The sequence below is a fragment of the Bacteroides sp. AR29 genome (assembly GCF_900217715.1).
GTDB lineage: Bacteria > Bacteroidota > Bacteroidia > Bacteroidales > Bacteroidaceae > Bacteroides > Bacteroides uniformis.
On the sequence record NZ_OBMS01000032.1, the window covers coordinates 1 to 42,996 of the forward strand.

Sequence of the window (42,996 nt, forward strand, 5' to 3'; positions counted from 1 at the left end):
CGATACGACATGGTCATCTGCGACGAGTTCGGATACGTTTCTTGTGACAAGGCGGGAGCGGAGATGTTGTTCAACCATCTGTCACTCAGAACTGACAAGAAAACAACCGTCATTACAACAAATCTCGCATTCAACAGATGGGACGAGATTATTGCAGACAAAGTACTAGTTACAGCAATGGTAGACAGGCTAACGCACAAGGCGATTCTACTGAACATGACGGGAAAATCGTACAGAATGAAAGAAACACAAGATATGATAAATAAACAAATTTAATTAACTTTGCAAAACCTATCGGGTGGTACACGTTTCAAATGCTACCCGGGTCCCTTTTCAAGTGTTAGCTACATTCGGCTCTATCACGTATGAATTTTTTAACAATAAAAAGAACTATCATTTTGATTTAACAGGAGCTTTTAGTAACATTATTGAAGAAAGTGAAGCAATAGAATATGATGATGACGACGATGAGGATGAATTCGATGATGATGACGATGACTAACATCTCATTAATCCATAGCTTTTAAGTTTATTAAAGAAACAGGTCAGGACGCTATATCCTGACCTGTTTTTGATGTTAGTTAAGTCCTAATAGTTAGTTTGCTTTATTTGCTCTCAGCATTAGCTATTGATGCACGTACTCTGCTTAATGTTTCCAATGTCATCTGAAGATATGAAGCAATCATTGTCAAAGGTGCTCTTCTAGTTATTTCAGGAAAATGTTGCTGTAATCTAGCGTATCTGTCATTTGCTGATTCGAAACGTAAAATGTCAGCCTTTAATTGTGATAACATTAAGGAATTTTCAAAAAAACTCCGATATAGATAAGCTATATCACCATTAGCATCAGAAAGTTCTTCCATTATATCACGCGGAATTTCCCATAAAACACTGTTTTCTACAGCATCCATCATAAGATGTGTTGGCTCTCGGTTAAAATAGCTGTCAATACACCAGACAACATCTTTTTCACATGCTAAATGTTCTATCACATCCTTATCATGCTTTAGGTAGTGCTGTCTAATAAATCCCTTTTCTATATAAAATAGGCAATTACAGATATCACCTTCATTTAGAATTATATCACCTTTTTGATATTTCTTAGGCTGAATAATATCTGCAAAAAGGCGAATATTCTCCAACTTAAGTTTGCGATTAGGGCATGTTTCAGCTATAATCTGTTTTGCAATGTCAAATTGAATACTCATAGGCTAAAGTTATTTATATCCAACATTTTGTTTCAATTTTGGGTTCAAGTCTATACTTTTTTGTGGAATAGGAAAAACTGTGGTATACCCATTTTTCTCATCAGCCAGTTGGACTCGCTGATCGTATGATTTGTGATAAACTCCAAAACGCACCATATCTTGTCGTCGCCAGCCTTCCCATACTAACTCCAACAAACGCTCTTTCAATATGTTCTCAAGCGTAGCTTCTCGATATGGCATACCAACACGACCTCGGACTTCGTTCAACTCCAACGAGCCATCCTCACCATTACGTACCTTTGCCTCGGACTTCATCAGGAGAGCATCGGCATAGCGGAATAGCACGATGTCGTTATCCGGTTGTCTACCGTCGGAATGTGAGGTCCTATCAACCTCATATTTTGCCATACGAGCACCAGCTGTCTTGACATAGGAGCTTCCCGTAAGATTCAACTTTAGCTCCAATGGGAAATACTCCAACTGCTGTCCATTGTCCATCATTACAGGCTTTCCATCAACCTCTACGATGCCGGCATAGAAGTTCTTTTCAAAGCGAGCATCTACATCATCTGTGCCGTATCCGTTGGCTAAGACTGTTGAGATATTGGCACTGGTACCATTTTCCGATGAGCCACCCAACGCACCGCCATGGTTGTAGTGTCGTGATCGGAAGAGATACCAGAACTGCGCAGCATAGAGGTTCTTATCCAACGGAATGGTGAATATGTTTTCGTTGGAGTTCTCGTTATGCACAGAGAAATTATAGCTATAATCGTCCTCCAACCGATAACCTACCTCGGCAAGTTTATTGCAATATTTGATACAGGTCTGCCAAGCGTTGAGTTTCTCACCATCGACGGTGAAAAATATCTCTTTACCGTTCCGTGGAACGCCATCAGTCCAATTATCATCACAATATATCTCGGCATTAAGAGCCAACTTAGCCAAAAGGAAATTAGCTACAGGTGTTGTTATACGACCATAGTAGTTACCCATCTTATTACTACGCTCATTTGGCAACAACTCGGCAACCTCCTGCAACTCATTCACGATAAAACGGAAAACCTCGCTACGCTCGCTCTGCACAACTTCATCCTGCGGTTGTTCATAGGATGTTACGATGGGCACTCTGCCATACATATCCATAATGTAGTAGTAGAAAAGTGCTCTCAGAGCTCGCACCTCAGCTTCGTAGGCCACTCTCTGCTCCTCAGATAGGTTATGGCTATACTTATCGATGATATGCAGAGATTTGTTCGATAACACAACAACCTTGTAGAGGTATTTCCAAGTATTGTAGAGTGGTAAATCATTAGGACTCCACTTATGCTGATACATATTCGTCCACAAACCTCCATCGTACCAGTCGCCACCACGAATAGGTATCATGGCTTCGTCTGTAGTAAGTGTGTTATAGTCATAAATCCCACGACAGGTCCCCTGTAAACCCTCACTGTCTGCACTGCCACCAATGTAATTGTAGAGCACAGCCACTGCATTAATATATATGTTGTTGGCATTGTTGTAAATGTCTTCTTCATAAAGTTGATCTCTAGGGTCTTCAGTAAGACAAGAGGTCATCATCGTTGCCAAAGCAACCATCAATATGTTTATATATCTTTTCATAACTGTAAGCGGTTAGAATTGAATACTAAGACCTAACGAATAGGTACGATATAAAGGATAGGTGCGTTTGTCGTCAATGCCCAAAGTGTTGCTTACTACATAACTGTTTATCATTGGAGTAAGACCGCTATAGCCTGTGATTGTTGCAAGGTTGCTAATGCCTGCCGAAAGACGCAATGACTTCACAGCCTTGGATTTCATTGGAATATTGTAGCCTATGGTAATATGTTCAATATTTACATAGTCACCTTTTTCCAACCAATAGTCTGAAACATTCTGATCAATAATATTTTTTTCAGGAGCACCCTTCAATACATTGTAGTCAGGGAATATAGACATATTGGTATAAGCCAAGCCCGTGCCATTGAATATCTTATGACCGAAAGCACCATTTATCTGCATGGCAATATCAAAGGACTTGTAACGGAAACTGATGTTTGATCCAATAGTTACCTTGGGGGTTGCCTGACCTGCTATATACCTGTCTCCGCCATCGCTAAAATCAATCTCGCCATCATCATTCAAATCTTCAATATCGTAACTGTAGCCACCAAGTTCATTTTCTTTAAGCCCTTTGCAGTGAGGTAGATAGAATACCCCCAATGGCTGACCTACAATCTGATATACTACATTATTGTCTCCACCGTTCTGACCTGCACCATAAAGCGAGCCAATCGGAGTAATATCTGAAGCTGTCATATGCATACCATTATACTCTCCACTAAGCGAAAGTAACTTATTCTTCTGGTAGGACATATTGAAGTTGATATTCATCTCCATATCCTTTCGTTGAATGGGAACTACCGAGATTCCTAGTTCGACACCCTGGTTAGACATCGAGCCGATATTTGCCATCAGTTTATCGAACGCAAAGGTCGGAACGGGAACATCATACTCATAGAGCATATCCGTTGTCTTTGAGTAATATAATTCCGAGGTAAGCATCAACCGATTATCCCATATACCTAAGTCAAAACCGATATTAAATGTTGAACGAGTCTCCCACTTAAGGTCCGGATTCGTGTTGCGTATACTTCCCATTGTTACGGTAGGTGCACCGTTGATGGATACGATACCATTCTCCTTTACGGTATTAAGTGTTGTATAGGATGTTATACCTCCAAGATTTCCTGACCGACCATATCCGGTTCTTAGTTTCAATATTGTTATAAAGTCAGTATCAGAGAGGAAGCCTTCTTTTTTTACATCCCAACCCAGTGATACTGATGGGAAGAATCCGAAAGTATTGTTATCGCTTACCATTGAAGAGCCATCTCCACGGAGTGCTGCCGCAATAGAATATCTATCCTTGTAACTATATGTGACACTACCCATTATTGAAGCAAGTGACGGGTCTTCATAGCTACTGCTCGTACCACCGAAAGGACGCGATGATGTTGCTCCGATGTTATTATAGGAGAAATCATTTGTTGTTATTCCTTTTGCCTGCACCCATAAACCAGTCCTTACCTGTTTAAGATATTCTGCGCCAACAACAGCATCAAGGTGTGAGTCTCCCCAAGCATTGTTATATGAGAGGGACACATTTGTAAAGTAGTCTTCACCCTTGAACTCTCCACGATAAACATTGCCTTGCGCCCACACCCATGTAGGACAAAATTGAGCATTTCCCGTAGATGAATATGAATAAGAGCCGAAAGCCGACAATATCAAATTGTCAAGGATATTAAATTTCAGCCCCAAATGTGTATTGAAATTCCGTTCTTCGGAGTCATTTTTCTCATAGAGGAGTGCTCCGGGGTGGTTGATGTGTGATGCAGCCGAGTTCTTCACCCAGTTGCCATTAACATCAGTTCCTGCTGGATATGTAGGATTCTGTGCAGCTGCCGAGTAAAACAGCATTCGTGTATCGAAAATGTCGTGTATCTTTGACGAGTAGCCATATACACCAAAATCGCCAACTAAGCGACCATCGAAAGCCTTTTGTGTAGCATCAAGTTTTACCACTAAATTTCGGTAATCGTTAACTTTGACAATTGTATTATGATCCATAAAACCGAACGATGCTCGATAGTTTGAGTTTTCCGAACCACCGCTAAAAGCCAAGTGATGCTGATGTATCAAGCCCGTACGAGTAATTACATCGTGAAAATTGGTGTTGTAGCCACCATTATTGTAATCTAATCCAAGTGCCTCTGCTGTAGCTATATACTCCGGGCCGTTGAGCATTTGCAGATGTTTATACATTGACTCGAATCCGTAGTTGCCATCATATGATATTTCGAAACCTCGCCCCGTTCCTTTCTTGGTCTTAATCTCAATTACACCTGAAGCACCACGGGAACCGTACATTGCCGTTTCGGTAGCATTCTTCAAAATAGTGAAACTCTCGATGTCTGCGGGATATATGGTAGATAGCGTAGCGATGTCAGATGTCACTCCGTTAATAATTACTAACGGGTCATTGCCACCCATAATGGATGTGGTACCACGCACACGGATACTATTCAGCATAGCGAGCCTGTCAGTCCCATTAGTGGTGACGTTCACACCGGCAGACTGACCACTCAATACATCCAAAGCATTATTCAATGGTCCCTTCTTGATATTCTCGGGCCTGGTATGCTCTAATGATTTAGTCGCCGAAATGGTATCTTGTTTCTCTCTGATATTCTGTACTTGTGCATCAATTTTTTGAGCACTACAGATGAAGAACATTATGACAAGACAAAGACTGACTCTTCCCATCTTGATTCGTTAAATCTCTGTAGATTCCCCAGACCAGACAGTTAATAAATCTTATACGCAATGTATTATAAAGAGGGGGATTGGGAATCTGTACTATTTCCCTGCCTGTCCGTCCGCTTAGCCATTGTATATTTTTTTCTGTTATTTCATATCAGTGATGCTGATAATCCAGGCAAGAACAGAGTAAACATCTACCTCTTTTATACATAAATCCTTTCCAAGGACTTTATAAGCGCAACCATTAACTACATTACATTACAAAGGTAACAATAATTTGTCATTTGAAGAAATTTAGAAAAAAGAAAAAGTCATTATGCGTGATATTTTTTATTTAATTACGACATTTATCAAATACAAAAAATCATAGAAGGACAAAAATCTTTAAATGATTTGATTATAAGCAAACTTTAAATAGTTAAATTGCAATAATACTATACCATGGTTGTTCTTTACCTTAATGTAATACTACTGTTATATATCTGGTCATTTATCTCCTTTTGTCGGATGCAAAGGTTGCCAAACCTCTTTTAGAAAACGAAAAGTTCAAACGGTAAACCATTTGGAGCAGTTTCGTCCTCCGTTGGAGAGTAAACAGCTCCAAAACCTTTTCTTATTCATCGGCTTGGCTGAAAACTGCATCCGGCAACGGAGATAAACGACTGACGAAATAATAGCATAAAACAGCATAGCTCCCCCTTAATAAGGCAATTTTATCAATGCTGTTTTCATTCTTTTCAGAGGACTATTATTTTCGACAGAGAGAAATTTGGCAAGCGGCAGATTTCACTCCCTCAAAAATAATAGATTTGAATTGCTGTCCTCTTGCCTTTATTGGAAATTGTAGTACCTTTGTAGTGGCTTGTGCGAACGAGCCAAGCAATGTGGAAAGATGGGAACATCGAACCATCAATAAAGTACCGAAAAGAGGGAAAATACCCTCTACCACCGCTCTTTGAGTGTTAAGAAATTATAAAAAGGTTAAATCTTCACCTTTTAGAATGTACCCCTAAAGGTTATGCCCATATTTCTGACTTATAACTCACAAAATATTGAGTAATAACTGGTTGCAAATACTCTAGTTTATACGTTTGGAAAGAAATAAGCCGCTGACTATTTCCATAATATTGATAAGGCTTGTTTTGTCAGCCAATTGGAGAGGAGAAAGGAATAGCTTATTTGCATGTTGCTGGAACTGTTCAGGGTATTTGATGTGCAAATTCACTATGCGTACTTCTGTTTTGATTAGTTCTATTGCTTCATCAATCAAATGCAAATAGGGCATTTTTTTCTTGCTCAAACCGCACACGATACGATTTAAGTCGATGCAAACCAAAGGAGAAATAACGAAGTAAAACACTATAATCCTGTTCGTTAAAACTGAAATCAGCTAAATGTGTAGCTAATTCCTCAATAGCTTCTGTAAACTCTGTTACAGAAACTTTACGCTGCGAGCATTCCAATAATAATTGGAAAAATCTCTCTTGTAATATATCTTTCATATACTTATATTTAATGGCTATCGAATTGATAGCTTTATTCACTTACTTTTATTAGTTTGGTTAGAAGATATATAACTTTTTAATTGTGCCAGATTAGGAGTTGTAACAGCATATTTTACACCACTATCTATTATATCATCTATCATTTGCCTTATTTCAACAGGAGAATGATTTATATGTCCATCAAACATAAGTTGCAGAGCATCATTACCATAAATTTTCTTAGCTATTGGCACACTGATAAATAAAGGTAAAAGATATAATCTATTTGCTTTTTCTGTTTTAGGATTGATACCCATTCTTTTACAAATAACTAAGCCTTCCCGAATAGCTTTCATTGTAATTTTAATAATAGCTGTATTCTCTATAAATTTAGAGGCACTTCCGGCACTCATTATTCCCGCTGAAAGACCGGCAGCAACAGCATAATGTGTGATTAGCCATACTAATATTTGATTAGAAATGACAGGCTTTAAGTTTGCTTTATCTAGTATTATAAAAAGTTTTTCTACTCGTGGAGTTATCCGCCCGTCTTTTTCACCTAACGGAGTATTGGAATATTTTAGACCTGAAATAGCACAATGTATGCTTTTATCTTCTTTTCCACCCCCGACCATGAAGGGAAAGGCAAAAAAGTATTGTTCAGGTTTTAGATATTTATCTATTTCAGTAAAAACATCCCAGTTATTTTGGAAAAATACAACATTTGCTTTTCCTGCTGACTTTGAAAGACTTGGTAATATAGTTGATAATTGCAATTTATTGGTGGAGACAATAATGTATTCAAAATCATTGTTTGACGAAAGTTCGTCTATTACTGTAGGCTTAAAGATTATATCTGTATCTTTTCTTGTTTTCTCTCTAAAGTCAGAACAGATAATGCGAATACCATCTTTTTGTACAAGTTCTTTTTGCTCCTTACGCACCAATACAGCAACGTCACATCCTGCTTTGGATAATTGCCAGCCATAAGTACAACCCACTACGCCAGCACCGTATATCAATATTTTCATAAAGCGATGTTATTAAGTTTTTTTGTCGTTGATAAATACAGAGTTGAATACCGATAGGTTTTCGGTATAAGTATCACAAATTTCAAGTAGTTGTTTAGGGGTATAGCCCGTGAACATTTTAAACTCTTTTATTAAATGTGATTTATCATAATATCCACAATCATAAGCAACTTTACTTATGCTGATTTGTGGAGTTGATTGCAAAATATGGAATGTCTTCCTAAATCGTGTGATTTGGATAAAATCTTTTGGATTTAGTCCTACATATTCAGCGAATATCCGTTTAAATTGCTTATATCCTAAACAAGCCGTTTGAGATAAAACGGATATATTCCCTTCTCCTTCATTGATATTTTGAACAGTAGTTATAATCCTATTGGCGTTGCATGGAATATTTTTGCATAATCTATTTAATAAATATTCTTCTATCAATCTGACTATTTGATAATTATCTGATGTTTCATTTATTTTCTCTTCCAATTCTACTAAACAGGTGTTATCTAACAAATCAATACCTATATTCTGATTAGTAAACTCTTCCATAGGATATGGAAAAAACATCCTGCATCCGATAGGCTGGAATAAAATAATGACCATATCCAAGAAAGAAAATTCTATGTCTGAATAAGTACTGATTTGCCCGCTTATATAGGATTGTGGTTGCGTTCCCTTATGAAAAGAAGAAATAATTTTGTTTCCTTTATGAAAAACAATTCCTACACAACCTGCTGGGATAGAACGTTGAAAGCCTTGCTTTACATCATCTATCCTTAAAAACCAATATTGCTTTATATAAGGAGCAAGCAATTTAGTAGGTTGTATTACTTGAATTTTCTCCATTTTGCCTTAATTATCAGGCAAAAGTAAGATTTCTTAGATTGATAATAGGTGTAAAAAAGGGACATTCTAATAAAAAAGTAATAAATGTGATAGGACTAAAGCTTAGTCTATGTTCTTCATAGGGTTATTAAAAGCAAAATAGTAAAAAGCAATTCCTTGCCATCTTAAAAAAATATTTTTCAACAATCTTCTTTTCAGCAAAATGTATTATATCGAATCGTATTTACGAAAGTAAGTTTATACTATGGTCTTTTGTTCTTATATCTAAAAGCTTTTATTTAATATAACTAAGTTTGTATTAGTCCATTTTAAAGGTCAAAGCCAATTGCGGATTCTTCGGTGGATAAAATGTTCCAATAATAATAAAAGGATTAGTACCTACATTATGAAATTTCTTGGTTGTTCCTAAGAAAAAATATATATCTTTTTTACACCATTCTGTGAAATATTTCTCTTTCACTTTTTCACATGCGACTTGTTCATTTCCATTAGCAGCAGCAAGGCAATTCCAATAAAGCATCCCTAATTCCCAATCTTCAATCATGAGTTTTCGTTCTTTACCATCTTCTGATATAAACTTATATGAGAACTCATAAGGCAATTTTTTAGCTACTTTGAATATTCTTTTAGTTTCTTCTACATCAAATAAACTATGTTGGGCTTGATTGGCATATACAACATCTAATTTCTGCTTATTCCATTCTCTTGTAGATTCTTCCCAAACAAAATCAATAATTCTTTGAGGTTTAAATACGGCTAATGATGTTCCTATTTGAGGATTTTTGGCTTCTTCAATAAGCTCAGCCATATTATAACGGACATGTTTTAAAACAATAGACTTTCTTTTTGCCCAGCCATTTTTTGTACCAATTTCTCCTACTATTTTTATTTCATTATCTATATTTGCAGGACGAAAACTTTCTTTCCTAAAATCACTTGTGTTTTTAACCAAATCAAGTTCTATCCACTGCCATTTACTATATCTCTTATCATAACTTAATTTACGAAAAGGAATAGGATATATTCTTATCCAAGTGCCATCTTCCAAGAAACCAGCAGTACAAACTAATTCATCGTATTTTTCCGATAAAGTAGGGTATGTTTTTACAGCAATTAGAACTCGAGTTGTAGGCATGTTTTATAGATGTTTAAGGGTGTAAGTTATATCAGGTAGTTGCATTAAATATTTCGCAACTCTTCCTCTATGGCATTGTTTGTGACTTTCTTCAAAGCAAGTTAAAGCTACACGTTTCTCTGTATCAATCAATTCTCGGACATATAAAAGATAATCCCAATTTTCTTTTAGGGTAGATTTTTCATATGACTCAAAAAGAATTTCATAATCTTTTTGTGATTTTAAATCTTGTCTTTGTTCTGATTCTATTCCCAGTTGCGGTATATGGATATATTTTATACCTACTCCTGTACATGCTTTCTCTAATTGACTTTTTGAAAATCCATATTTTTGACTATAGGCATTTTTACGGACATCACAGAGAATATGTACATCATTCACGAGGAGAATATTAATGTATTTTTCTAAAGAGCGTCCTTCATATCCTATAGTGAATAATTGAGGCTCTGTAAAGGTTCTTTTTTGCTTATCTATTACAGCTAATTCTTCCTCATTTAGCAAATTAATTGCTATTGTACTTTTTGTTGCGTAATAAGGATAATTAATATAAGTGTAACGAATTAACTCGTTTTGAGATAGACAACCAAATTTTTCTTTTATTTCTTTTATAGCTTGCTGTTCAAACATATCAAGCATCATCAAATAATTATTGGGTTGACAAATTTGTATTCTACGACCATTCTCGCTTTTTATAATACTTAAGTAGCCCAATTTAGCTAATGTCATTATATCCTGATTTGCTTGGAATGAAAAACAACCATAGTAATAAGGAATAAAATCAAATGCTTTTTCCTCTTGTTTCCTTGTAAAAAGAAACAAATATTTCTGAAGTTGTTTGGCAGTCAAATGACCGCCAAATGCTTCAATCAATGCTAATAATATTTTTCTTCTATAATATAACATATTGCAAAAGTAAGAAAACTCTCTGCATTTTCGTGTTAAATATGGCTCTTTTATTTTATTACTCTATAATAAACACCTATCTTTGCATCAACTCAAACAACCACCGCAACACCAAGCAATCTAAAGAATTACACACGTGGGGTTATTAGTGGGAGAAAGAATTAAGAGCTTGCTAAGATATTGAGTACGTGAGAAATAGAAATAAGGTTCATCTTCCGTACGCACCGCGAAAGCAAATAGCAAATTAAAGCAAAGCTCTGAAATTCAAGGATTTCAGAGCTTTTTCTTTTTCTCGCTCCGGCAAAAATGGGGACCCGAAATATCCGGTGCATAAGCAATTTTCGAGTTTCAGCTTTCTCAGACTTACATCACAAGAATAAGAAACTGAGCAGCAATGAATGGGCAGACCGTCCTCCGGATAGGGACAAAACTGGAAGAAGGTATAGGCAGAATCCACGTATGTCCCATGCTTTTTATTATGAAGGTTCATGTAAACCCTCGTCCCACGCACGTGGGCTCAACGGTTCACGCAGGCAAACCGGCGAGCACACATGCGTGGGACGAAGTTTTGTAATAAGGTTTCGGGAATTATGCGCCAAGCTTCTCTGCATTACACACAGGACATGAAGGGAAAAAGTGCCCATATACGGGGAGCAAAAGCCATACTTCCGGCACTATAGACAACGGAGTTCGCCCCTTAATCACCATATTTGCACAAAGAAAACGGAAAATAAGCCCGAAATAGACATTAACAAATGTTATTTATTATAAACGAAAAACAGAAAAAAAACACGTGGTTAAATTCTTGCTGTCAGATAGTTAAAGCCGAATATGAGAAGAAAAAGTAGTGCTGGCAAAAATGATGATTTTTAAAATCGGGGTCTGACTTACGAACTACAACTGCATGTGTAAAATAGGATATTCTTTACCTTCTCCGTCCAAATCAGACCTTTTGTATACGTTAAAGCCTATATATTTATAAAAACCGACAGCTTGAATATTCTGCTCGTTCACATCGACTTTCGTTACCTGCAAATGATTTATGGCATAAGTAACCAGTTTTTTCCCAATTCCTGTGCCTCGATAATTATTGTCAATAAACAACATTTCAAGATTTCCTTCTGCAATTCCCATAAATCCGATTAAGATTCCCTCCTGTTCAAATCCGAATAGAGTGACATACTGAAAATATACCGGAAGCTGTTCCTTATAGTATAGACAATCTTCCTCTTTAAGAAAATCATGTGTACTCAATACTGCACTTTCCCAAATTTCTATCAAACGTGGATAATCCGTAACTTTAATTTTTCTAATCATAATTGTAATTGCTATTTAAAGCCGCAAAGTTCGGAACTTATACATTCAATGCACTGAACCCAGGTTAAAAAATACGTTTACGGATTCTGCTTAGTGCTTGCGGCGTGATACCCAAATAAGAAGCTATATCTTTGAGTGGGATATAGTTTAATGTAATGCCATATTCTTCAATCATCTGTAGATAATACTGTTCAGGAGAATATTTAATCAAGTCGATATTTCTTTTCAAGAGCTTATTCAGTAGTATGGCATTCAAATCTTCAAATACGGTTTTCACCTTAGGAATAGCAGTATACAGTTCATCTACTCGCTTCTTGTCTATTCGGTAAATAACGCTATCTACAATTGTCTGCACATTAAATGCAGATTTTGTTTGTAAGGTAAAAGATATGTTCGACATTGAAAACGTACCTTCTTTACAAAACCAAAAAATCTGCTCTTCCCCTTTATGATTCAAAAGCCAACAACGTAACATCCCATCATAAACGAAATAACTATATCTTTCTATTTCTCCTTCCTTAATCAAAAATGTATCTTTACCAATCAATATCCGCTCAAAATATCGGTCAAATAACTTAGATTCCTCCAAATTAAAAGTATTGATGCTAAAATTAAATTCTTTAAGCAGTTTTTCTAAAAGCATAATATTCACTGACTATAGTTTTCATAAGTTTTGACAGCCGATTTTTATTCCACAATACCAAAATGAACCAGAGCGTTCCGGATACCATGCTCATCCACCGTCTCCGTTATATAATCGGCAACGCTTTTCACAGCCTCGGAAGCTCCTCCCATAGCTATTCCCATCCCGGCTGCACGAATCATGGAAATATCATTCCCGCCATCACCAAAAGCGATGGTTCCTGAAACATCAAATCCATAATAGGAAGCAAACTCATTGATACCCATAGCCTTGTTTACTCCCGTCACATTGACATCCGCAAAGAAAGGGTTCCATCTGGAAACAGAAAGTCCGGGAAGTTGTGCCATAACTTCTTTTTCCATTTCTTCATCACAATATATGCATAACTGACAACATTCGCCTCCCATAAATTCCTTTTCAATGTCTGCCACCGGCGGTGTAGGGTGATTGACCAGCCTAGCCAATTCGATGACGGTCGGATTGAGTTCGTTGACAAAAATACCTTTATTCGTTTCGATAGCCAGAGCAAACCCATAATGTTGAGCCAATACCAGTACCCTCTGAAAATCCTTTTCGGGAATCTGTTTACGAGATATAGGAGTGCCATCTCTCAGTACACAATCGGCCCCATTCAAAGCTATCACTGCATCGTATGGAATCTCTTCAAGTTCGTGAAGATCGGTAAACGCCCTCCCAGTTGCTATTATGATTTTTATACCGGATTCATGAACTTGCTGCAACGCTTCGATAGCCGACTGCGGAACGCGGTGAGTGTCGAAACTCACCAATGTTCCGTCTACATCTAAAAATATAGCTTTGGTCTCCATTATAAAATATTTTGGTCTAATAAATTCATTCTATCTGCATCATCTCAATTTTGTGAATATCTATATTCATTCGGTGCAACTCCCGTTGCTTTCTTAAACACCAGACTGAAATATTGCACACTCGGATAGCCCAGCCGACGCGCTACGGCAGCAGGTGTATTACCACCTTCCGATAACATTTTCTTGGCCGTGTACAAGCATTTGAACTGGAAGTATTCAGCCAATGTCTTACCCGTCTCAAACCTCAGCAAATCATCAAAGTAAGCCGTCGAAAGATTCAGTTTTTCGGCACAGCATCCGGAAGTGGGCAGCTTCCCCTCCTGCAACTTTCCGGAAGTGATATACTCGTCCAATATCCCTTCCATTTTCCCCAGAATCATCTTGTTCTTATTCTCACGGGTGATGAATTGCCGCTCATAGTAACGTGAGCAATAATCCAGCAGCAATTCGATGTGACGGGACAAGATGGTATTGCTATGCATATCAATGGAATGATGAAGTTCATCATCAATATTCTCAAGGCAACACGTCACTTTGGCCGTTTCGCGCTGTGACAGATGCAACGCCTCCTCCTTGCGGTAGAAAAAGAAAGTATAGTTGTCGATATGATTCTTTAACGTAGTACAAAGCAATAAATCGGGATGAAATGCCAGCAGCCAACCTTTGTCCGGAAGCGTATTGTTCTTGTTCATCCGGAATATCTCGCCGGGAGTAAGAAATACCATCGTAGCATTGGAATAATCATAATATTTCCGTCCGCAGCAGTCACAATCCCCTTCACAGTCCTCAATCAGTAGGATGGCATAGAATTCAAACTTCACAGCATCCTGATACACACTAGGATTTTCCAGATTAATAATGCTTACCTGAGGATGCAACGTTTTACATCCCAGGCACCGGTTACATTCACATACGGTCTTTATGTCCAATGTATTGTCTTTCATCACCTATAAAGTCATTCTCATTATTGTAACTTCAGATATATAAAATCTTAAGGATATGTTTTCCACACCTTCACAATATACCAATTACAAAATTAGAGGAAAATCCAGACATCTTCACTACCCTTATTACGGATTATATAACCTTAGTTACTGTTTTTATATCTGGCTACGTGACTTCATCTCCAGATACTTGTTTATCACGTCCACAGAAAGATTTTCCGGTGTAGTCAGTACAGAACTGATGCCGTGCTGCTTCAAGGTGGAGACTATCAGCCGTTTCTCGAATACAAATTTCTCGGCAATGACATGGCGGTAATACCCTTCCGTATCCCTCGCAGGAGTGGCGACGTACTCTTTCAGAGCGGCATCTTCGAAGAAGATGACCAGCAACCGGTGCTGGCGGTTCAACTGCTGCAAATAAGCCAACTGGCGATTCAAGCTGCCGATGCCGGAAAAATTGGTATACAGCACCAAAAGACTGCGTTTGTTGACGCGCTTGTTCAAATGTACGCACAATGAGGAAAAGTCGGTCTCCCCAAAAGTAGTCTGCTGGCTGTAAAGGTTCTCCAATAACGCCTGCATTTGTCCGGGCTGTCGGGAGGCGGGGATAAATGTATCAAAGTGCTCATTAAACGTTACCAGTCCGGCTTTATCCTCCTTCCGCATGACAACGTACGAAAGAACCAGGGAGGCATTAATAGCATAGTCCAGCAAGGTCATCCCGCGAAATGCCTGCTGCATAATCCGCCCCTTGTCTATCACGTTATAGATTTGCTGGGAACGCTCGTCTTGATAGACATTTACCATAAGTTCGTGCCTCCGGGCGCTTGCTTTCCAGTTTATCGTGCGGTAATCGTCGCCTTTCACATACTCCTTTATCTGTTCGAACTCCGTATGATGCCCCACCCTGCGGATACGTTTGATGCCCAATTCCGTCAAGTTGTCGCTGATAGCAAGCAACTCATACCGATGGAGCATCAGATAGGACGGATATACCTTGACATCCAGCGGAGCATCGCAAGTATATCTGCGGGAAAGCAATCCCATTCTGCCTGCCACAAACACCCGAATCCGTCCGAAAGAGTAAATCCCCCGCCGCGTGGGACGCAGATGATACGTAATCGTCCTGCCCTCATTCGCCTGGAGCCTCATCCGGAAATCAATATTCCGCAACTGGAATGCAAAAGGAATCTCATCCACCACTTCCACAGCCACCGGATGCGGATAACTGCTCTCCACACGTATGTTCACGGTGTTTTCATCTCCGTTGGAGAAGCGGGTAGCACACTGGCGGAATGCCCGGATGCCGCGAATGCGATAGAGCATCCCCCCATCCACCAGCGCCGACACCGCCAAAACAAAAAGCGCCCACTGCCCGATTGCAAAGAATGGAGCAAAGACGTACCCGATACCCATCAGCAGGACTATCAGAACAAGAACAATATAGAATCGGCGGCCCAGTCTCACTTCGGCACTTCCACCTTATCAATCAGACGTTGCGTCACCTTTACCGGCGAATAGCCTTCCATCTCGGCTTCCGCTGTCAATATCAAGCGATGCTGAAGCACATACGGAGCAACGAACTTAATATCCTCCGGTGTCACAAAGTCACGTCCCTGCAACAGTGCATATGCCTTGGAGGCCTGCATCATTGCCACGGACGCACGCGGAGAAGCTCCTAAATATACAGCCTTGCTGGTACGCGTCTGCTGTACAATCAACGCGATGTACTGAAGCAGCGTGCGGTCTACAAACACGTGTTCCATCAGCCTGCGCAACGAAAGCAGTTCTTCTTTTGTGAGCACGGGCGCCAGGCTCTCCAACTTCACCAACGAAGCATTGGCGTGGTGGCGCTCCAGGATGTCCACCTCCTCCTCCAATGAGGGATATCCCATGGTTATTTTCATCAGGAAGCGGTCCAGTTGCGCTTCAGGTAACTTATAAGTCCCCTCCTGCTCCACCGGATTCTGGGTTGCCAGAATCGTATAGAGTTCTCCCATCTGATGCGTGGTACCGTCAATGCTGACCTGCCGTTCTTCCATAACCTCGAACAAGGCTGCCTGCGTCTTGGCGGGAGCGCGGTTTATCTCGTCCACCAGCACGAGGTCGGCAAACACCGGTCCTTGATGAAAGTCAAAGTCATTGGTTTTCATGTTGAAGACCGTAGTACCCAACACATCACTCGGCATCAAGTCCGGAGTAAACTGAATGCGGCTGAAGTCCGCCTTAATCAAGCGTGCCACCAGACGGGCAAGCAGTGTCTTTGCCACCCCCGGCACTCCCTCCAGCAACACATGGCCGTTTGCCAGGACAGCCGTCAGTACCAGGTCCACTATCTGCTCCTGCCCCACTATGACCGTAGCAATCCGGTCCTTCAACGCTTGTATCTTCTCGGAAAAGAGAGTCAAGTCCACCCGTTTTTCTGTGTTCTCTTCCATAAATATCTTCTTTATATATGATTGATTATTTCATTCATTTTATCGACAAGCCGTTTCATCTCCTTCTCAGAGATGCTGCGCCCTCCGTACACCACCGGCCTCACCTCGCGGATAAACGCGGCTATTTCCCCCGCTTCCATACCCGTCTTCCGGGCAATCCTGCCGAAAGAGCGCTCATCCTCTGCCACTTCCTCCACATCCACTTGGATTTCCCTCCTCAGTTCCTCCGCAAAATAGAGATATTTCTTGCGGACTAAGTCAGCATGGTCCTTCTTCTGATAATAAAGAGTACCTATCAACTCTGCAAACTCCAAAGACTTATTTTCCGGTTCGCGGATAACCGGAATGGCGCGCTGCTTCCTGCGGGCTGTAAATATCATAAAGAGCAGGATGGAAACCATACTCAAGTACAATGCCCAGCGAAGCGGCGGCTGCGAAAGGAAATAGCGAAAAGGAGACATCTGTACCTGGGCTGTTTCTTTCATATAGCCTTCGGTACGGACAATGGGAAATCCACCCATCTGGGACAATATACGAAAAAGATAAGCCGCATTCTTCCCATCCAGCACACCATAGTTCGTAAAAAGCAGGGGAGTGGAAGCCAGTATAACTTCCCCCTTTCCCCAAGAAACCGACATGGCAACCGGGTGAGCAGCTTCTCCGGTAACAGTTTTTTCCGCCAACACTTTACTAGAAATGGAATCTGCAAAGAAATAAGACTGACAAAGTTGGGGATAGAAACAGAAAGTCTGCTGCGGATAAACCGCCGAATCCCCCACCCAGCACAAACTGTCTTTCGAAAGCAATGCAGTGGCATATTTTTTCAAAGCCGACGGACTGAAATAGGAATAGCTGCACTCAAATCCCAGCGTATCTTTCAAAATACGGCTGAAAGAGCTCCCCACCAGCATAATCCGGTCTCCCCGTCCCGCCATCTTCAACATCGCCTCCACATCTACATCCGTCAAATGCAGGTTATCGGTAACAACCAGTATTCCGCGGCGGAGCGTCGTATCTTCCTGCTCCAGTTCATAAAAAGTCTTTCTCGACAACGAATATCCCTTCGGCAACGATGAAGACAGCAGGCTATCGAACACGGCACAGCCGAACGGTTGCTTGTCATAATGGCTGAACGTAGGGTTCCAGACAAACTTCTTTGGCAGACGGCACTCTATCGCAAACATCAACACCAGAAAAACAATGATACCGGCTATAAACCAATGGTTCCCCTTCATGCCGCCCCTCCTTTCTCCACTTCTTTCTGCAAATCCCGCATCGCATGGAACAAAGTTTCGGTCGCTTCAAAATTTCCGTAACGTACTCGTAGAAAATGGTTGGTCATTTGGCGGAAAGCTGGCAGACGGACTTCATAGATATATTGTGTAGGCGTTTTATATAACTGCCAGTCTATACGTTTTCCATCGCTGAGCTGTTTCAGCGTCTGCAGATAGAGCAAACGCACCGCCTCCCGATAATCCGTCCGGGCAAGCGCATCGGCAATTCTTTCCGCAAAATCCACTCCATAGATGGTATCCTCCCCCACTGTATAGGGCAGGGTACTCTTGCGCGAACGCATGAACAGTTCCGGACGCTTCTTGTACACAAACCAAATGACCAATACCAGGATAAGAACGGCAATGCATATCAATACGACCTCCGAATATTCTGCCACCAACGTATTCCCGAATATCTTGTCCAGCAGCTTGCCGAACCATCTGCTGAACCACTCAAGTACATTAATTTCGGGAGTTATCAACTCACGACTGTAAGCAAACGCCGGGTCAGACTGCCAAGCGGCAACCTGTGCAGTATCACAAACCAGTGTATCAGCCGGAGCCATATTCATAGTCCGTTATCAGAGTTTATCAAAATTGTCAATATCACTCTCCACCATCACATAATCTATCTTTTCCGAAGCATGACCGTATTGATAAGCCAGTCCCAGCAATGAGAAAATCATGGACATATAAACGCCGAATGCCTGGACCACCGCCAGCAGATAAAGCACAAAGCTATAGGCTGCCGATACAGTAGCACCGCCACCTGCATCAGTCATTGCAAAGATATATTTCACAATAGTCCCGATATACCATGGAATCATCGTCACTCCCTGCAAGATGGCGGCGATGAATCCCATAACAATGGAAATCAGTACGATACCTCCCCAGGTAGCGAAACCCAGTCGGTAGGCCTTCTTCAAGGCATCTATGATATAGATATCTTCGAACAGATAGACTGGAGTCCAAATAGCAAGTGGCACAGACACCACCACAACGAGCAGAACGAACAAGAACGCAATCGCCATGAACGGAATAACGGTGGCTATAAAACCAACAATAAGCCCTACAAACAGCACCAAAAGCACACCGACAATCATTATCAGAAATACCCTTCTGACATTACGGAACAACAAGGGCTTCAGCATCCCTAACGTCACTCCCTCCAAGCGTTCTTCCCGTTCATTGTAAGTACGGACCAATGCGTAGACCAAAGAGGTCAGCATGACAGTTCCTAGCAGATAGAGAACGGCATACAGACTGTAATAAGTCACCAGTGCCATGATGGACGCTCCGACAACAGAAGAGTCGAACGAGCCTCCGGTCATATCACCCAGAGCCATTGTACCGCTCATCAGCCCGTTCAAGCTCAGTCCCTGAAGCAGACAAAGCGGCAACATCAGATATGTGGTGAATTTCATCAACGGCTTCCAATTCTCTTTGATAAAATCAAAGGTAGTAGTTAGTTTCTCTCCAAAAGAACGTTGTACATACAGTGCGATTTTAGGTTTCTGTGCTTCCATGCTTCTTTCTGTTAGGTAAATAAATATAATAAAAAAAGATAAACGACAAAGAGAGTAGAATAAAGCCGAACCTCAAAGCATCCGGAAGTTCGGTATGGCGGGTAACGAATCCTTCTATAAATCCTGCCATGATGAATACGGGTACCGTACCCACCACTATTTTCAGTCCTTTTTTGGCTCCCCGTTTGAAAGATTCCAGCCTTGAATAGGTTCCGGGAAAGAGCCATCCGTTGCCCAGGGCAAGACCGGCGGCACCGGCTACAATAATCGCCCAGATTTCGAGTGTCCCGTGCAGCCAAATGGCAAGGAAGGACTCCCAAAGCAAGTCGTGCTGATAAAAGAAGGTTTGGAAAGCCCCTATCATGATACCATTGTTAAGGAGCATGTATCCGGTGCCAAAACTGGTCAGCAACCCCATGGCAAAGCAGTTGAAGGAGACCATGATATTGTTCAGCGTGATACTCAGAAACATGGGGAACTCGGAGGAACCGTTATATACAGCCATGGGTTCACCATTAGCGATATTGTTCAAAGTCATATCCACATAGGAGTTTCCTAAAATCAAACGCACAAAATCGGGGTCTCCGGCAGCGGATACCACTCCTATCAATGCGCTGACCACAAATATAATGAAGGAAGCCACCAGCTCACGGCGTGCATCGTGCATGGCCGAAGGCACTTCACGGGTCCAGTAGGTGATAATTCTTGACCATTTCTCGCGCTTGTTTCTATAAATGCGGTTGTGCAATGCCGAGGCAAGATTGTTCAGATAGATAGTGATGCGGGAAGCGGGGAAATGCGTTTGGGCAAAAGCCAGATCTGCCGTAAGCTCCGTATATGCGTCGGCAAGTTCATCGGGAGACAGACTTTCCGCCTGCTCCACCATTGTTTCTGCTCGTTTCCATTTTTCGATGTTCTGCCGGATAAACGTCACTTCTTTCATACCCCATGACTATTTCAGAGAAGTTTTGTCTGAAATAGGTAACAAAAATAAGAGAATAATGATATATTTGCAATGAAATACTAAAAATGTTTTATCAGGAATGGCAGAATCTACAATTATCACCGGACAATTTGTCCGCATCAGTCAAACGCCTGCCAGTATCGGTGAGCGGCTCATTGCACTGGCCATAGATTATATTCTGCTCGGATTCTATGTATTTTCTACTTTGGCCTTGTTTTCACGGATTCATCTACCCTCTGATTTCACGATGCTTTTCTTTTTTGCCATTGTCTACCTGCCAGTCTTGCTTTATGCATTTCTCTGCGAAATGTTCAACCAGGGACAAAGTTTCGGCAAGCGGCTGATGAACATTCGTGTCGTAAAGGCAGACGGCTCCACGCCCGGCATAGGCTCGTACCTGCTCCGATGGCTTCTCTTCCCTATCGACGGACCGGTGACCGGTGGTCTGGGACTTCTGGTCGTCCTTTTGACCAAAAACAGCCAGCGAATGGGAGACCTTGCCGCCGGCACCATGGTAATCAAGGAAAAGAATTACCGCAAGATACACGTCAGCCTCGATGAGTTCGACTACCTGACCAAAGACTACCGACCTACCTATCCACAAGCTTCCGACTTGTCATTGGAGCAAATCAACGTCATTACCCGGACCCTGCAATCGGGTAAGAAAGACCGTACACGCCGCATTGCCTCCCTTGCGAAAAAAGTGCAGGAACTTCTCTCCATCACTCCTCATGACAGTAACCCGGAAAACTTTCTTCAGACCATTCTCCGGGATTACCAGTATTATGCCTTGGAAGAAATTTAATACGAACTTCCAACAAAACCAAAGAAGTGTTAAGTCTTACGCTTATTTAAGATTCAAGCTGCATCTTTTTGGTTTTTCATTTGTTAATTAACCAGAAGGTCTTAACTAAATAACAAAGAACAATTATGAAACGAATCATTACATTAATCACACTGGTGTTGGTAAGTGCATCGACCCTGATGTATGCACAGAGTAGCAGCGAAACACGCCAAGCAGAGCGTAAAGCCCAACGCGAAGCCCAGAAAGCACGCGAAAAAGCGGAAAATGAAAGGAACTATGCCATTGCCGTCCAGGCATTGAAAGAGGGCAAGTTTGTATTGGAAGCAGACCAGCTGGTGTTCAAGAGAGGACGGAGCGCATTTGTTTCATCGACAACAAACTTCGTTCTGATGGACGGTGAACACGCATCCGTACAAATAGCTGCCAACAATGCCCTTGCAGGCCCCAACGGAATAGGCGGCATCACAGTGGACGGCAGCAGAAAGGAAATGAAAATCACGACCGACAAAAAGGGAAACGTGAATTGCAGCTTCAGCGTACAAGGCATCGGAATATCCGCACAAGTGTATATCACACTGACCAACGGCGGCAATAATGCATCGGCAAGAATCAGCCCGAACTTCAATTCGAATACCCTGACGCTGAACGGAGTCCTGGTTCCATTGTCCCAGTCAAACGTTTACAAAGGGCGGGCTTTATAAAACACCCCTTTTGTCCGTACAAAGCATAAAGAAAAGAAGATATTCATATCGTGTTCGCAGGATACGAATATCGTGTAGACACGATATTAACAGAATGCGATACAAGGAATTAATAAACTGTTATACAGAATATTAATTCCTTGCATCGTACATAAAGGGAGCTAACAGAATGTGGACATTTATTCTTTTATCTGTTGACACGTTGGGCAATAATATACCGAACCACCCATATAAGCCTCTTTTATGATGGTACTGCCACAACGGAGACAAGGATTCTTCCATGTTTTGGCAGAAAGAATGGTTTTGTAACCTCCGGCGTTGCCATAAAGATCTGTTTGCGTATCGCGTCCGCCCTCGAACGTCATATCCACCAATGTTTCTTTTAGAGCATTAAAAAGAACGTCTTTCTGATTATCCGACAGAAGTAGCACTTTCTGTTTGGGATTTATCCGTGCATTGAACAGAATATCCTGCGTTACGCCGTTACCTACACCGGGAATACGCTGATTGGTTGCTAATAGAGCTTTAGCAGAGAGGGTCTTCTTTGCTTCGGCAACGAGTTTCTCAAATTCCGCTTCGGTGTATTTATCGCTCAACGGCGAAATGCTTTCCCGACTCAATTTATAGTACTTATTGTCGATATAGCTATCAGGATAAACATTGATAAAACCATACATTACAACCGTGAAGACAAGGAATGAATCATCATTAAACGTCAGCAACAACTGGTAATTGGTAGGAATCTTATCTCCCGCATTGTAATAACGGACACTGACTCCGTCGCCTATATTCATGATCACATTATCCGAAAGATTGAAATTGACAAACATGCCATATCCTTCGGATGAAAGGATGGTTTTGCCTACGAGCAGTTTACCATACTCCGACGGATTGCCGTTATAGAACGTAAACTTATGCGGTTTGGTGGCATTGAATACCTGCGTGATTGTTTTACCGCTCAAGGCGTTGTTCACTTGTTTGCTCAGGGTGATAACTTCGGGTAATTCCAACATATTATCTTACTTTTATTTTCGATAGGGATATATATTTCCGTTAATAACTCGTCAATAGCTAATCAATATCGTTCATTATTTTAACCGGACCACTTCCCCTATAATAGGCATCAACACGTTCAAAGAGTCTTTCTCTTTCAGATTCATGGCATTCTTCAACGGTTCGTCCCAGCGGTGTCTAGCCAAAGCATATTTGGAATGATGGACAGTCAGAATCTTTTCCGCATTCAAGTCCCTGGCCACTTGTCCCAAATATTGGGGCATGGTATGGATATATTTCCAATCTTCGTTATACTGCCCATTCTCCAATATGGCAAGGTCAATGCCAGGATATTGCTTGCCTATTTCGGCAAAATGCGTATCATATCCACTATCACCGCCCATATAAATCTTCTGCGAAGGGGTTTCGATAAGGAAAGAGGCCCATAGTGCCTGATTCGCTTTCAACGAGCGGCCCGAAAAATGCCGGGCGGGCAAGCAATGAAGCAGAAATCCCTTATCCAGTACAGTATCTTCAAACCAATCCAGCTCAACCAGGGATGATTTCTCAAATCCCCAATACTCGAAATGTTCACCTACCCCCAAAGGACAGACCACCTTATCTACCCGATTTTTCAGCTGCATCACCGTTTCATAATCCAGATGATCCCAATGGTCATGTGATATCACCAGATAGTCAATCTCCGGCATATCGGCAGGCTTGTAGGCATCTGCCCCCTTGAACGGCTTGTTTACAAACGAAACCGGAGAAGCCCCACAAAATACGGGGTCTACCAGTATACGCTTTCCGTCTATCTGGATAAAATAGGATGAATGTCCGAACCATACCAATACATTCTCGTCCTTGCTTATCTTGCTGAGGTCCGTCTTTATAACCGGAATCTCTTTTTCAGGACGTAAATCGGTTTCTTGCTTAAACAAGAATCCCCAGAAAGCTCCCAAACGTCCCTTTTGGGAAGTCATCATCATCGTACTGTGCAGATTCCGGAATTCTCCGTCTTTGTAATGAGGCGACTTCTTAATCCTCTCCAACCGTTCTCCTTGAGGAGCCCTCCCGAAACTCGGCTGATTGACAAAAACGAATCCCACTATGACCGCAACAGCCACAATACCCACTATAATGCCAACTATCATACGTACTCTTTTCGTTTTTAATGAATTCATATTCAATGAGGCTACATTTACAGCTGCAAATATAGTCGAATTGTTATTAAATCACTATCTTCGCGCCCAATTTACGGAATCAATACAATAAAGCAATAAAAAGCCAACAAAGAAATGAACACACACAGTCTATGTTGCATCGGTTATATTACCCAAGATAAAGTCGTAACCCCTAAAAATACCATATATATGCCGGGAGGCACCTCCTTCTACTTCGCACATGCCATCAAGCACTTGAATGCTAACGATTTTTTATTGGTAACAGCTTTGGCTGATACTGACATGGGCATTGTGGAAGACATTCGGAAAGAAGGTATTTCCGTCAAAGCCTTGCACAGCACACATTCCGTCTGTTTCGAGAATATTTATGGAGAAAACCAGAACGAACGTACACAACGTGTCACGGCAAAAGCAGACCCTTTCACCGTGGAAGGTTTGAAAGATACCGATGCACGGATTATCCACTTGGGCAGTCTGCTTGCCGACGACTTCTCTTTGGAGGTCATCAAGTTCTTGTCCGGAAAGGGACTCCTCTCGGTAGATGTGCAGGGATTTCTCCGCAAAGTGGATAATGAAAAAGTGCTGGCAGTAGACTGGCCGGAAAAGAAAGAAGCATTGAAGTATATCCATATTCTGAAAGCCAACGAAGCTGAAATGGAAGTACTGACCGGATGCAGTGAACCGCACGAAGCCGCATTGCTGATTGCAGACTGGGGCGTCAAGGAAGTGCTGCTGACCCTGGGAGATAAAGGTTCGCTGATATATGCCCAAGGAGAATTTCACGAAATCCCCGCCTATCCTGCCCTTCAGATTACAGATGCAACAGGATGTGGAGACACCTATATGGTGGGGTATCTGTATATGCGCAACAAAGGTGCATCCCACCGGGAAGCGGGATGCTTTGCTGCCGCCATGTGCACCATAAAACTACAATCACACGGGCCATTCTGCGGAACGGAAGAAGCGATAAATAACGTGATAAAAGGATAAAGTGATAGGGTGATATAACACCCTACCATCTTTATTTATAATCCGAATTTTTTCAAATCATCTTCCACACTACCGATACCTGCGATATGAAACATATCAACCAGTACCTTCACAACATTCGGAGAAAGGAAAGCGGGCAATGTGGGGCCTAAGTGAATATCCTTCACCCCGAGACTCAGTAATGCCAACAATACAATAACCGCCTTCTGTTCGTACCATGCTATGTTGTAGACAATGGGAAGTTCGTTGATGTCATTCAGCCGGAATACTTCTTTCAGCTTCATGGCTATCACGGCCAGTGAATAACTGTCATTGCACTGTCCGGCATCCAATACACGGGGAATGCCGTTGATGTCTCCCAAACCAAGTTTATTATAGCGGTATTTGGCACAACCTGCGGTCAGGATAACGGTATCTTGCGGCAAGGCTTTGGCAAACTCCGTATAGTAATCGCGGCTCTTCATACGTCCGTCACAGCCTGCCATTACGATAAAGCGGCGTATGGCTCCGGTCTTCACGGCATCTACCACCTTGTCTGCCAGTTGCAGTACCTGGTTATGGGCAAAACCACCGATAATCTCTCCATGCTCTATCTCCACCGGCGGCTGGCATTGTTTGGCAATCTCTATGATTTCAGAGAAGTCTTTCCTGCCTTCCGCATCCTTATCAATATACTTGCAACCCGGATAACCGGTAGAGTTGGTGATGAACATACGCTCTTTATACACTGCATTAGCCAAAGGAGGAACGATGCAGTTGGTGGTAAACAGAATCGGTCCGTTGAAGGAAGTGAATTCTTCACGCTGTTTCCACCAGGCATTGCCATAGTTGCCTACAAAATGAGAATATTTCTTGAAAGCAGGATAATAGTGGGCAGGCAGCATTTCACCATGTGTATAGACGTCTATCCCCGTACCTTCTGTCTGTCTCAATAATTCTTCCATATCCTTCAAGTCATGGCCGCTAATCAAAATTCCCGGACGATTCTTCACACCGATATTCACCTTTGTAATTTCGGGATTACCGTAAGTACCGGTATTGGCAGCATCCAGTAGAGCCATTGTCTTTACTCCGAACTCACCAGCTTCGAGAACCAGCTTCACCCATTCCTCTGCCGATAGAGACTCAACCGCAATGGTAGCCAGTGCACGCTGCATGAAAACATGAACTGTATCATCATTGAATCCCAAGCGCATAGCATGCTCCAGATAAGCTGCCATACCTTTCAAACCATAGACAAGCAATTCTTTCAACGAACGGAGGTCTTCATTCTGTTCACGCAGAACACCTACTGTCTTCGCTTTCTCGGCATAGTCGTCACGCGTTCCCTGCCAAGTCAGTTCATCTACTTGGGGTAGGAATACTTTGTTGTGCTTGGCCTCTTGAATCAATCCATTACGCAAAGCAAGTCCCCTATCCACCCGTTTCAAGATGCTTTCATCATCGAAATTCGCATTCGTGATAGTACAAAACAAAGCATCCGTCACAAAAATATTCACTTCTTCAGAGACTGGAGAATCTGCCTTGCGTAATGTATCGGCAACAACAGAGATACCCCTGACTACAAACAGTAACAAGTCCATAGCTTGAGCCGTATGACTTTCTTTTCCACATACACCTTTCAATATACAGCCGGTTCCTTTGGCTGTCTCCTGACATTGATAACAAAACATGTTTGGTTCCATATTCCTATTCATTTAAAAGTTTACATTATCTTTCCATAAAAGAAGCGGCACCTTAGCAATAAAAATAAGCAAGCTTATTTTCTATTACTTTCGGTTTGCATTATCTTTGTGCAAAGATGAGAGTTCTACAACGCGAAAACTGTCACGAATGTTACATCGAATCACAAAAAAGTAAAAAAGAGAATGGAAATCCATACATTATTGAAAATGCCTCCTTTTCAAGGCATAACAGAAGAAGAATTATTATCCCTCATCCTGGCACCCGAACATGCACACAGGCAATACAAACCTGCTGACTTCATTGCCATGCAGGGAGAAGCATATCGTTCTCTATTCATATTGTGCAACGGCAGTGTGCGTACCCAAATGGTCAGTGCGGAGGGGAAGCAACTCACCATCGAAACGCTGAAAGCCCCGCAACTGCTTGCCCCGGCTTTTGTCTTTGCCTCCGAAAACCGCTTCCCGGTAAATATCGAAGCTAAAGAGAAATGTGAGATACTCGTTATAAACAAGACATTTTCCTGGAATTCCTGCATCAACACCCCGCTGTGATGCGCAACTTTCTGCAACTGGTATCGGACAGAACCCTATTTCTCTCCAAAAAGCTAAATGCCTTTGCCCTACAAAGTCTGAAATCGCGTATACTGAACTATCTACGCATGCATGGCACGATACTCAACCAGCAGGAAGTGGCACAAATACTGGGAGTGGCGCGTCCCTCGCTGGCACGTGCCTTATCGGAACTGGCAAGCGAAGGGTGCATCCGAATGGAAGAGAAGGAAATGCGGATAAATGCAGTCTCCGCCCAAAAGTATTTATAAAAAACGTCCGCACTTATATATTATTCTTACCTTTGTCCAAGAATAAAAAGCTATGGAAAAGATTCTACTGGATGAAAAGTACGAACAGTTGTTGTTCCAAATCCCTCTACTAAGGGATTTGCCACATAATATCAAGCAATCGCTGCTTGAGAAACTGGAATATTCAGTCTATTCTATAGACAAGAAAGATATAGTTGCCCGGCAAGGCACCCCCTGCAAGAAGCTATATATACTATTGGAAGGTAAATTGCGTGTAGATATTATAGACGGTCTGGGCAATAAAGTTATGGTAGAATACATCGTTGCCCCCCGGGCCTTTGCCACTCCCCATCTCTTCGGCAGCAACACCACACTGCCGGCAACTTTTACTGCCATTGAAGACTGTATCCTATTCACTGCCACCAAAGAATCCACCTTCAAGCTTATCAGCCAGGATCCCAAAGTGCTGCACAACTTCCTTTGCATAACGGGAAATTGCAATGCCTGCACGGTTTCGCGATTAAAAACCCTTTCCCGCAAAACAGTCCGCGAAAGGTTTGTCGTCTATCTGTTTGAAAACAGAATTTCCAACTCTACCAGCATCACCATTGCGCATACCCAATCTGAGCTGGCAGAATACCTCAATGTAACCCGCCCGGCACTTTCAAAGGAAATCAATAAGATGACCAAAGAAGGTATTATCCTAATGACGGGTAAGAAAATTGAGGTATTGAATGAAGCAGCTCTGAAAGAGTATATCTAAACTACCATTTTACAAACAAGATTCTCGGATTGATGTTGACAGATACCCAGCCCCAATCCTGCCAGCGTTTATGGTCGCCGCCTTTCACCACGTCCATAGACTTCGTACCCCGCATAATGGAGTAACCGGCAGAAAGCTTCACGTCCTTCATCACATTCCAGTCAAGCTGATAGTCCATCTCCGAACCCAATCCCTTTTTTACATCATCCAGCTTGGCAGCAGTAGCAAAATAGTGATAAATCAGTTGCATACTCACCTGCTTGGATGTCTTGAAGTTAACACCCAACTGGGCATCCTGCAAACCGGGAGCTACTCCCTGCCAAGCAGAAGCATAGAAATAGTCCATCGCTCCATAGAACTTATGATGTGTTCCGTAAAGAGGATCGAATGCTTTGAACTTGTCACCTTTCCCGTCACTGCCACTCAGATAATCATAACCCAAGCTCACACTCCATTGCTTGTCTATGGCATAGGCAGCCTTCACGCTTACCATAAAGGCAGATACACTCTGCGCATTCTTGTTCTTTCCGGTCTGGTAATAGAAAGCAGCCTGCACGGGCAGCCAGTTTCCCGATTCCGGTTGATAAGTCACGTAAGTACCGAACGTCTGCAAATAGCGGGTATGGGAAGTTTCTGTTTCTGCATCACCGGTTTCCAGGCCCAGATTCATGAATAACAAAGAGACATCAAGGTTGGGGGTTTGCGCCGCATAATGATACCAAAGGGTCTGCATATTCTTATAAGGTTGTGCACCGTCATAATAATAGGTACCGCCTTTTGCCTTTTCCTTGTTCTGGTTGAAGGCAAGAATGAAATGCAGTTGGTGGGCATTCTTGGCATAGCCCAACTTCAATGCATCGTGATAGCGACCGGCCACATTCCAGTCCAGCCCTCCCAAAATACGTTCGTCGTCATAAGACAAGGTCTGGCGCCCCAGTTGTGCAAAGAAACCGGCACCAAAGTTGAGTTTTGCCCATGCTTCGTTCATAATGAAACGCCCGTTAGTGTCTATCTGCGGGTCCTGCCCCCATACGCCTACATGTTGGGCCGAAATCTTCATACTCAAATCCGAACGTTTATACTCCATGGAAAGACGTGCACGGTTGTTGATAAATGAAGCAGCCTTGTCTCCCTCGAAACGTGGTAACTGTGCTCCGTTACGGTATTCTGCACGGGGTCTGATTTGCATCGACATGGTGAATTCGTTCTCTTTCTCCGAACCTTGTGCCCACAACATTCCGGGCAACAGCAATAAGCCTAATGCCAAATAAACTGTTTTCATAAGTATTTTAATTTAAGTTATACGTATGTACACTCACTCCTTGTGCCGAGGGCAAGTAATTGATGCCATACCAACACATTTGCAACAACAGAAAAGATACAAGCAAGCCAAACAGTGCCTTACGATAGGCCGCGGGGCATCCCAATCGGAAATGGATATATGCCAGATAGGAGAACCAGGTAGCCGCCGCCCAAGTCTCCTTGGGATCCCATGCCCAATAGTGTCCCCAAGCAGCTTTCGCCCAGACAGCACCGGACAGCATACCCAGTGTCATGAAGGCAAGTCCTACATAAGTCAGATTATCGCACAAAGCCATCTCATGCCGTTCAATTCCTTTTTTCTTGAACCACAGCAGGTAGACAGCCATCACCGTAGCGGCACCCAGCATGGCATAGGCAAACATATAGACAATGACATGAGGAGTGAACCACGGACTCTGCAAGGCGGGCATCAAAGTCTTATTGTGTATTTCGGGCTTGAATATATTGATGCAGACAAACACCAGTGACAAAATGGTACTGAAACCGAGAATCCATTTATACTTCCAACGGCCGTAAGTGATGATTCCCGCCAACGGAAGAAAAAACGAATACCACAGACGGGTCTCTCCCATCGTCCGCATCGGAGGACGTTCCAAAGAAATCCACATACCGACAATGAAACTGAAAAAGACAACCAGTCCCAGGCAGGTAAAGGTATATACCACTGCCGGGCGTTTTCCACGCCATGCAGCGAAAGCTCCCCATCCCCAGAAGAGTAAAGCGACAATGGCAAACAGAGCAAAATAATCCCAACTCATACCGTCTCCTCCTTTCTTTCTTCTTTTCCTTTTGGTGCATTGACAAACAAGCAGACTGCTCCCAGCACCATCATTATAATGCCGGCATATACAGCCGGGAGCCAGGGGTCGCGCACCAGTTCAAAGACACTGACATCACTCCACCGTCCCTTCGTCTCGTCATAGCTCAATTGATAAATATTCCACCCGGATATCTTCAACGGACGATTCACCTCGATAGTGTCTTCCACCACATCTCCCGCCTGCGTATAAACCGTAACAGCAGACACAAACCGTTGCGGCTCACGTTCGGGCATCACCAGACTGGTCTGCTCCGACAAACGCAATGCCTTATAGGGGAACATGAAGCTGCCGCAACTCACCCATCCCTCCTTCGACTGTCCGGAGGCGGTGTTCACCGCTTTCAGATAAACGGCATAGGCAGCTCCCATCGAATGGAATTCAGTAAACTTTAAGGTATCTTCCGTAGCCACGGAGGCAGCCATAGGAATGGTTTGAAAAATGGAGATGTCCCAATCCAGCAATTTTCCCCGTTCCACCTTCTCTTCCAGCAACAAATGTTCCGGCATATCCTTCGGCAGTGCCTGCCCCGTCTCATTGTCTATCAGCATCAGTTTGGGAGGATACTCGTGTATAGTAAATTCTTTCAGCTCAACAGCAAGCGGAAGTTCCGTCAGCTTGCCGCCCTCATCTATGGCACGCCATTCGGTCTTGCCCAATTGGGTAATCATTTTAAGACGCTGCATATCCGCATTGCCCAGCGTTGCCGTCAGAAGGGCAACAAACAAGCCGGCATGATTCAGCAGAAAAGGAATCTTACGCACATTGAAGGGGATAGCGGCACGGAGAATAGTCATCCCTAAGACAGCAACCAGCCAGACATAAAGTAACACAAACGGCCAAAAAGAAAGCATTTTCGAAAAGCCGATGACATCTGCCGAAGGATGGGTGGAGGGAACCTGCCGTACCAACCCCATAATGACAGTGATAGCCGCCACACAGACCAGGGAAGAAACTGCAGCCGTATAATGACTGAGCCATCCGAAACAATACACCCGTTTGCGAAGCCCATGCATCCCTGCCAGCAACAGCAAGAACAGCACCAGAACAATGATATTGACCGGCCATGCAAACAAGCCCCAACGAATGCCTCCAACGCTCCACTGTAACAGCAAGCCCGTGACAAACAGTCCTGCCCCACAGATAAAACCTTCCTTATACCCCCACGGTTTCTTCCACATCTTCTGATTTATGATTTGACGATGTACAAATTTATTTTAGTGCTAACCGGTTGTTAGCTTTCGCTTTTTCCAGCCAAGCCGGTGCTGTAGTCTTCAGGAAATTGTCCTTTGCAGCTCTTTCGGCATCCATATCGAGCCCGATATATTCCTGCGCCTTGTCTTTGGTGGAGATATCCGGCATAGGAACATTGTCTGTATATCCATGCTTCGCCAGCACCTTGGAGATAGCCAAACGCGCCTGCATGGCTCTATCCAACCCATGAGACAAGACACGCTGGATTTCTTGCGGTGCGTGGAAAGAGCCGCCGTGAGATGCCACACCGAAGTCCCAACGCCATTGTGCCTGACGAATCAGCGCCAACACATCTTTCATCTGCTCTTCCGTAGCTCCCTTATCCCAAGCAAATTTAGCTTCGATATGGGCTTTGGCAAGTTCCTGCTCCAAGCGGTTACGGATTTCATTGGCCTTGCGCTGGCGTTCGTAGACGTTGTTGCGCAAAGTTTCCTCACTTTCGCGGTGGCAGGTTTGGCAGGTACGGTCTATCATAGCCAACGGACTCTGTATATGGTGGTCGCTGAACTTCACGCCACCTTCACTCTTATAAGGCATGTGGCAGTCCGCACACGATACGCCACGCTGGCCGTGAATCCCCATCTGGGCTATTTCAAAATCGGGGTGCTGCGCTTTCAGGATAGGGGTACGGCTCAACTTGTGTATATAGTCGTAGAAACCAGCCTCATCATAATAGGCTTCCATGTCTTCCACCGTAAAACCTTTGTCCCAGGGGAAAGTCAGGTACTTGCCGTCGCCCTTGAAGTAATACTCCACATGGCACTGCGCACATACCAGTGAACGCATCTCCTGCGGAGTGGCCTTGGTAATATCCTTGCCTTGGCGTTCAAAAGCCTCTATCAAAGCCGGACGGCTGATATGCAGGTTCATGTTTTCCGGTTCGTGGCAGTCGGCACAACCAATCGGGTTTACAATTTCATCGCCCAAAGCGCCCCACTTATTGTTATAGAAAGCATCCACACCGATAGCTTCCATCATGCGGGGCACATCGGGGCTCTTGCAAGTCCAGCAAGTAGAAGGCTGCGGGCCATCCGTAGCAGTGGCAGGCGCACCGGTACGAAGAGTTGCCGTAATGTCCTCGATGGCATGCATATGTCCGCGCGGAGTGGAATAGTCCTTGGAGAAGGCATATCCCGCCCAGAGCACTACCATCTCGGGACGCTGTTCCAATACATCCACAGCCACATTTCCATTGAATTCACTCTGGAAGTCGGTCTTGGCAGTTTCAGTCCATGTCTGATACTCACGGGGGAAATCACTCTTAAAGACTTCGTTGCGTGCCTCAATTCCCTCAATCACTGTTTTGCGGTTATTGAATACACTTGCCAGCTCGGCCCTGCGCTCCATCAAGGCAGAAACACATAGCCCCAAGACAAATACAACGACCATTGAACCACCGAACAACAGCCATCCTTGCCACGATTTTAATCTCTTTTCCATATCTATGAAGATTTATTGTTATTATTCCTTTATCAGTTTCTGCAACCACTCCGGCACGGGAGATTCCGGATAGGGTACCAATGCAGCGGGTGTAGACGAAAGACTGTTCATTCCACCATGAGGCACGTCGCGGTGGCAATCCCAGCATGCCTTTCCGTCGCCGGTGAGGGTCATCATGTAGTCTATTTTACCAGCATCCACAAACTCGTTGGTCAGTTGCGTATGGCAACGGATGCAATTATTCATAATGACCTGCGCACTTGCTGCCTCGGCTTGGATAGCCTGCGGTTCGCTTTTAGTGAGAAAGGCACCCACGTGCTTCATGCCGTCCATGCCTTTGAAAGCCCATTTCTTTACTATATTCTCATGAGGGACATGGCAATCGTTACAAGTGGCATCCCGGCTGTGGGAACTGTGCATCCAGGTTGCATAATAAGGAGCCATGATGTGGCAGTTGACACATGCCGCAGGGTCATCTCCCAGATAAGTGTGCGCCCGGAGAAGATACATAAACAAGCCTCCGCCGCCGACGAGGACACCGCATACAATGAGTGCCGTTACTTTCCATCTGTAGGACGGAAATAGTTTACTTATGATTGGTAGCTTCGCCATAAAATGAATATTTTCAGCAAAAATAGGCAGTTACAATCTAAAAAAGTGTAATCATGATTACATTTTTCCATTTATTTTTCAGTATTTTTAATAAAGCATTCATTCTCCAGACATACCTATATGAAAACGTCCACAAAACACGCACGCCTGCGCATCTTGTGGACATCTTCATCCTTTTATAAAACTGCCTGCTTTTTCTAAGCAACTTTCTTTAATTGTATGTTCGCTTTCCTACTGCCCTTCCGAATCAATCTGCGAATCCAAAGATAATAGCCCGTCAGCGGCAAGCTGGCCCCTACCAAAGCGGCAAGGAAACTCAATATGCGGGTGGTCAGCCCTCCCCAACTGCCTACATGAACGGAGAATATCCAGCCACGGATTTTTCCTGAAGCGTCGGCATCCTTATATAAGGTAGCCCCGGTGATTTCACCGCTACGGGGATTGAACGTATAGCGGTCGGCAGCACGCTGGTTGCCCAACCGATTGAAAGAAACCGTAGCAGAGCCTTTGAACACGGTAATCTGTTTATAATCAGGATTGAGTTCCTTCAGTTCTTCGTAAACCTTCTGCCAGCTTGTAAAAGGAGAGAAAGAATTTCTTTCACGATGCTCACCTCCCGGTCTGCCACCAGACCGGCCTTGAGCCCGTTCTCCTCCCTGGGCAGCAGTTTGTGCCGAAGCACCATGTCCTCCACCCCCTTGCGTGGTTTCCACTCCGAAAACTTTGTAGAAGCCGGTGCGGTACCAGGAGAAAGACCATGACAGTCCCGTAAGCGCCATTACCAACAGAAGAACCAGCGTGTACATACCGCCTGCCACATGCAGGTCATAGCAGAACCGACGCCAACCCTTACCGGAAACAATCTTCAAACTGTTCTTCAAAGCCTTTTTTGTACGGGGCCACCAGATGACAATGCCCGATATCAGGACAAAGACAAACATCAGCGTGGCAGTGCCCACAATCATTTTCCCCCAGAAGATGCCTCCATCGGGCTTCATGCTGTCCAGCAACCAGCGATGCAGGCGGAACATGGTCGTGAAAAACGGCGCACGCTCATACTTGCCCTTTATCTCACCCGTATACTGGTCTACATAGACGGAAGCACGACGAGGTTTGGAAAGGTTCACCTGCCAGGCACGCTCCGGAGCAGACGAGGCTGTGACACCCGTCACAGAAACACTATCCGGCAGAGTAGCGGCCACTTTTTCGGCCACCTTGCCCATGGGAAGCGGTGCCGGCCCGACTTTCTCCACATAGTAGAGGTCGCGGTGGCAGAGCTCCATCACCTCCGTCTCGAATACCAGCATGGCTCCGGAAAAACAGATAAGGGTAATCAGTAGCCCGAAGGGGACTGAAAGCCATAAATGTATCTTACGAAAAACTTTCTTCATAGGAGCTTTATTCCAGTTTACCTACACCGTTCAGTTGGGTTGCATTGACAACCAGACCTTTGGTAGCTGTTGCATTGGCAGGGTCTACCTTATAGATGGCAGGATAGCCGGAAGAGGTAGTGACTGCCACATATGCGTTGCCATTTTCCATGTACGGGGTATTACCAAAGCCAGAGACATCGCTTGGAAGGCCGTTCACATAAGTCAAAGCTCCAGTGGAGGCATTGAAGACGGCAAGTTGGTTGGCAACCTTGTCTGATGCCGTAATTGCCTTATCATACATCAGCAGCAGGAAATAATTACCTGAAATATACCAAGTCCGCAAGAAAGAGGCGCCATTGGCTTTCTCTTCAAGATTATAGTAATAAGCGGCATCAAATTCTTCTGCTTTGGTATCGATGCGTACAACTCCAGCAGGCAATGTAGTCTGCTGACGCGAATCACTCATGGTCTTGGCATAGCTCGGAGAAAATACATATACATAGCCGTCGTCGGCAAGCCAGTTCATCTGGTAGTACTGTGAACGGTTACGTCCGGCAGCATAACTGATTTTGTCTGTAGTGATGACCTTATGAGAATTCAGTGTCTGATCACCAAAGATAGCGATATGGCATTCATTAGGATACTGGGTCCATTGCAATTCGTCCTTCTCATAGGCACCGCTACCCTGCCCGCCGGATTCTGTCTTTATTAAATCCTCATTACCGGAAAGCACCCACTTGTAGCTACCGTCTTCGTTCTTCTGCATGCAACCATACTGGCTAAGCCCCATGGGAATGGCTGCTGCATAAACCTTACTGCCCACTTGTTCTATACCGGCCAGTGTTACGTATTCACCATTTTCAAGGAAATTTTCGGCAAGAAATGGAGTATCCTTTGTTACCGAGTTCTTTGTATAAGTCTGTTTCTCGACATCCAGATAGGAAATCAAAAAAGATTGGGGAGTATATCCATTTGCATCATTCAGTTCCGTAGGGCCGTCGCCGGTAGAAGTCGTCATTATAAATTGGTCATAATAGCCGTAGGTAGTGAAACGATTGACGTTATACTCCTGGCTACGTTTTTCCAGTTCACCGTTTGTATTCATAATGAACGACTGGGTAGTGCCTGCATTTCCCTGGTGATAGTTCAAGGCATACAGATATTTGTTTCCGTAGAACACCCAGTAAGTAGCCCCATCGTTCACAAGGCCATTGCCGGCAGCAGTAATTTCACCGCTTTCCAGTGACTCGGCTGTCAGCAGGACAGGAACGGAGCTACCTGAAACTGTAGCCGTGGCAGCTATCACATAGTTACCCTTTGAACCGGAACCGGAGCCGGAACCCGGTTCGTCTGTGTCTGTACAAGAAATTAAAGCCATTCCGGTCATTGCCATTGCAAAGAGGCCGGACAAAAGATAATTCTTCTTCATTTGTTCTTCTTATTAATTACACCTATTAAAACCATTATATTTATTAATCACCAAAATGTACACGTATCTTGCCATAGAACGCACGCCCGGCTTTCTGAAGGCTGAAGTTGTCGTACAAATCCTCGTTCGTGAAGTTGCGGCATTCAAACGAGATATTATAGCGGCCATTCTTCAGACTATAGCTCAATGTCAGGTTATGGGAGAACTGGTCGGGTACCATGAAATCCTTGTTCTTGCTACCGATGGCCTGCGAATAGTAGGAGAAGCTGTGCATGTACTGGTTGTCGTAAGTCACGGACAGTATATTCCCTTTCTTCCAGAGGTCGCGCCAATAGAAGTTTACGTCAAAATCAGCAAACTGATAGGGCACATTGGGAATGCGTGCCTTGTAACCGAGATTTTCCACAGAGTTGCCGGTACTGCCGATTTGCATCTTCTCATTGTCACGCACATTCATCTGCGTGAAGTTGCCGCCCACACTCAGCCAGCGTCCGAAGCCATAGCGTGCCGATACATTGTATCCCTTCGTCAGCACCTTGCCGTAGTTGGTATAAGTGGCCCCTTCTTTTCCTCCGCTCAAGTCCTGGATATTACGCTGGATATAATCCTTCGTATTGCGGTATACCACACCGCCTTCCACGTAGACGGAATGTTTTCCAAAACTCCGGGAATAACTCAGGTTCAAGTTGATGTTGTCACTTTTCTCGGGACGGATGCCGATGTCTCCACTCTCCAGGTCTTCGTCACCAAACATCTCTTCGATAGTGGGCAGGCGGTAAGCTTTTTCATAAGAGAGCTTCGCCTGCAAGCCGGGTAGGATGAAGTAGGTTCCGGCAGCACCATATCCCCAAGAGTCTACCGTACGGCTGGTGCGTACATAATTACTACCGGTATCATCCTCGGCCATAGGTCCTGCCACATACTGGCGGTAGTATTTGCCGAATGCCGAGAAGTTCCACTTTTCGGAAGGCATCAGGCGGTATGACAAACCGGAGATATTCTTGCGGGTCTGCTTGGCAATGGCATCCGTCTGTTCTTCCACCGCCAACAGTGAAGTATTATCACGCTGGAATGCACTCAACACATGATTGAAAGTCAGCATGTGGACTCTGGCAATGCGGTAATTCAAGGTCAATGTACCGTTCCAATTGTCATTATCGGCACGGGAATACTGGCGGGACTGTTCGCCGGGACTGTTCAGCGGATGTTTCTCACCAAGCCAGTTGTATTCATAGCGGGCAGTATCCACATTCGTAGTGGCATTGCGATTGTAGTTGGCTGTCAACACCATATCCAGCCCCTTGATTATCAAGTTGCGTTTGCTGTATTCCATCGAAGGCATTAGTGAATGGCCGAAGCGGTGCTTTTCTCCGAAGACTGTCTTCTGGCGTACACCGGTCTGTATGTCCTTGTACATGTGCGAATAGGTGAAACCGAACATCAGCCGGTCTGCCCAACTTTTGTCCACAATACCCGCTTTGGCCACAATGGCTTCGTTGTGGTAAGTATCATTGAAACGCTTCACGCGCACCTTCTCACTTTCGTTGAAACTGCCCGTCTCAAAATCCTTTACCGGCGCATCTACATGATAATCGTTGTCCGAGTAGTTTTGAAAGGCATTGATTTCATAGCTGAAACCGTTCTTGAAAGTCTGTCCGAAGTTAACGTATGAGCGGTGGGTATTGAACGAGCCGTAAGAATAAGAAGCATCCAGGAACCAGTTCCGGCGTTTCTTGTTGGTAACAATATTGATGACACCGCCAATGGCATCCGTACCGAAGCCCACGGGAACTACACCCTTATATACCTCTATACGGTCGGCAAAGCTCACCGGAATATTGTTCAGGCTGAAGGAGCTTCCCACACCTTCCTGCGGCACACCGTCAATGAACACCTTGACGTGCTTTCCGCTAAAACCGTCCAGCATCAACTGCATGTCCGAACCTACCCCACCCGACTCACGGAGTTTCATGCCCGGAGCCTTGGTCAAGGCATCGCTCAGATTCTTCGTGGTGTTCTGGAGTTCCTTTGTATCGACTGCCACAGCATTGAATGCCGACCTCTTCACCCGGCTTACTCCGGTAGAAACGATAGTCACCTCGTCCAGCTGTTGCGTTTCGGGAGCGATGGTTATGTTCAGCTTCATCCGCTCATCATTGACCAGTTTCACCTTTTTCTCCACCTTTGTATAACCTACGGCAGACACCACCAGCGTATAGTCGCCGGCAGGCGCCTTGATGTGATAGAGGCCTTCCTGATTCGTGGTTCCTCCATAACTCGTCCCTTTCAGATAAACAGTCGCAAAATCCACCGTTTCTTTTTCCGTAGAAATGATTCTACCCGAAATCATCCCTCCTCTCCTCTGCGCATGTACAGACAGAGAAGCCAACAGAAGGAAAAACAGCAGCGAGAATTTAAGTGTATATGCTTTCAATTTTATAATAATTATAATGTTGTTAGTAAACCGGTGCAAAGGTCATTATTAACAGCCAGCTGTGCAATCACTTATTGTAGGTAATTATATGGAGTGGATTTATCGTATATATCATATTATGCAATCACCATTGATAGGTATTATCAATAATAAATCTAAAAAAGAGGAGCCGGGAAATGAAAAACCCCTATTTATAGGTATTGCCCAATATGCCTTTTTGTACGACCTTTGCTGCAAATTAAAACAAGACAACGGACAATAAATTATTAAAGTTTAAGTATGAAAATTGAAAAGATTGTAGCCCGTGAAATCCTTGATTCACGCGGCAATCCCACAGTAGAAGTGGACGTTATTCTGGAATGTGGTGTTATGGGACGCGCAGCAGTGCCTTCCGGTGCTTCTACCGGCGAGCACGAAGCGCTGGAACTTCGCGATGGCGACAAGCAACGCTACGGTGGTAAAGGTACACTAAAAGCAGTAGAAAACGTCAACAAGATAATCGCACCGGCACTGATTGGCTGGTCGTCACTGGAACAGCGTACCATCGACCACAAGATGCTTGAGTTGGACGGCACGCCTACCAAATCCAAGCTGGGTGCCAACGCCATTCTGGGTGTCTCACTGGCAGTAGCCAAAGCCGCCGCCAATTATCTCGATATACCTTTATACAGATATATCGGTGGAGTAAATACCTACGTAATGCCGGTCCCGATGATGAATATCATCAATGGAGGTTCACACAGCGACGCTCCTATCGCTTTCCAAGAATTTATGATTCGGCCGGTAGGCGCCTCTTCCTTCCGTGAAGGCCTGCGCATGGGAGCCGAAGTATTCCACGCCTTGAAAAAAGTGTTGCACGACCGCGGCCTCAGCACTGCTGTAGGCGACGAAGGCGGTTTTGCACCGGCACTGGCAGGAACAGAAGATGCGCTGGACTCCATCATGAGCGCCATCAAGGCTGCCGGCTACGAACCGGGCAAGGATGTGAAAATCGGTATGGACTGTGCCTCATCCGAGTTCTTTAAGAACGGTATCTATGACTACTCCATCTTTGAAGGCGAAAATGGTAAAAAACGTACTGCCGACGAACAAATAGCTTACTTGGAAGATTTGATTAATAACTACCCGATTGACTCCATCGAGGATGGCATGAGCGAAAACGACTGGGAAGGCTGGAAGAAGTTGACCGAACGCATCGGCAACCGTTGCCAGCTGGTTGGCGACGACCTGTTCGTGACTAACGTGGAATTCCTTGAAAAAGGTATTGCCATGGGCTGCGCCAATTCCATCCTTATCAAAGTCAATCAAATCGGTTCACTCAGTGAAACGCTGGATGCTATCGAAATGGCACACCGCCACGGTTATACCACAGTGACTTCTCACCGTTCCGGCGAAACCGAGGACGCCACCATTGCAGACATTGCCGTTGCCACCAACAGCGGACAAATCAAGACCGGTTCTCTGAGCCGCTCCGACCGCATGGCGAAGTACAACCAACTATTGCGCATCGAAGAAGAACTGGGTAACCTTGCTGTCTATGGCTACAAAAGAATAAAATAACCCTTTGTAGTGAATAAGTCATAAAGAGGGAATAGCGTCTTTGGGAAAAGGCGCTATTTTTATTAAAGAATCGTCTATATCTTTGCAAAAGTCATCCCCTACTATCCTCTATAGGAAAGATTCTTTCCAAGATGGTAGCAGGTTAATGTTTCATTGACTAAAGACTATTCGTCCGACAGTCGTTACATTATCGTCCGACATATGTTTAATTATCGTCCGATAGCTGTTGGACGATAATTAAACATATGTCGGACGAATAGTTTTTAGTAAGCAAGAATATAAAATATAGCGGCGCAACAATCATTTGCTCCCAAAGCCTCCCTTTATTATTTACGGAGGCCTTCAAAAACAGTTCTCATTCACGGTTCATCAAACGATGCTCTGCCATCTGCTCGAACTTCGTGCCGGGACGTCCGTAATTGGCATACGGATAAATGGAGATGCCTCCGCGCGGGGTGAAGATACCCGTCACCTCAATATACTTAGGGTTCATCAAATGAATGAGGTCTTTCATTATGATGTTCACGCAATCCTCGTGGAAAGCACCATGATTGCGGAAGCTGAACAAGTAGAGTTTCAAACTCTTGCTCTCTACCATCTTGACATCGGGGATATAGCAAATACGGATTTCTGCAAAGTCCGGTTGCCCCGTGATGGGACAGAGGCTGGTGAATTCGGGGCAGTTGAAACGCACCCAGTAGTCATTGCCGGGATGCTTGTTATCAAATGCCTCCAATACTTCGGGGGCATAGTCCTGACGGTATTCTGTCTTTCTCCCCAAAAGGGAAAGTTGGTCTTTCAATTCTGTCATAGCCATATATTTTTAGTGATACAAGTGTGCCTCATTTAGTAGAAGCCAAAAACTTTTCCAATCCTTCTCTGCGCAACGTGCATGCCGGGCAGTGTCCACAACCATCTCCCGGAATACCGTTATAGCAAGTCAGCGTTTCGTGGCGTATAAGTTCGAGCACTCCAAGCTCGTCTGCCAGCGCCCAGGTCTCCGCTTTGTCAATCCACATCAACGGGGTGTGCAACACGAATTGCTCGTCCATAGCCAGGTTCAGCGTCACGTTAAGCGACTTGATGAAAGCATCCCGGCAATCGGGATAACCGCTGAAATCGGTCTGCGACACCCCCGTCACAATATGATTAATCCCCCGCTCGCGGGCGTAGACGGCGGCTATACTCAGGAAAAACAGATTGCGTCCCGGCACAAAAGTATTCGGAAAGCTGTCTGCCGGCTTCTCCTGGTCCATCTCCATGCCGGCATCTGTCAATGAGTTACGTCCCAGCCGGCCGATAAAGGAAACATCCATTACTTCGAACTCCACACCTGCCTTACGGGCAATGGCCCTCGCCAAGTCCACTTCCTTCTGATGTTTCTGTCCATACAGAAAACTCAGCGCATACACTTTCTTAAATTCACGTTTTGCCCAAAAGAGGCAAGTGGTCGAGTCCTGCCCGCCACTGAATACTACTAATGCATCCGATTTTTTTGTTTCACTCATTATTATTATTTTTGTTGCAAAGATAACAAAACAATGCGATATGAAAGCAATTTTATTAGTGCGAGTAAGCACACAAAAGCAAGACTTTGACGCACAAGAATCAGAGTGGAAAATCCAGTGTAAGCTGCCCCCTAAAACCAAGCGATTCTGCCCCCTTAAAACATTCAACAATGCCCCCTTAAAAAGTCTTGACCGATGGGGTTATTATTATTTTAGTTTATTTCCCTCTGTATGCAGCCATTTTACGGACACTTTCTCCTGTCAGCTCAATCCGGTGCGCCGTATGTATAATACGATCCATAATGGCATCTGCTACTGTAGGGTCTCCGATTGCATCATACCAATTGTCCGTTGGCAGTTGCGAGGTGATGATGATGGACTTGCGCCCATGTCGGTCCTCTATTATATCGAGCAGGATGGGTCGTTCCTTGGCATCAAGGTTCACAAGGAAGAGGTCA

38 protein-coding genes and 2 pseudogenes are annotated in these 42,996 nt (G+C 43.9%); 7 read left to right on the forward strand and 33 right to left on the reverse strand.

The window, feature by feature from the left end:
- A partial coding sequence (locus CSD97_RS17130; protein ID WP_159461941.1) for an ATP-binding protein occupies positions 1 to 276 on the forward strand: 276 nt, incomplete at its 5' end.
- Between the two features lie 329 nt (positions 277 to 605).
- On the opposite strand, the gene CSD97_RS17140 is transcribed toward CSD97_RS17130, so the two are convergent.
- From CSD97_RS17140 to CSD97_RS17235, 19 genes and pseudogenes are all read right to left on the reverse strand, one after another.
- Positions 606 to 1,208, reverse strand: a complete 603-nt coding sequence (locus tag CSD97_RS17140) for a Crp/Fnr family transcriptional regulator (RefSeq protein WP_005835699.1) — start codon at positions 1,206 to 1,208, stop codon at positions 606 to 608.
- A 9-nt stretch (positions 1,209 to 1,217) separates the two neighbouring features.
- Positions 1,218 to 2,834 carry a RagB/SusD family nutrient uptake outer membrane protein gene (locus CSD97_RS17145; RefSeq protein ID WP_005641955.1) on the reverse strand — a complete coding sequence of 539 codons (1,617 nt, stop codon included), beginning with the start codon at positions 2,832 to 2,834 and terminating at the stop codon, positions 1,218 to 1,220.
- A gap of 12 nt (positions 2,835 to 2,846) precedes the next feature.
- On the reverse strand, positions 2,847 to 5,543 hold the full coding sequence (locus tag CSD97_RS17150) for a SusC/RagA family TonB-linked outer membrane protein (RefSeq protein ID WP_098032799.1): 2,697 nt from the start codon (positions 5,541 to 5,543) through the stop codon (positions 2,847 to 2,849).
- Between the two features lie 1,081 nt (positions 5,544 to 6,624).
- Positions 6,625 to 6,825 (reverse strand): annotated as a pseudogene (locus CSD97_RS19145) (hypothetical protein); the annotation flags it as partial.
- Positions 6,803 to 7,042 (reverse strand): hypothetical protein, encoded by a 240-nt coding sequence (locus CSD97_RS18940; protein ID WP_173675123.1) that lies wholly within the window; start codon positions 7,040 to 7,042, stop codon positions 6,803 to 6,805. The gene CSD97_RS18940 and the pseudogene CSD97_RS19145, both read right to left, overlap by 23 nt.
- Positions 7,043 to 7,080: 38 nt before the next feature.
- Positions 7,081 to 8,055, reverse strand: a complete 975-nt coding sequence (locus CSD97_RS17165) for a 2-dehydropantoate 2-reductase N-terminal domain-containing protein (RefSeq protein ID WP_098032800.1) — start codon at positions 8,053 to 8,055, stop codon at positions 7,081 to 7,083.
- Positions 8,056 to 8,067: 12 nt separating this feature from the next.
- Positions 8,068 to 8,895, reverse strand: coding sequence for a helix-turn-helix domain-containing protein (locus CSD97_RS17170; protein WP_117959259.1), 828 nt, complete (start codon positions 8,893 to 8,895; stop codon positions 8,068 to 8,070).
- A gap of 298 nt (positions 8,896 to 9,193) precedes the next feature.
- On the reverse strand, positions 9,194 to 10,030 hold the full coding sequence (locus CSD97_RS17175; protein ID WP_008150965.1) for a hypothetical protein: 837 nt from the start codon (positions 10,028 to 10,030) through the stop codon (positions 9,194 to 9,196).
- Positions 10,031 to 10,033: 3 nt separating this feature from the next.
- Positions 10,034 to 10,900 carry a DUF488 family protein gene (locus CSD97_RS17180; protein ID WP_229094952.1) on the reverse strand — a complete coding sequence of 289 codons (867 nt, stop codon included), beginning with the start codon at positions 10,898 to 10,900 and terminating at the stop codon, positions 10,034 to 10,036.
- A gap of 927 nt (positions 10,901 to 11,827) precedes the next feature.
- A complete protein-coding gene (locus CSD97_RS17190) occupies positions 11,828 to 12,250 on the reverse strand; it encodes a GNAT family N-acetyltransferase (RefSeq protein WP_005832381.1) in 423 nt (140 codons plus the stop codon).
- Positions 12,251 to 12,314: 64 nt separating this feature from the next.
- Positions 12,315 to 12,893, reverse strand: coding sequence for a Crp/Fnr family transcriptional regulator (locus CSD97_RS17195; RefSeq protein WP_005832383.1), 579 nt, complete (start codon positions 12,891 to 12,893; stop codon positions 12,315 to 12,317).
- Positions 12,894 to 12,937: 44 nt separating this feature from the next.
- Positions 12,938 to 13,720 carry a Cof-type HAD-IIB family hydrolase gene (locus CSD97_RS17200; RefSeq protein WP_022402025.1) on the reverse strand — a complete coding sequence of 261 codons (783 nt, stop codon included), beginning with the start codon at positions 13,718 to 13,720 and terminating at the stop codon, positions 12,938 to 12,940.
- Positions 13,721 to 13,764: 44 nt separating this feature from the next.
- Positions 13,765 to 14,664, reverse strand: a complete 900-nt coding sequence (locus tag CSD97_RS17205; protein ID WP_016274303.1) for a response regulator transcription factor — start codon at positions 14,662 to 14,664, stop codon at positions 13,765 to 13,767.
- A gap of 156 nt (positions 14,665 to 14,820) precedes the next feature.
- Entirely contained in the window at positions 14,821 to 16,131 is a 1,311-nt protein-coding gene (locus CSD97_RS17210; protein WP_098032801.1) for a DUF58 domain-containing protein, read from the reverse strand.
- Complete coding sequence (locus tag CSD97_RS17215) at positions 16,128 to 17,102, reverse strand: MoxR family ATPase (RefSeq protein ID WP_009038201.1); 975 nt, start codon at positions 17,100 to 17,102, stop codon at positions 16,128 to 16,130. The genes CSD97_RS17210 and CSD97_RS17215 overlap by 4 nt, the downstream gene beginning before the upstream one ends.
- Before the next feature lie 11 nt (positions 17,103 to 17,113).
- Entirely contained in the window at positions 17,114 to 18,337 is a 1,224-nt protein-coding gene (locus tag CSD97_RS17220; RefSeq protein ID WP_005832391.1) for a DUF4350 domain-containing protein, read from the reverse strand.
- Entirely contained in the window at positions 18,334 to 18,948 is a 615-nt protein-coding gene (locus CSD97_RS17225; RefSeq protein ID WP_098032802.1) for a DUF4129 domain-containing protein, read from the reverse strand. The genes CSD97_RS17220 and CSD97_RS17225 overlap by 4 nt, the downstream gene beginning before the upstream one ends.
- A 9-nt stretch (positions 18,949 to 18,957) precedes the next feature.
- Positions 18,958 to 19,902 carry a hypothetical protein gene (locus tag CSD97_RS17230; protein ID WP_098032803.1) on the reverse strand — a complete coding sequence of 315 codons (945 nt, stop codon included), beginning with the start codon at positions 19,900 to 19,902 and terminating at the stop codon, positions 18,958 to 18,960.
- On the reverse strand, positions 19,883 to 20,845 hold the full coding sequence (locus CSD97_RS17235) for a stage II sporulation protein M (protein WP_005832397.1): 963 nt from the start codon (positions 20,843 to 20,845) through the stop codon (positions 19,883 to 19,885). Before CSD97_RS17235 ends, CSD97_RS17230 begins: the two co-directional genes overlap by 20 nt.
- A 100-nt stretch (positions 20,846 to 20,945) precedes the next feature.
- Between CSD97_RS17235 and CSD97_RS17240 the strand changes: the two genes are divergently transcribed.
- Together CSD97_RS17240 and CSD97_RS17245 are read left to right on the forward strand one after the other, a co-directional pair.
- Positions 20,946 to 21,671 (forward strand): RDD family protein, encoded by a 726-nt coding sequence (locus CSD97_RS17240; protein WP_009038196.1) that lies wholly within the window; start codon positions 20,946 to 20,948, stop codon positions 21,669 to 21,671.
- 125 nt (positions 21,672 to 21,796) lie between these two features.
- The gene (locus CSD97_RS17245; RefSeq protein ID WP_008664890.1) at positions 21,797 to 22,372 is read left to right on the forward strand and encodes a DUF4251 domain-containing protein; all 576 of its coding nucleotides are present in this window, start codon (positions 21,797 to 21,799) and stop codon (positions 22,370 to 22,372) included.
- Between the two features lie 179 nt (positions 22,373 to 22,551).
- On the opposite strand, the gene CSD97_RS17250 is transcribed toward CSD97_RS17245, so the two are convergent.
- Entirely contained in the window at positions 22,552 to 23,385 is an 834-nt protein-coding gene (locus tag CSD97_RS17250; RefSeq protein WP_098032804.1) for a DNA-formamidopyrimidine glycosylase family protein, read from the reverse strand.
- Between the two features lie 75 nt (positions 23,386 to 23,460).
- Positions 23,461 to 24,549, reverse strand: a complete 1,089-nt coding sequence (locus CSD97_RS17255; protein ID WP_305000171.1) for an MBL fold metallo-hydrolase — start codon at positions 24,547 to 24,549, stop codon at positions 23,461 to 23,463.
- Positions 24,550 to 24,663: 114 nt separating this feature from the next.
- On the opposite strand from CSD97_RS17255, the gene CSD97_RS17260 reads away from it, so the two are divergent.
- On the forward strand, positions 24,664 to 25,539 hold the full coding sequence (locus CSD97_RS17260; RefSeq protein WP_005832412.1) for a PfkB family carbohydrate kinase: 876 nt from the start codon (positions 24,664 to 24,666) through the stop codon (positions 25,537 to 25,539).
- A gap of 35 nt (positions 25,540 to 25,574) precedes the next feature.
- Here the strand turns inward: CSD97_RS17260 and hcp are convergent, their stop codons facing one another.
- A complete protein-coding gene (gene hcp, locus CSD97_RS17265) occupies positions 25,575 to 27,224 on the reverse strand; it encodes a hydroxylamine reductase (RefSeq protein ID WP_005832415.1) in 1,650 nt (549 codons plus the stop codon).
- A 183-nt stretch (positions 27,225 to 27,407) separates the two neighbouring features.
- On the opposite strand from hcp, the pseudogene CSD97_RS17270 reads away from it, so the two are divergent.
- Together CSD97_RS17270 and CSD97_RS17275 are read left to right on the forward strand one after the other, a co-directional pair.
- Positions 27,408 to 28,045 (forward strand): annotated as a pseudogene (locus tag CSD97_RS17270) (Crp/Fnr family transcriptional regulator).
- A gap of 52 nt (positions 28,046 to 28,097) precedes the next feature.
- Positions 28,098 to 28,787 carry a Crp/Fnr family transcriptional regulator gene (locus tag CSD97_RS17275; RefSeq protein ID WP_005832420.1) on the forward strand — a complete coding sequence of 230 codons (690 nt, stop codon included), beginning with the start codon at positions 28,098 to 28,100 and terminating at the stop codon, positions 28,785 to 28,787.
- A gap of 1 nt (position 28,788) precedes the next feature.
- Here CSD97_RS17275 and CSD97_RS17280 read toward each other — a convergent pair whose 3' ends face one another.
- From CSD97_RS17280 to CSD97_RS17315, 8 genes are all read right to left on the reverse strand, one after another.
- Positions 28,789 to 30,069 (reverse strand): alginate export family protein, encoded by a 1,281-nt coding sequence (locus tag CSD97_RS17280; protein WP_098032805.1) that lies wholly within the window; start codon positions 30,067 to 30,069, stop codon positions 28,789 to 28,791.
- Positions 30,070 to 30,076: 7 nt separating this feature from the next.
- The gene (gene ccsA, locus CSD97_RS17285) at positions 30,077 to 30,868 is read right to left on the reverse strand and encodes a cytochrome c biogenesis protein CcsA (protein WP_098032806.1); all 792 of its coding nucleotides are present in this window, start codon (positions 30,866 to 30,868) and stop codon (positions 30,077 to 30,079) included.
- Positions 30,865 to 32,109 (reverse strand): cytochrome c biogenesis protein ResB, encoded by a 1,245-nt coding sequence (locus CSD97_RS17290; protein ID WP_098032807.1) that lies wholly within the window; start codon positions 32,107 to 32,109, stop codon positions 30,865 to 30,867. Before CSD97_RS17290 ends, ccsA begins: the two co-directional genes overlap by 4 nt.
- A 31-nt stretch (positions 32,110 to 32,140) precedes the next feature.
- Positions 32,141 to 33,622, reverse strand: a complete 1,482-nt coding sequence (nrfA, locus tag CSD97_RS17295; protein WP_005831485.1) for an ammonia-forming cytochrome c nitrite reductase — start codon at positions 33,620 to 33,622, stop codon at positions 32,141 to 32,143.
- A 21-nt stretch (positions 33,623 to 33,643) separates the two neighbouring features.
- Positions 33,644 to 34,234 (reverse strand): cytochrome c nitrite reductase small subunit, encoded by a 591-nt coding sequence (gene nrfH, locus CSD97_RS17300; protein ID WP_061412181.1) that lies wholly within the window; start codon positions 34,232 to 34,234, stop codon positions 33,644 to 33,646.
- Positions 34,235 to 34,431: 197 nt separating this feature from the next.
- Positions 34,432 to 35,625 carry a PepSY-associated TM helix domain-containing protein gene (locus CSD97_RS17305; RefSeq protein ID WP_022402016.1) on the reverse strand — a complete coding sequence of 398 codons (1,194 nt, stop codon included), beginning with the start codon at positions 35,623 to 35,625 and terminating at the stop codon, positions 34,432 to 34,434.
- 7 nt (positions 35,626 to 35,632) lie between these two features.
- A complete protein-coding gene (locus CSD97_RS17310; RefSeq protein WP_005832438.1) occupies positions 35,633 to 37,036 on the reverse strand; it encodes a DUF4374 domain-containing protein in 1,404 nt (467 codons plus the stop codon).
- A 43-nt stretch (positions 37,037 to 37,079) separates the two neighbouring features.
- Positions 37,080 to 39,386, reverse strand: coding sequence for a TonB-dependent receptor (locus tag CSD97_RS17315; RefSeq protein WP_227186626.1), 2,307 nt, complete (start codon positions 39,384 to 39,386; stop codon positions 37,080 to 37,082).
- Between the two features lie 363 nt (positions 39,387 to 39,749).
- Here CSD97_RS17315 and eno point away from each other — a divergent pair, with 363 nt between their 5' ends.
- The gene (gene eno / locus CSD97_RS17320; RefSeq protein WP_005831501.1) at positions 39,750 to 41,030 is read left to right on the forward strand and encodes a phosphopyruvate hydratase; all 1,281 of its coding nucleotides are present in this window, start codon (positions 39,750 to 39,752) and stop codon (positions 41,028 to 41,030) included.
- Between the two features lie 355 nt (positions 41,031 to 41,385).
- Here the strand turns inward: eno and queF are convergent, their stop codons facing one another.
- From queF to CSD97_RS17335, 3 genes are all read right to left on the reverse strand, one after another.
- Positions 41,386 to 41,841 (reverse strand): preQ(1) synthase, encoded by a 456-nt coding sequence (queF, locus tag CSD97_RS17325; protein ID WP_008664917.1) that lies wholly within the window; start codon positions 41,839 to 41,841, stop codon positions 41,386 to 41,388.
- A 31-nt stretch (positions 41,842 to 41,872) separates the two neighbouring features.
- Positions 41,873 to 42,538 carry a 7-cyano-7-deazaguanine synthase QueC gene (gene queC / locus CSD97_RS17330; RefSeq protein ID WP_098032808.1) on the reverse strand — a complete coding sequence of 222 codons (666 nt, stop codon included), beginning with the start codon at positions 42,536 to 42,538 and terminating at the stop codon, positions 41,873 to 41,875.
- A gap of 217 nt (positions 42,539 to 42,755) precedes the next feature.
- On the reverse strand, positions 42,756 to 42,996 hold a 241-nt coding region (locus CSD97_RS17335), incomplete at its 5' end, for an ATP-binding protein (RefSeq protein WP_008665689.1).

Excerpts from the sequence above, each read along its gene's own strand:
- CSD97_RS17205 (WP_016274303.1), bottom strand. The coding sequence starts at position 14,664 with ATGAAAGACAATACATTGGACATAAAGACCGTATGTGAATGTAACCGG.
- CSD97_RS17170 (WP_117959259.1), bottom strand. The coding sequence starts at position 8,895 with ATGGAGAAAATTCAAGTAATACAACCTACTAAATTGCTTGCTCCTTAT.
- nrfH (WP_061412181.1), bottom strand. The coding sequence starts at position 34,234 with ATGGCGAAGCTACCAATCATAAGTAAACTATTTCCGTCCTACAGATGG.
- eno (WP_005831501.1), top strand. The coding sequence starts at position 39,750 with ATGAAAATTGAAAAGATTGTAGCCCGTGAAATCCTTGATTCACGCGGC.
- CSD97_RS17250 (WP_098032804.1), bottom strand. The coding sequence starts at position 23,385 with ATGTTGGAATTACCCGAAGTTATCACCCTGAGCAAACAAGTGAACAAC.
- CSD97_RS17280 (WP_098032805.1), bottom strand. The coding sequence starts at position 30,069 with ATGAAAACAGTTTATTTGGCATTAGGCTTATTGCTGTTGCCCGGAATG.
- CSD97_RS17255 (WP_305000171.1), bottom strand. The coding sequence starts at position 24,549 with ATGAATTCATTAAAAACGAAAAGAGTACGTATGATAGTTGGCATTATA.
- CSD97_RS18940 (WP_173675123.1), bottom strand. The coding sequence starts at position 7,042 with ATGAAAGATATATTACAAGAGAGATTTTTCCAATTATTATTGGAATGC.
- queC (WP_098032808.1), bottom strand. The coding sequence starts at position 42,538 with ATGAGTGAAACAAAAAAATCGGATGCATTAGTAGTATTCAGTGGCGGG.
- CSD97_RS17245 (WP_008664890.1), top strand. The coding sequence starts at position 21,797 with ATGAAACGAATCATTACATTAATCACACTGGTGTTGGTAAGTGCATCG.
- nrfA (WP_005831485.1), bottom strand. The coding sequence starts at position 33,622 with ATGGAAAAGAGATTAAAATCGTGGCAAGGATGGCTGTTGTTCGGTGGT.
- CSD97_RS17145 (WP_005641955.1), bottom strand. The coding sequence starts at position 2,834 with ATGAAAAGATATATAAACATATTGATGGTTGCTTTGGCAACGATGATG.
- CSD97_RS17225 (WP_098032802.1), bottom strand. The coding sequence starts at position 18,948 with ATGAATATGGCTCCGGCTGATACACTGGTTTGTGATACTGCACAGGTT.
- CSD97_RS17175 (WP_008150965.1), bottom strand. The coding sequence starts at position 10,030 with ATGCCTACAACTCGAGTTCTAATTGCTGTAAAAACATACCCTACTTTA.
- queF (WP_008664917.1), bottom strand. The coding sequence starts at position 41,841 with ATGACAGAATTGAAAGACCAACTTTCCCTTTTGGGGAGAAAGACAGAA.
- ccsA (WP_098032806.1), bottom strand. The coding sequence starts at position 30,868 with ATGAGTTGGGATTATTTTGCTCTGTTTGCCATTGTCGCTTTACTCTTC.
- CSD97_RS17230 (WP_098032803.1), bottom strand. The coding sequence starts at position 19,902 with ATGGAAGCACAGAAACCTAAAATCGCACTGTATGTACAACGTTCTTTT.
- CSD97_RS17315 (WP_227186626.1), bottom strand. The coding sequence starts at position 39,386 with ATGATTTCGGGTAGAATCATTTCTACGGAAAAAGAAACGGTGGATTTT.
- CSD97_RS17240 (WP_009038196.1), top strand. The coding sequence starts at position 20,946 with ATGGCAGAATCTACAATTATCACCGGACAATTTGTCCGCATCAGTCAA.
- CSD97_RS17235 (WP_005832397.1), bottom strand. The coding sequence starts at position 20,845 with ATGAAAGAAGTGACGTTTATCCGGCAGAACATCGAAAAATGGAAACGA.
- hcp (WP_005832415.1), bottom strand. The coding sequence starts at position 27,224 with ATGGAACCAAACATGTTTTGTTATCAATGTCAGGAGACAGCCAAAGGA.
- CSD97_RS17220 (WP_005832391.1), bottom strand. The coding sequence starts at position 18,337 with ATGAAGGGGAACCATTGGTTTATAGCCGGTATCATTGTTTTTCTGGTG.
- CSD97_RS17165 (WP_098032800.1), bottom strand. The coding sequence starts at position 8,055 with ATGAAAATATTGATATACGGTGCTGGCGTAGTGGGTTGTACTTATGGC.
- CSD97_RS17200 (WP_022402025.1), bottom strand. The coding sequence starts at position 13,720 with ATGGAGACCAAAGCTATATTTTTAGATGTAGACGGAACATTGGTGAGT.
- CSD97_RS17140 (WP_005835699.1), bottom strand. The coding sequence starts at position 1,208 with ATGAGTATTCAATTTGACATTGCAAAACAGATTATAGCTGAAACATGC.
- CSD97_RS17305 (WP_022402016.1), bottom strand. The coding sequence starts at position 35,625 with ATGAAGAAAGTTTTTCGTAAGATACATTTATGGCTTTCAGTCCCCTTC.
- CSD97_RS17290 (WP_098032807.1), bottom strand. The coding sequence starts at position 32,109 with ATGTGGAAGAAACCGTGGGGGTATAAGGAAGGTTTTATCTGTGGGGCA.
- CSD97_RS17260 (WP_005832412.1), top strand. The coding sequence starts at position 24,664 with ATGAACACACACAGTCTATGTTGCATCGGTTATATTACCCAAGATAAA.
- CSD97_RS17195 (WP_005832383.1), bottom strand. The coding sequence starts at position 12,893 with ATGCTTTTAGAAAAACTGCTTAAAGAATTTAATTTTAGCATCAATACT.
- CSD97_RS17275 (WP_005832420.1), top strand. The coding sequence starts at position 28,098 with ATGGAAAAGATTCTACTGGATGAAAAGTACGAACAGTTGTTGTTCCAA.
- CSD97_RS17310 (WP_005832438.1), bottom strand. The coding sequence starts at position 37,036 with ATGAAGAAGAATTATCTTTTGTCCGGCCTCTTTGCAATGGCAATGACC.
- CSD97_RS17150 (WP_098032799.1), bottom strand. The coding sequence starts at position 5,543 with ATGGGAAGAGTCAGTCTTTGTCTTGTCATAATGTTCTTCATCTGTAGT.
- CSD97_RS17215 (WP_009038201.1), bottom strand. The coding sequence starts at position 17,102 with ATGGAAGAGAACACAGAAAAACGGGTGGACTTGACTCTCTTTTCCGAG.
- CSD97_RS17190 (WP_005832381.1), bottom strand. The coding sequence starts at position 12,250 with ATGATTAGAAAAATTAAAGTTACGGATTATCCACGTTTGATAGAAATT.